54 protein-coding genes, 1 tRNA gene, 5 rRNA genes, 1 other RNA gene and 1 other annotated feature (2 of these 62 only partly in view) are annotated in these 57,671 nt (G+C 45.4%); of the genes, 54 read left to right on the forward strand and 7 right to left on the reverse strand.

Annotated features, from left to right (window positions below; all coding sequences use genetic code 11):
* Positions 1–658: ribosomal RNA gene (locus tag DH10bf12_RS03960) — 23S ribosomal RNA — on the forward strand; it begins 2,266 nt to the left of the window's first position.
* 71 nt (positions 659–729) lie between these two features.
* Positions 730–845: ribosomal RNA gene (rrf, locus tag DH10bf12_RS03965) — 5S ribosomal RNA — on the forward strand.
* Between the two features lie 166 nt (positions 846–1,011).
* On the opposite strand, the gene DH10bf12_RS03970 is transcribed toward rrf (DH10bf12_RS03965), so the two are convergent.
* Both DH10bf12_RS03970 and DH10bf12_RS03975 read right to left on the reverse strand, forming a co-directional pair.
* The gene (locus DH10bf12_RS03970; protein WP_471737303.1) at positions 1,012–1,188 is read right to left on the reverse strand and encodes a hypothetical protein; all 177 of its coding nucleotides are present in this window, start codon (positions 1,186–1,188) and stop codon (positions 1,012–1,014) included.
* Positions 1,189–1,233: 45 nt separating this feature from the next.
* Positions 1,234–1,896: a YaaC family protein gene (locus tag DH10bf12_RS03975; protein WP_471737304.1), complete on the reverse strand. Its 663-nt coding sequence runs from the start codon at positions 1,894–1,896 to the stop codon at positions 1,234–1,236.
* Between the two features lie 114 nt (positions 1,897–2,010).
* On the opposite strand from DH10bf12_RS03975, the gene guaB reads away from it, so the two are divergent.
* The 9 genes from guaB (at position 2,011) to DH10bf12_RS04020 (ending at position 11,473) form a co-directional block, all read left to right on the forward strand.
* Positions 2,011–3,474 carry an IMP dehydrogenase gene (gene guaB, locus DH10bf12_RS03980; protein ID WP_471737305.1) on the forward strand — a complete coding sequence of 488 codons (1,464 nt, stop codon included), beginning with the start codon at positions 2,011–2,013 and terminating at the stop codon, positions 3,472–3,474.
* A gap of 223 nt (positions 3,475–3,697) precedes the next feature.
* On the forward strand, positions 3,698–5,059 hold the full coding sequence (locus DH10bf12_RS03985; RefSeq protein ID WP_471737306.1) for a D-alanyl-D-alanine carboxypeptidase family protein: 1,362 nt from the start codon (positions 3,698–3,700) through the stop codon (positions 5,057–5,059).
* Positions 5,060–5,341: 282 nt separating this feature from the next.
* Positions 5,342–6,223, forward strand: coding sequence for a pyridoxal 5'-phosphate synthase lyase subunit PdxS (pdxS, locus tag DH10bf12_RS03990; RefSeq protein WP_404406563.1), 882 nt, complete (start codon positions 5,342–5,344; stop codon positions 6,221–6,223).
* Between the two features lie 16 nt (positions 6,224–6,239).
* Positions 6,240–6,827 (forward strand): pyridoxal 5'-phosphate synthase glutaminase subunit PdxT, encoded by a 588-nt coding sequence (pdxT, locus tag DH10bf12_RS03995; protein ID WP_471737307.1) that lies wholly within the window; start codon positions 6,240–6,242, stop codon positions 6,825–6,827.
* 54 nt (positions 6,828–6,881) lie between these two features.
* Positions 6,882–7,096, forward strand: a binding site (T-box leader).
* Positions 7,097–7,196: 100 nt separating this feature from the next.
* Positions 7,197–8,474, forward strand: a complete 1,278-nt coding sequence (gene serS / locus DH10bf12_RS04000; protein ID WP_471737308.1) for a serine--tRNA ligase — start codon at positions 7,197–7,199, stop codon at positions 8,472–8,474.
* A gap of 422 nt (positions 8,475–8,896) precedes the next feature.
* On the forward strand, positions 8,897–9,334 hold the full coding sequence (locus DH10bf12_RS04005; RefSeq protein WP_471737309.1) for a DUF4395 domain-containing protein: 438 nt from the start codon (positions 8,897–8,899) through the stop codon (positions 9,332–9,334).
* Between the two features lie 61 nt (positions 9,335–9,395).
* Positions 9,396–9,488 (forward strand) — tRNA-Ser (locus DH10bf12_RS04010).
* A 170-nt stretch (positions 9,489–9,658) separates the two neighbouring features.
* Complete coding sequence (locus tag DH10bf12_RS04015) at positions 9,659–10,807, forward strand: mechanosensitive ion channel family protein (protein WP_471737310.1); 1,149 nt, start codon at positions 9,659–9,661, stop codon at positions 10,805–10,807.
* 105 nt (positions 10,808–10,912) lie between these two features.
* The gene (locus tag DH10bf12_RS04020; protein WP_471737311.1) at positions 10,913–11,473 is read left to right on the forward strand and encodes an RNA polymerase sigma factor; all 561 of its coding nucleotides are present in this window, start codon (positions 10,913–10,915) and stop codon (positions 11,471–11,473) included.
* A 119-nt stretch (positions 11,474–11,592) separates the two neighbouring features.
* Here DH10bf12_RS04020 and DH10bf12_RS04025 read toward each other — a convergent pair whose 3' ends face one another.
* The 4 genes from DH10bf12_RS04025 to DH10bf12_RS04040 form a co-directional block, all read right to left on the reverse strand.
* Entirely contained in the window at positions 11,593–11,769 is a 177-nt protein-coding gene (locus DH10bf12_RS04025) for a BhlA/UviB family holin-like peptide (RefSeq protein WP_471737313.1), read from the reverse strand.
* Positions 11,770–12,184: 415 nt separating this feature from the next.
* Positions 12,185–12,853, reverse strand: a complete 669-nt coding sequence (locus DH10bf12_RS04030; RefSeq protein WP_039806107.1) for a deoxynucleoside kinase — start codon at positions 12,851–12,853, stop codon at positions 12,185–12,187.
* Positions 12,850–13,491 (reverse strand): deoxynucleoside kinase, encoded by a 642-nt coding sequence (locus DH10bf12_RS04035; RefSeq protein ID WP_471737314.1) that lies wholly within the window; start codon positions 13,489–13,491, stop codon positions 12,850–12,852. Before DH10bf12_RS04035 ends, DH10bf12_RS04030 begins: the two co-directional genes overlap by 4 nt.
* Before the next feature lie 142 nt (positions 13,492–13,633).
* Positions 13,634–14,917, reverse strand: a complete 1,284-nt coding sequence (locus tag DH10bf12_RS04040) for a glycosyl hydrolase family 18 protein (RefSeq protein WP_471737315.1) — start codon at positions 14,915–14,917, stop codon at positions 13,634–13,636.
* Positions 14,918–15,004: 87 nt separating this feature from the next.
* Between DH10bf12_RS04040 and tadA the strand changes: the two genes are divergently transcribed.
* From tadA to rsmI, 24 genes are all read left to right on the forward strand, one after another.
* The gene (gene tadA / locus DH10bf12_RS04045; RefSeq protein ID WP_471737316.1) at positions 15,005–15,499 is read left to right on the forward strand and encodes a tRNA adenosine(34) deaminase TadA; all 495 of its coding nucleotides are present in this window, start codon (positions 15,005–15,007) and stop codon (positions 15,497–15,499) included.
* Positions 15,500–15,572: 73 nt separating this feature from the next.
* Positions 15,573–15,837: signal recognition particle sRNA large type (gene ffs, locus DH10bf12_RS04050), an RNA gene on the forward strand.
* 409 nt (positions 15,838–16,246) lie between these two features.
* Positions 16,247–17,734 carry a BCCT family transporter gene (locus DH10bf12_RS04055; RefSeq protein ID WP_471737317.1) on the forward strand — a complete coding sequence of 496 codons (1,488 nt, stop codon included), beginning with the start codon at positions 16,247–16,249 and terminating at the stop codon, positions 17,732–17,734.
* A gap of 100 nt (positions 17,735–17,834) precedes the next feature.
* Positions 17,835–19,523, forward strand: a complete 1,689-nt coding sequence (gene dnaX / locus DH10bf12_RS04060; RefSeq protein ID WP_471737318.1) for a DNA polymerase III subunit gamma/tau — start codon at positions 17,835–17,837, stop codon at positions 19,521–19,523.
* 20 nt (positions 19,524–19,543) lie between these two features.
* Positions 19,544–19,864, forward strand: a complete 321-nt coding sequence (locus tag DH10bf12_RS04065) for a YbaB/EbfC family nucleoid-associated protein (protein ID WP_134383355.1) — start codon at positions 19,544–19,546, stop codon at positions 19,862–19,864.
* Between the two features lie 3 nt (positions 19,865–19,867).
* A complete protein-coding gene (gene recR, locus DH10bf12_RS04070) occupies positions 19,868–20,464 on the forward strand; it encodes a recombination mediator RecR (protein WP_041120745.1) in 597 nt (198 codons plus the stop codon).
* 24 nt (positions 20,465–20,488) lie between these two features.
* Entirely contained in the window at positions 20,489–20,704 is a 216-nt protein-coding gene (locus tag DH10bf12_RS04075; protein ID WP_471737319.1) for a YaaL family protein, read from the forward strand.
* Between the two features lie 432 nt (positions 20,705–21,136).
* On the forward strand, positions 21,137–21,391 hold the full coding sequence (locus tag DH10bf12_RS04080) for a pro-sigmaK processing inhibitor BofA family protein (RefSeq protein WP_471737320.1): 255 nt from the start codon (positions 21,137–21,139) through the stop codon (positions 21,389–21,391).
* Positions 21,392–21,822: 431 nt separating this feature from the next.
* A 16S ribosomal RNA gene (locus tag DH10bf12_RS04085) occupies positions 21,823–23,372 on the forward strand.
* Between the two features lie 251 nt (positions 23,373–23,623).
* Positions 23,624–26,544: ribosomal RNA gene (locus DH10bf12_RS04090) — 23S ribosomal RNA — on the forward strand.
* A gap of 71 nt (positions 26,545–26,615) precedes the next feature.
* Positions 26,616–26,731, forward strand: a 5S ribosomal RNA gene (gene rrf, locus DH10bf12_RS04095).
* The 16S, 23S and 5S rRNA genes sit together here, the layout of an rRNA operon.
* A gap of 471 nt (positions 26,732–27,202) precedes the next feature.
* Positions 27,203–27,943 (forward strand): DUF2087 domain-containing protein, encoded by a 741-nt coding sequence (locus DH10bf12_RS04100; protein ID WP_471738186.1) that lies wholly within the window; start codon positions 27,203–27,205, stop codon positions 27,941–27,943.
* Between the two features lie 113 nt (positions 27,944–28,056).
* Entirely contained in the window at positions 28,057–28,227 is a 171-nt protein-coding gene (locus DH10bf12_RS04105; RefSeq protein ID WP_471737321.1) for a hypothetical protein, read from the forward strand.
* Positions 28,228–28,347: 120 nt separating this feature from the next.
* Positions 28,348–28,497, forward strand: coding sequence for a sigma factor G inhibitor Gin (locus tag DH10bf12_RS04110; RefSeq protein ID WP_162182126.1), 150 nt, complete (start codon positions 28,348–28,350; stop codon positions 28,495–28,497).
* A gap of 109 nt (positions 28,498–28,606) precedes the next feature.
* Positions 28,607–30,010 carry an aminotransferase class I/II-fold pyridoxal phosphate-dependent enzyme gene (locus DH10bf12_RS04115; protein ID WP_471737322.1) on the forward strand — a complete coding sequence of 468 codons (1,404 nt, stop codon included), beginning with the start codon at positions 28,607–28,609 and terminating at the stop codon, positions 30,008–30,010.
* Entirely contained in the window at positions 30,003–30,641 is a 639-nt protein-coding gene (gene tmk / locus DH10bf12_RS04120) for a dTMP kinase (protein ID WP_471737323.1), read from the forward strand. Before DH10bf12_RS04115 ends, tmk begins: the two co-directional genes overlap by 8 nt.
* Positions 30,642–30,891: 250 nt before the next feature.
* Positions 30,892–31,221, forward strand: coding sequence for a cyclic-di-AMP receptor (locus DH10bf12_RS04125; protein ID WP_039806128.1), 330 nt, complete (start codon positions 30,892–30,894; stop codon positions 31,219–31,221).
* Between the two features lie 48 nt (positions 31,222–31,269).
* Positions 31,270–32,274: a DNA polymerase III subunit delta' gene (holB, locus tag DH10bf12_RS04130; RefSeq protein WP_471737324.1), complete on the forward strand. Its 1,005-nt coding sequence runs from the start codon at positions 31,270–31,272 to the stop codon at positions 32,272–32,274.
* Positions 32,267–33,094: a PSP1 domain-containing protein gene (locus tag DH10bf12_RS04135; protein ID WP_471737325.1), complete on the forward strand. Its 828-nt coding sequence runs from the start codon at positions 32,267–32,269 to the stop codon at positions 33,092–33,094. The genes holB and DH10bf12_RS04135 overlap by 8 nt, the downstream gene beginning before the upstream one ends.
* Positions 33,095–33,107: 13 nt before the next feature.
* Positions 33,108–33,467, forward strand: coding sequence for a DNA replication initiation control protein YabA (yabA, locus tag DH10bf12_RS04140; protein WP_471737326.1), 360 nt, complete (start codon positions 33,108–33,110; stop codon positions 33,465–33,467).
* A gap of 100 nt (positions 33,468–33,567) precedes the next feature.
* The gene (locus DH10bf12_RS04145) at positions 33,568–33,726 is read left to right on the forward strand and encodes a hypothetical protein (RefSeq protein WP_471737327.1); all 159 of its coding nucleotides are present in this window, start codon (positions 33,568–33,570) and stop codon (positions 33,724–33,726) included.
* Positions 33,727–33,754: 28 nt separating this feature from the next.
* The gene (locus DH10bf12_RS04150; RefSeq protein ID WP_471737328.1) at positions 33,755–34,498 is read left to right on the forward strand and encodes a tRNA1(Val) (adenine(37)-N6)-methyltransferase; all 744 of its coding nucleotides are present in this window, start codon (positions 33,755–33,757) and stop codon (positions 34,496–34,498) included.
* Entirely contained in the window at positions 34,482–34,781 is a 300-nt protein-coding gene (locus DH10bf12_RS04155) for a GIY-YIG nuclease family protein (protein WP_471737329.1), read from the forward strand. The genes DH10bf12_RS04150 and DH10bf12_RS04155 overlap by 17 nt, the downstream gene beginning before the upstream one ends.
* Positions 34,747–35,628, forward strand: a complete 882-nt coding sequence (rsmI, locus tag DH10bf12_RS04160) for a 16S rRNA (cytidine(1402)-2'-O)-methyltransferase (RefSeq protein ID WP_471737330.1) — start codon at positions 34,747–34,749, stop codon at positions 35,626–35,628. The genes DH10bf12_RS04155 and rsmI overlap by 35 nt, the downstream gene beginning before the upstream one ends.
* 296 nt (positions 35,629–35,924) lie before the next feature.
* On the opposite strand, the gene DH10bf12_RS04165 is transcribed toward rsmI, so the two are convergent.
* The gene (locus DH10bf12_RS04165; RefSeq protein WP_039806138.1) at positions 35,925–36,206 is read right to left on the reverse strand and encodes an AbrB/MazE/SpoVT family DNA-binding domain-containing protein; all 282 of its coding nucleotides are present in this window, start codon (positions 36,204–36,206) and stop codon (positions 35,925–35,927) included.
* 427 nt (positions 36,207–36,633) lie between these two features.
* Between DH10bf12_RS04165 and metG the strand changes: the two genes are divergently transcribed.
* The 19 genes from metG to spoVT form a co-directional block, all read left to right on the forward strand.
* A complete protein-coding gene (gene metG, locus DH10bf12_RS04170) occupies positions 36,634–38,613 on the forward strand; it encodes a methionine--tRNA ligase (RefSeq protein ID WP_471737331.1) in 1,980 nt (659 codons plus the stop codon).
* Between the two features lie 604 nt (positions 38,614–39,217).
* A complete protein-coding gene (locus DH10bf12_RS04175; protein WP_471737332.1) occupies positions 39,218–39,985 on the forward strand; it encodes a TatD family hydrolase in 768 nt (255 codons plus the stop codon).
* Positions 39,986–40,201: 216 nt separating this feature from the next.
* A complete protein-coding gene (locus DH10bf12_RS04180; RefSeq protein WP_471737333.1) occupies positions 40,202–41,521 on the forward strand; it encodes a ubiquitin-like domain-containing protein in 1,320 nt (439 codons plus the stop codon).
* A gap of 101 nt (positions 41,522–41,622) precedes the next feature.
* Positions 41,623–42,183, forward strand: coding sequence for a ribonuclease M5 (gene rnmV / locus DH10bf12_RS04185; RefSeq protein WP_471737334.1), 561 nt, complete (start codon positions 41,623–41,625; stop codon positions 42,181–42,183).
* A complete protein-coding gene (gene rsmA / locus DH10bf12_RS04190; RefSeq protein WP_471737335.1) occupies positions 42,176–43,054 on the forward strand; it encodes a 16S rRNA (adenine(1518)-N(6)/adenine(1519)-N(6))-dimethyltransferase RsmA in 879 nt (292 codons plus the stop codon). Before rnmV ends, rsmA begins: the two co-directional genes overlap by 8 nt.
* Positions 43,055–43,153: 99 nt before the next feature.
* Positions 43,154–44,014, forward strand: a complete 861-nt coding sequence (gene yabG, locus DH10bf12_RS04195) for a sporulation peptidase YabG (protein WP_471737336.1) — start codon at positions 43,154–43,156, stop codon at positions 44,012–44,014.
* A gap of 115 nt (positions 44,015–44,129) precedes the next feature.
* Entirely contained in the window at positions 44,130–44,393 is a 264-nt protein-coding gene (veg, locus tag DH10bf12_RS04200; protein ID WP_041120769.1) for a biofilm formation stimulator Veg, read from the forward strand.
* Positions 44,394–44,844: 451 nt separating this feature from the next.
* Complete coding sequence (locus tag DH10bf12_RS04205) at positions 44,845–45,030, forward strand: small, acid-soluble spore protein, alpha/beta type (protein ID WP_404406625.1); 186 nt, start codon at positions 44,845–44,847, stop codon at positions 45,028–45,030.
* 1,147 nt (positions 45,031–46,177) lie between these two features.
* A complete protein-coding gene (ispE, locus tag DH10bf12_RS04210) occupies positions 46,178–47,044 on the forward strand; it encodes a 4-(cytidine 5'-diphospho)-2-C-methyl-D-erythritol kinase (protein WP_471737337.1) in 867 nt (288 codons plus the stop codon).
* A gap of 59 nt (positions 47,045–47,103) precedes the next feature.
* Positions 47,104–47,946, forward strand: coding sequence for a pur operon repressor (gene purR / locus DH10bf12_RS04215; RefSeq protein WP_471737339.1), 843 nt, complete (start codon positions 47,104–47,106; stop codon positions 47,944–47,946).
* Positions 47,947–48,146: 200 nt separating this feature from the next.
* On the forward strand, positions 48,147–48,521 hold the full coding sequence (locus DH10bf12_RS04220; protein WP_039806155.1) for a RidA family protein: 375 nt from the start codon (positions 48,147–48,149) through the stop codon (positions 48,519–48,521).
* 320 nt (positions 48,522–48,841) lie between these two features.
* Positions 48,842–49,135 (forward strand): septation regulator SpoVG, encoded by a 294-nt coding sequence (gene spoVG, locus DH10bf12_RS04225; protein WP_471737340.1) that lies wholly within the window; start codon positions 48,842–48,844, stop codon positions 49,133–49,135.
* A gap of 224 nt (positions 49,136–49,359) precedes the next feature.
* Entirely contained in the window at positions 49,360–50,733 is a 1,374-nt protein-coding gene (glmU, locus tag DH10bf12_RS04230; protein WP_471737341.1) for a bifunctional UDP-N-acetylglucosamine diphosphorylase/glucosamine-1-phosphate N-acetyltransferase GlmU, read from the forward strand.
* A gap of 12 nt (positions 50,734–50,745) precedes the next feature.
* A complete protein-coding gene (locus DH10bf12_RS04235) occupies positions 50,746–51,705 on the forward strand; it encodes a ribose-phosphate diphosphokinase (protein WP_471737342.1) in 960 nt (319 codons plus the stop codon).
* Between the two features lie 587 nt (positions 51,706–52,292).
* Positions 52,293–52,967, forward strand: coding sequence for a 50S ribosomal protein L25/general stress protein Ctc (locus DH10bf12_RS04240; protein WP_471737343.1), 675 nt, complete (start codon positions 52,293–52,295; stop codon positions 52,965–52,967).
* A gap of 129 nt (positions 52,968–53,096) precedes the next feature.
* Positions 53,097–53,660 (forward strand): aminoacyl-tRNA hydrolase, encoded by a 564-nt coding sequence (gene pth, locus DH10bf12_RS04245; protein WP_471737344.1) that lies wholly within the window; start codon positions 53,097–53,099, stop codon positions 53,658–53,660.
* A 67-nt stretch (positions 53,661–53,727) separates the two neighbouring features.
* Positions 53,728–53,955: an anti-sigma-F factor Fin family protein gene (locus DH10bf12_RS04250; protein WP_041120779.1), complete on the forward strand. Its 228-nt coding sequence runs from the start codon at positions 53,728–53,730 to the stop codon at positions 53,953–53,955.
* Between the two features lie 57 nt (positions 53,956–54,012).
* Positions 54,013–57,558 carry a transcription-repair coupling factor gene (mfd, locus tag DH10bf12_RS04255; protein ID WP_471737345.1) on the forward strand — a complete coding sequence of 1,182 codons (3,546 nt, stop codon included), beginning with the start codon at positions 54,013–54,015 and terminating at the stop codon, positions 57,556–57,558.
* 99 nt (positions 57,559–57,657) lie between these two features.
* Positions 57,658–57,671, forward strand: the 5' portion of a protein-coding gene (spoVT, locus tag DH10bf12_RS04260) for a stage V sporulation protein T (protein WP_471737346.1). 523 nt of this gene lie beyond the right edge of the window; the window shows 14 of its 537 coding nt (coding positions 1–14); it begins with the start codon at positions 57,658–57,660; its stop codon lies off the right edge, out of view.

Genomic DNA, 57,671 nt, shown 5'->3' on the forward strand with positions numbered 1-57,671 from the left:
CAGTTTGACTGGGGCGGTCGCCTCCTAAAGAGTAACGGAGGCGCCCAAAGGTTCCCTCAGAATGGTTGGAAATCATTCGAAGAGTGTAAAGGCATAAGGGAGCTTGACTGCGAGACCTACAAGTCGAGCAGGGTCGAAAGACGGGCTTAGTGATCCGGTGGTTCCGCATGGAAGGGCCATCGCTCAACGGATAAAAGCTACCCCGGGGATAACAGGCTTATCTCCCCCAAGAGTCCACATCGACGGGGAGGTTTGGCACCTCGATGTCGGCTCATCGCATCCTGGGGCTGTAGTCGGTCCCAAGGGTTGGGCTGTTCGCCCATTAAAGCGGTACGCGAGCTGGGTTCAGAACGTCGTGAGACAGTTCGGTCCCTATCCGTCGTGGGCGCAGGAAATTTGAGAGGAGCTGTCCTTAGTACGAGAGGACCGGGATGGACGCACCGCTGGTGTACCAGTTGTCATGCCAATGGCATCGCTGGGTAGCTATGTGCGGACGGGATAAGTGCTGAAAGCATCTAAGCATGAAGCCCCCCTCAAGATGAGATTTCCCACACGCAAGTGGTAAGATCCCTGAAAGATGATCAGGTAGATAGGTTCGAGGTGGAAGCATGGTGACATGTGCAGCTGACGAATACTAATCGATCGAGGACTTAACCAAATAGGTTGATTCTCGGAAAATCCCTTACTTTGATGAACGTATCCAGTTTTGAAGGCGCGAGCCTTTATCAGTCTAGTGATGAAAGCGAAGAGGTCACACCCGTTCCCATGCCGAACACGGAAGTTAAGCTCTTCAGCGCCGATGGTAGTTGGGGGTTTCCCCCTGTGAGAGTAGGACGTCGCTAGGCAACCTGAGTCTTCCCCTGAGTGGGAAGGCTTTTTTTGTGCGGTAAAAATCTCTTTTAAAGGAATAGAAACCTAAGGGAATCCAAGGGCAAAGGGCTGGAGTCTGAAAGGCATTAAAGGCAAAATAACAGGATCCCAAGGGCATCCAGCGATAAAAACAAGACCCCCTTATAATATGGGACACGCTAATTCCTTCAATCTGAAAGTGATTCCCTCAATTCTGCGATCAATTCCTTCAATATCCGATTTGATTCTCTCAATCCTAAAACCAATCCCATCAGCAACGTGGAATTCATCCGGAATTCCATCTTTTACTCTCTTATTTTCATCAGGAACTTTATTCATTCCCTCAGTTTTGAGTATGATTCCTTCATTTCCACATCGTCATAATCACCCCAGTAGAAATTTCTTCATCTCCTCCGGTACCTGACGTGATGAATCAGTAAGGAAACTTTTGATGACAGGATAATCTAATGTTTCCTTATAGGTCATGCATGTGTGCCACCATTCTGTTTCGTAGCGGGCCAGCATACTGAGATTGTAGAGGATCAGGTAGTGTGACTGCAGTGTATGGCTCTTCGGATAGTCAGCATACAGTGAATTGAATAATTGCTGCATAGTACAGGTAGTGTTGAGTGGTGTGCAGTGCAGCAGTTTTTCTGAAAATGTGGTGTATAGTCCGTGTTTTTGAATTTTGACTGTGTCTTCTAAAAAGCTGTAGTGTCTCTTTTTGATTTTCCGGGAAGAGACACCATGTGCAAGCTGGTTTGACTTTTCAGGATGAAAGGGGTCTTTCATCGTAATGGCGGCTTTTAAAAGATGGATCAACCCGTAAAATTGCAGAACGGGTTGAATGTGGACTGTTGAGTTAACTGCTTGCCGGTAAAATAATTCAGCATGTTCTATATGAGCACAAAAAGATGCTGATTTTTCAACAGCGAGCTGGTCCGAATCATGAATTCCTTCTTTTGAATAGGCACTGTATAAATGCTGAATGACGTATTGTTTCGTATATAAAGGAAGGTAGTGATTCCAGTCAAAGTCAGACGTCATACTAAAAATCTCCCAACTATTCTTAATAATCGAACTTATTCCTTCATTATTGACACACGCGGGACCGGCTGATAACCTTACAATAATATTTTTGAGACGGGGAGGAAATTGACAATGTGGGAAACGAAATTTGCTAAAGAAGGTTTGACGTTTGATGATGTGCTGCTGGTCCCGGCTAAATCTGAGGTATTACCGCGTGATGTTGATCTGTCAGTGGAGCTTACGGATACGATTAAGTTGAATGTTCCAATCATGAGTGCAGGTATGGATACGGTGACAGAAGCTGCGATGGCAATTGCAATGGCACGTTCAGGCGGCCTTGGTGTAATTCATAAGAACATGAGCATTGAAGCACAGGCTGAGCATGTTGAGCGTGTTAAACGTTCTGAGAGTGGTGTGATTACAAACCCGTTTTTCCTGACTCCTGATCACCAGGTATTTGACGCAGAGCACTTAATGGGCAAATATCGTATTTCAGGTGTACCAATTGTCAATGATATGGATGAGCAGAAGCTGGTTGGAATTATTACAAACCGTGATCTTCGTTTCATTCAGGATTACTCAATGAAAATTGATGAAGTGATGACAAAAGAAAATCTTGTGACTGCTTCTGTTGGGACAACTTTAGATGAAGCTGAAAAGATTCTTCAGCAATATAAAATCGAAAAGCTTCCTTTAGTTGATGCGAACGGTATCTTAAAAGGGCTTATCACAATTAAAGATATTGAAAAAGTAATTGAATTCCCGAATTCTGCGAAGGATTCACAGGGACGACTTTTAGTAGCAGCTTCTGTTGGTGTAACGGCAGATGCTGAAAAGCGCGTACAACAGCTCGTTCAAGCTGGTGCTGATGCACTTGTGATTGATACGGCACACGGTCATTCTCAGGGTGTACTTGATACGATCTCGCTAATTCGTAATTCATTCCCTGATGTCGTGATTATCGCAGGAAATGTGGCAACTGCTGAAGGAACAAAAGCATTAATCGAAGCTGGTGCTGATGTTGTGAAAGTTGGAATCGGCCCAGGTTCAATCTGTACGACACGTGTTGTTGCAGGTGTGGGTGTTCCTCAAATTACAGCTGTTTATGATTGTGCGACTGAAGCGCGTAAACACGGTAAGTCTATTATTGCCGATGGTGGAATCAAGTATTCAGGAGATATCGTGAAGGCACTGGCTGCCGGTGGACATGCAGTAATGCTTGGAAGTCTGCTTGCGGGTACGACTGAGAGTCCTGGTGAAACAGAAATCTTCCAGGGACGCCGCTTCAAGGTTTACCGCGGAATGGGTTCAATGGCCGCAATGGAGAAAGGCTCAAAAGACCGTTACTTCCAGGAAGATGCGAAGAAGCTTGTACCTGAAGGCATCGAAGGCCGTACAGCTTATAAAGGACCGCTTGCTGACACAGTGTATCAGCTGGTTGGCGGAATCCGCAGCGGTATGGGGTACTGTGGATCGAAAAATCTTCATGAACTTCGTGAAGAAGCACAGTTTATCCGTATGACAGGCGCTGGCTTACGTGAAAGCCATCCGCATGATGTACAGATTACAAAAGAGTCACCAAACTACTCTATGTAATCAAATGAATCATTTTACACATTCAGACAGGACTCCATTCTTACAGGAGTCCTGTTTTTTTGTCACGGAACAGTGCTATTCTGTCTATACTTTTTGACAAAAAATTATGATAGAATTACAAGGGTGTACATAGAAGAGCGCAATTGCCTTAGCCATTTTTAAGGCTTTTGACATGAAAAAGAGCGCCGGCAATTGGACACATAGAACATATCGGAGGTTTAACATGTTTAAAACAAAAGTATTACGCAAGGTAACAACGGGTGCGCTTGCGTTTGGATTATTTTTTGGAAGTAGTGCTTTTACGCACGAGGCAAAGGCGAATGCGATTCAAAGCTGGGAAGTGGATGCAGCGATACTGCTAGAAGCGGAAACTGGTAAGGTGTTATTTGCTGAAAATGCTGATACTCAGCTTGGAATTGCAAGTATGACGAAGATGATGACTGAATATCTGCTTCTTGAAGCGATCGCAAATGGCGAAGTTTCATGGGAGGATCAATATACTGTAACAGATAAAACATATAAAATTTCTCAGGATACATCACTGAGTAACGTGCCATTACGTAATGGCGAGCAATATTCCATTCAGGAGCTTTATGAAGCAATGGTTATCTACTCTGCAAATGCAGCGACAATTGCCCTTGCAGAAACGGTAGCCGGCTCTGAAGATGAGTTTGTAACAATGATGAATGACAAAGCAGCTGAACTCGGGCTTGAAAACTATAATTTCGTCAATTCAAGTGGATTGAACAATGCAGATATGATGGGCTATCACCCTGAAAGTACTGGCGTTGATGAAGAAAACGTGATGTCAGCAAGAGGGACTGCGAAGCTTGCCTACCATTTATTAAATGATTTCCCGGAAGTACTTGAGACCTCAAGTATTCCTAAAAAAGTATTCCGTGAAGGTACGGATGATGCGACAAATATGGATAACTGGAATTTCATGTTACCTACATTAATTGGTGAGTATGAAGGCGTAGATGGCCTTAAAACGGGCACGACTGATTTTGCAGGATTTACATTTACAGGAACAGCTGAACGTGATGGCATGCGCCTGATCTCAGTTGTGATGAATGCGACAGATGAAAATGGTGTTGGTTCATACGCTGCGCGTTTTGGTGCCACAGCAGAAATGTTTGACTATGGATTCGGTAACTTCTCTATGCAGGAAATTCTGCCTGCTAACTATACAGTAGAAGGCCAGGAAACAATGGCCGTTGATAAAGGTACGGAAGATTCAGTAGGAATTGAATCGACTGAGCCTGTTCAGGTCATCCTTGAAAATGGTCAGGACCCTGCTGAATTCACTCCTGAGCTATTGCTTGATGAGTCTCTTTTAAATGAAGATGGCGAACTGACGGCGCCGATTGAAGAAGGTGCGCAGATTGGATCAATCAGCATGGCTGCTGCAGGCGGGGAATATGGTTTCCTTGATGACAGTATGGCATCATCTCTTGAAGCGGAAGTCGTGACAAATGAATCAGTTGAAAAGGCGAACTGGTTTGTCCTTAGCATGCGCGCTGTGGGCGGTTTCTTCGGCGGGCTTTGGGATACAATCGCTACAACCGTAAAAGGCTGGTTCTAAGAAAATGTTTTGGGTCATACTTTAATGCGCTAAAACCAAGTAATATTCAAGGTTTTTAGCACCATTTCAAGTGTTAAAAGCACTTCATGTCTTGACATGGAGTGCTTTTTTAGTGAAGATAAAGATTGGGATAACGAAAAGCGTAGGGCGCTGTATGAGCGTTAAGAGCTGGACAATATTCTAATTACAAGACTAATTCAAAATTCACCAGTTTCAGCGAAGTACAGGGTCTGACCCGGGTCATTGCGGAACTGTTCTACTAGGATGAAGGAGGCTTTTACCATGAATACAGGTACGGATCGTGTAAAAAGAGGAATGGCTGAAATGCAAAAAGGCGGCGTGATTATGGACGTTGTTAATGCAGAGCAGGCTAAGTTAGCAGAGGCAGCAGGTGCGGTAGCAGTTATGGCACTTGAACGTGTGCCATCTGATATTCGCAGAGATGGCGGAGTTGCCCGTATGGCAGACCTTCGCATTGTAGAAGAGGTTATGAGCGCGGTAAGTATTCCGGTCATGGCAAAAGCAAGAATCGGGCATATTACAGAAGCTCGTGTACTTGAATCAATGGGCGTAGATTATATAGATGAAAGTGAAGTACTAACACCAGCGGATGAAGAGTATCACTTAATGAAGAGTGATTTCACAGTACCATTCGTATGCGGATGCCGCGATCTTGGTGAAGCTGCACGCCGTATTGGTGAAGGAACGTCAATGCTTCGTACAAAAGGTGAGCCTGGAACAGGTAACATCGTTGAAGCAGTACGCCACATGCGTAAAGTGAACGGTCAGATCCGTAAAGTTGTGAATATGTCTAAAGATGAGCTGATGACTGAAGCGAAATTGCTTGGTGCGTCATTTGACCTTCTTTTAGAGATTAAAGAACTTGGACGTCTTCCTGTTGTAAACTTCGCTGCAGGCGGCGTAGCAACACCAGCGGATGCTGCACTGATGATGGAACTTGGCGCTGACGGAGTCTTCGTTGGATCAGGTATCTTCAAATCAGATAATCCTGAAAAGTTTGCACGTGCGATCGTTGAAGCAACAACGCACTATCAGGATTATGAGTTAATCGCAAAAGTATCAAAAGAACTTGGTACAGCGATGAAAGGGATGGAAATCTCTTCAATTTCATTAGAAGACCGTATGCAGGAGCGCGGTTGGTAAGAAAGGGCTGATCATCATGACAACAATTGGTGTTTTAGGTTTACAGGGAGCGGTTCGCGAACATGTCCGTTCAATCGAAGCAGGCGGTGCCAAAGCGGTTGTCGTGAAGAAAGCAGAACAGCTCTCTGAAGTTGACGGATTAATTTTACCAGGCGGAGAAAGCACAACGATGCGCCGCCTGATTGATGTATATGGTTTGATGGAGCCGCTGAGAAACTTTGCTGCTTCAGGTAAGCCGGTATTTGGCACATGTGCCGGGCTGATCCTGCTTGCAGGAGAGATTGTCGGGTATGATGAGCCGCACCTTGGTGTGATGGATGTAGTCGTTGAGCGAAATTCATTCGGCCGTCAAAAAGAAAGCTTTGAAGCGGACCTTTCGATTACAGGCGTTGAAGGAGATCCTTATACTGCAGTCTTCATCCGTGCGCCGCACATCGTATCAGCCGGTCCTGATACAGAAGTACTCGCGACACACAATGACCGGATCGTGCTGGCACGCCACGGACAATTCCTTGGCTGTTCATTCCATCCGGAGCTGACAGATGACCACCGTTTAACTGAGTATTTCATTAAAATGGTTGAGTCACCAGCAGTCGTCATTTAAAAAACAGTTGATCTTTTCCGGGTCATGTAGTAACCTAATTTTTATCAAAACAAACGAAAAGCTGTGACAGAAAGCAGTAGCGAAATGCGCTTATTTTAGAGAGCCTGCGGTTGGTGCAAGCAGGCATAAGACGTTTGTGAATCCATTCTGGAGCGGGAATCCGAAATCAAAGTAAGATTCCACGGGCAGGCACCGTTATGCCTTAAGCGGAAAGTACACGTGTGCTTTCAACCAGGGTGGTATCGCGGGCTTTAACTCTCGTCCCTTATTATTTCTAATAATAAGTGGGCGGGAGTTTTTTGTTTTGTAGAGCAGGGACAGACCCGCCTCTACCCAGAGCTTTTAAATTACCTAAAAGGAGGAATTACCATGTTAGATTTAAAAAGATTGCGTAACAATTTTGAAGAAATAAAAGAAAAGATGGCGAAGCGCGGGGAGGACCTGAAGGATTTTGACCAGTTCCAGGCACTTGATCAGGAACGCCGTGAGCTGATTACGAAAACGGAAGAGAAGAAGAGCCGCCGGAATGAAGTGTCTCAGGAAATCGCGCAGATGAAGCGTGAAAAGAAGAATGCAGATGATGTAATTGCTGAGATGCGTGGTCTTGGTGATGAGATTAAGCTGATTGATGAGCGCCTGCGTGAAGTGGAAGAGAAGCTTGAAACGCTGCTGCTTTCTATTCCAAACGTACCGCATGACAGCGTGCCGATTGGTGATACTGAGGATGATAACGTTGAAATCCGCAACTGGGGTAAGATCCGTGACTTCGATTTTGAAGCAAAGCCTCACTGGGACGTGGCAACTGACCTTGAAATGCTTGATTTCGAACGTGCTGCAAAGGTAACAGGCAGCCGCTTCGTCTTTTATAAAGGTGCAGGTGCACGCCTTGAGCGCGCATTGATCAACTTCATGATGGATCTTCATCAGGATCAGCATGGCTATACTGAAATGCTGCCGCCATACCTTGTGAACCGTGCAAGTATGACAGGTACAGGTCAGCTGCCAAAGTTTGAAGAGGATGCTTTCCGTATCGAAAAGGAAGACTTCTTCCTTGTACCGACGTCTGAGGTGCCTGTTACAAACTATCACCGTGACGAGATTTTAAAAATAGATGAGCTGCCAAAAGCATATGTGGCATACAGCGCAAACTTCCGCTCTGAAGCGGGTTCTGCCGGCCGTGATACACGCGGACTGATTCGTCAGCACCAGTTCAACAAAGTCGAGCTTGTGCGATTTGCTAAACCTGAAGAATCTTATGAAACGCTTGAAAAGCTGACTGGTCACGCTGAAAAAGTACTTCAGCTGCTTGAGCTTCCATATCGCGTGATGAGCATGTGTACAGCAGACCTTGGCTTCACAGCTGCAAAGAAATACGATATTGAAGTATGGATCCCAAGCTACGGCACATACCGCGAGATTTCTTCTTGCAGTAACTTTGAAGACTTCCAGGCGCGCCGTGCAAACATCCGTTTCCGCCGCGAGCCAAATGCAAAGCCTGAACACGTACACACGTTAAACGGCAGTGGTCTTGCAATCGGCCGTACCGTTGCTGCGATCTTAGAGAACTATCAGCAGGAAGACGGCAGCGTAGTGGTGCCTGATGTACTACAGCCTTATATGGGTGGTAAGAAGGTTATTTCTAAATAAGTTTGAAAGAGCTGTCCCGGGGTGGGGCGGCTCTTTTTGTGTTCTGCTGTCGGGGGCGGAGGGGGATGTATCAATTGTTGCTGGAGTTGCCGCATTCCGGCGTCAGGATGTTGTGATCCATCCGGAGAGTTGTCTTAATCGCCAGTGGAGTTGCCGCATTCCCGCTTCCGGATGTCGTAATTACTACAATTCGCACCACCCTCTTCATGCATTTAAGAAACTAAGAGCCTGTTACTTAAATGCATGCGACGCGACTGAAGATGTATGTGTGTCAGTGCAGGTTGTCTCAATGCGCGCTCCAGTTGTCGCGATCCACCCAGAAGAATACTGCATCTGGAACAAACTCCTCACTTGACGTTTTAATACCATCGGGCGTATGATAACTTATAAACTTATATTCCGATCAGAAAGGTTTGATATAAATGGCAGCATCTCCATCTATCCCGCGTCCGCTCGTGCGGGCAAATCAATGGACCATTGTTCTGTCTGTTGCAGCATTCTGGATCACAGGCATTCACCACTTATTACTCATTCCGCTACTTGCAGGTCTTGGAGGCGTATTATTTAATTTCAATCCGGTGATGCGCCTGGCTAAGCAGTTCTTGAAGAAGCCTATGAATAGCTATATCCCTGAAGATCGTTCAGATCAGCGTTTTAATCAGATACTGGCTGTCTTTTTCCTTGCCGGCGGCTATATTTCTTATAGTTTTGGGTGGACAATTGCAGCGTATACCTTTACAATAATGGTTGTGACTGCGGCATCAGTTGCGATCATGGGCTTTTGTGTCGGATGCTTTATCCGTTTCCAGTGGAAGCAGTGGCAGTATCGACGCACAAAAACATCTAAAAGTTTTTCATAAATCTTTTTGAAAAAGATTGACGGGAACTATTTATCCATGATATTATATTTCTTGTCGACAGGGAGGTATACCCAAGTCCGGCTGAAGGGATCGGTCTTGAAAACCGACAGGGGTGTAACAGCCCGCGGGGGTTCGAATCCCTCTACCTCCTCCATAATTTTAAATTAAACATCAACGCGCATAAATTGGAGAAAGTCACTGCTTAGGCAGTGGCTTTTTTGTTTGATTCAGACCAATTTTCTGATTTAATCTCTGTTGAATCACTTTGTTTCATCACAATTAATCAGGGGAAATGTAGGGTAAATGTAATGGGGGTGCGAGGTCATGTTAATGAATGTGATACAGGCAGAAGAATTAACCGGACAGTGGCTGAACTTCTTTAGTAACATTCATTGGACCCAGCTGTTTTTATTTATATTTTATGTCCTTTGCATTTTTGCAGTGCGGAGTATTGTATTATACCTGACAAGAAAACTCAGTAAAAATAGTATTATGAGACATTTGCATGGGGTTATTACGATTTTATTGAACTGGGCAACAACCTATGGCGTTTTATTATTTATGTTATTTTATTTCTCGTCTTCTTATTGGATGTTCGAACCAGTCTTTGAAGTAGGCGGTGTCAGTTTTACAGCGTTTCTTGTGATCCTTGCAATCTTAATTGTATCGCTTGCCAACCGCATTTCAAAAATTACTACCCGTTATATACTTCCAAACGTATATAAGCGTTATCAGCTTGACCGCGGAGTGCAGTTTACTTTTGATCGTGTATTTCACTATACAGTAATGGTGATTGCGCTGGTTGTCAGTTTGACAACCGTTGGCATTGATCTTAGTGCATTGACTGTGTTTGCGGGCGTTTTAGGTGTTGGTATCGGCTTTGGCCTCCAGAATATTGCTTCTAATTTTATCTCCGGCATAATTTTGTTATTTGAGCGTCCTATTAAAGTAGGTGATCGTGTCATTATTGATGATCTGATTGGGGATGTTGAGAAAATCAGTATGAGGGCGACAGTGATTAAGACCATACATAATGAACATGTCATTGTACCGAATTCTTACTTCCTTGAAGAGCAGGTGGTGAATCGTTCTTATGGAGATCCACGCATGCGTCTGGTAGTCCCTGTTGGTGTTGCCTACGGATCTGATGTGAATAAGGTAAAGGAATTGTTACTGAGGGCTGCACATGAAGAACATGAAACTCATTCAGTCGTTCTTGAACAGCCTGAGCCCTATGTTAATTTTAATGCCTTTGGAGAGTCATCCCTTGATATGGAGTTATTTGTATGGATCTCAAACTCTAACCAGGTCATTACGACAAAAAGCAGCCTGAACTTCAGAATTAATCAACTTTTTCAGGAAAATGATATTGAAATTCCATTTCCTCAGCGTGATCTTCATGTGAAGAGTGTTCAGGAAGAGGTCGTAAAAGTATTAAAACAATCGAACAATGATAATGAACAGCGCTCTTAAAAAGGGGGCTGTTTTTCTTTTTCGCAAAAAATCGCGAATTTTCCCGACTCCTAATACTAAAAATAAGAACGTATGTTTGGTATAATGTGAAAAAGGAGTGATGATATGCAAAAAAGTTTATATGATATCGCTGTGAACATGCGGAGTGGTGGCGAAAGAGAGACATTAGAGCTGCTGTCGACGTTTGAACCGGTCATTCATAAATACGGCCGTCTGCTTGATGGTGAAGATACCAAACAGGATCTGAAGCTGCATTTACTGAAAGCTGCCCGTAAAATGCCGCTCGAACAGCTGAAAGAGAAAAACAATAAAGTGGTCTTCAGCTATCTCGCAAAATCATTAAAATATGAATTTATCCGTTTATCAAAAAAGAACAGTAAGAAAATCGAGATTGAACAAGCCTTTGAGGTGAAAAATGTAGCGGATGAAGCGGCAATGAATTCGGAGATTGAACTGCTCGAAATGATGGAGGTGCTAACCGCTCAGGAGTCATTTGTGATTGAGTGTATGTATGTAAGTGATTTATCCGCTACAGAACTAGCCCAATACATGAAAATTTCAAGACAGGCTGTGAACCAGACGAAAAACAGAGCGCTTGAGAAAATTAAATGTCTGTATTTTGGACATGATAAAGAGAAAAGGAAGCCATCCGATTCAAAGCAGTGACCAGACCACAAGAATAGATACTCCCTTTTCCCTGTCTCAATTATAGCTTATTTGAGACGAAAATTCATACATGGAAAACCCGGCGGTGTATCGGCACACCGCCGGGTTATTTCTTACCGTCAATCCTTTTTCAGCAACATCTCAATCAGCTGCAGTGTCTCCTCGAGCTTCCGGTTTGTCTCAAAAAACTTATCCTCACGTTCCTTGTTCATCCGCAGCACATAAAACAACAGCCCCGCAAACAAAACCGCAAACACACCCTGCGTCGACAATGCATCAATCAAAATTTTCTCCATCAAAAAATCCCCCTTTTACTTTATATAAAAGGAGGATTGAGGCGTTTTGTAAACGCTGATTTTTATTTTTTACATTGGCTGATGATTTCCGCTCCAGGGGGATGCTTTCCGGACGGCGGTTGCTGAGCCTCCCCGGCTTCGCCTGTGGGGTCTCAGCTTCCCGCTACTCGTCCCGGAGTCGCCCCCTTCTGCTCCAATCATCAGCTGTGCAGATTCAAAGCTTGGCTTATATAAAGTGAAATGATAAAAGTAGATTATCAAAGATTCACTCAGCTGGTCCTTGCAGTGGAGGGCGAAGACTCCTGCGGCATAGAAGCGACAGGTGAGACCCCGCAGGTGCGAAGCGTCCGAGGAGGCTCACCGCGCGGCCGCGGAAAGCGAAGCTCTCCACAGAAAGGACCAGCGGTTTTAAAAATTATTTCTTTAACAAAGAAGTCTGCTGAATAAACGACCCGATCTTCTCAAGAATCGGATCAATCGAATCCGGATCCTTCACAAGATCATAATCATTAATATTTAGGCGCAGCACAGGACATGCGTTGAACGAATCAATCCAGTTCTCATAGCGCCCGTGCATTTCTTCCCAGTAAGCAAGCGGTGTTTCCTGCTCCATCGGACGGCCTCTTGCCTGAATGCGTGTCACGATATCATCAATCGATCCTTCAAGATACACAAGCAGACTCGGGTGAGGGAAGTATGGCGTCATAACCATTGCTTCAAACAGGCTTGTATATGTTTCATAATCAACCGGTGACATTGTGCCTTTTTCATAATGCATTTTTGCAAAAATGCCTGTGTCTTCATAGATCGAGCGGTCCTGAATAAAGCCGCCGCCGTATTCGAACATGCGCTTTTGCTCCTTGAAGCGTTCTGCGAGGAAATAAACCTGCAGGTGGAAGCTCCACTTTTCAAAGTCTTTATAGAATTTATCGAGGTAAGGGTTGGCTTCAACTTTTTCAAAAGATGTTCTGAATTGAAGATGTTCAGCGAGCTTTTGGGTCATCGTTGATTTTCCTACGCCGACTGTTCCTGCGATTGTAATGACAGCATCGTTCGGGATGCCGAATCGTTCACGTGCGTTCATAGTGTAGTACTCCTTTTAAGTAATGATTCTTCGACCTTTTGAAGGACTAGTCCGAGGTCTTGCTCATAGTTGACGAAATCAATGTCGTCACCGTTGATCCGCAGTACCGGAATTTCCGGATGCGTTTTTTCGAAGTGATGAATGAATTCTTCATAATCTGCTGAGAGCTGCTCTAGGTAAAGTGGGCTCATATCTCGTTCAAATTCGCGACCGCGCAGCTTTACGCGCTTGAGTAATGTCTCGAGGCTTGCGTGAAGGTAGATGACGACATTCGGCTTTGGCATATCAGCCGTTAAGATGCGGTACACTTCAAGGTACTTTTCGTACTCCTCAGGGCGCAGCGTTCGTTTGGCGAAAATGATATTTTTGAAAATGTGGTAATCTGCAGCGACAGGCTTATGTGCTGACAGATAGTGACGCTGAATATCGCTCAGCTGTTTATAGCGGTTGCAGAGAAAGAACATCTCTGTCTGGAAGCTCCACTCATCAATGTTTGAGTAGAATTTATCTAAAAAAGGATTCTCATCGACAATCTCTTTTAATAAATGAAAATCAAAGTGTTCGGAAATGGCTTTAGCAAGAGACGTCTTTCCGACGCCAATCGGCCCTTCCACAGTCACAAACGGAATGGTTGTCATTCTCGTTTTCCTCCTTATTCTCCAGTCAAGCCGGTTCAGTTCGCACCCGTAATTGTACCATATACACCGGGTGAAAAGTAGGCAGATTTAGACGAAAAAAGACAAGGAACGCAATAGCACGCACCTTGTCCTTATGAAAAACTTATCTGAGCTTTACAGGGGTGAACTGGTCACTGAGAAGCAGCCAGTTCTGCGGAAAAGAAAGGCCGAGTTTCCAGTAACTCATTCCTCGTAAATTCAGCTCTTTTAACAAATCAAATTTCGCCTGGATTGACCGGGCATCTTCAAACCAGATGATATGGTCCTTCCCATCAGCGGTATACTCAATAAAAGGTGCCTGAGATGTCGTGTCATATTGAATTGGCACGCCCTGGGTTGCAGCGATTTCAATGGCCTGCTGTGGACTGATTGCACGGGCCTGGGTGCCCTGGACAAATGGCAGCGTCCAGTCATAGCCGTAAAGATTCTGCCCCATCATGATTTTACTTGCAGGCATTTCAGTCAGCGCATATTCAAGCACATCTCTCACCGGACCGATCGGAGAGACTGCCTGCGCGGGTCCTCCGCTGTAGCCCCATTCGTATGTCATGATCACGACAAAATCCACAATCTCACCAATTGCTTTATAGTTATGCGCCTCATACCATCTGCCGGGCTGATCCGCCCGCGTTTTTGGTGCGAGTGCAGCTGATACAAGCCAGCCTTGCTGTGAGTAGCGTTCCTTTGCTTTCGCTAAAAATGCGGTGTACGCTTCCTCATCTTCAGGCCGCAGGTACTCAAAATCAAAGTGAATATCACGGAACCCAAATTGCTTAGCCGTTGCTTCTATATTGTTCAGCAGATTATCCTGCACCATCATATCATTTAAAAGAATCCGGCCGAGCTCATCGTTAAATTCGCCTTCTTCAAGGTTTGTGATGACCATCATCAGGGTGTTCCGGTTCGACTCGGCAATCTGCACAAACGGTTCGACCGGGAGCGTGCTGAGTGAGCCGTCGCGCTGTGCCTGAAAACTGAACGGGGCAAGATAGGTTAAATAAGGAGCGGCCTCCCTTGTCCGGAGCAGGATGTTTTCAGAAACTGTCTCTCCAAATGGTTCTGCGTATGCATTAAATTCTGCAGCCGTCTTTGGTTTGGGTGGTAAGTAGAGACGCCAGCCGATTGCAAGCGGCTGCTCGGGTGACAGTCCATTAATCGATGCGAGTTCCTGATAGGTGATGCCGGCTTTTTGGGCAATGGAATAAAGAGAGTCTCCAGCCTGTACAAAATAAAAGCTGCCGGTAATCGGAATAACGACCGCCTGACCCGGCACGAGCTGATCGGGATTCGGCAGCTGATTGGCATCAGCGATCTGCTGTGGCGTGATAGAATAAAGGGCGCTGATTGTAAACAGGTTCTCACCCGGTTGAACGACGTGAATTTGCATAAAGAACTCCTTTCGCTTTGAGAGAAGATAGACGCTATTTTCAACTATATGATAAGATCAGAAAAAAATGAGCAAAGGGCGAATGTGATGACTGAACGCGATGAATACTGGATGCAGCGTGCGATTGAAGAAGCGAAAAAAGCTGAAGCGATCCGCGAAGTGCCAATCGGAGCTGTGATTGTAAAGGATGACGAGCTGATCGCGTCCGCTTATAACCTGCGGGAAACAACTCAGAACGCTGTTACGCACGCTGAGCTGCTCGCAATTGAAAAAGCATGTGACGCTGTTGGCAGCTGGCGGCTTGAGAATACGACGCTTTATGTCACGCTGGAACCCTGTCCAATGTGCAGTGGGGCGATTTTACTTTCACGGGTGGATCGAGTTGTATATGGTGCGCGTGATCCGAAGGCTGGGTGTGCGGGGAGCCTGATGAATTTACTCGAGGATGACCGGTTTAATCACCGCTGTGAAGTCGTGCCGGATGTACTTGGAGAAGCGTGCGGACAGATGCTGACAGACTTTTTCAGAGGACTGCGCGAGGAAAAGAAATTGAAGAAGCAGATGTTAAAAGATCCTGATTGATTTTTTTGTTTCCAGATAGTATACTAAATCTTGCGTCGTCAAAAGGCGCAAATGAATATTGGTCTCATTTTTGCCGTGCTAGGTGGGGAATTAGCGGTGCCCTGTATTCGCAATCCGCTCTAGCGAAACTGAATCCCTTCTCGAGGCTGCCATGCTTCATGGTCTGCCTTCTGTAAGTGGTGTTGACGTTTGGGTCCTGCGCAATGGGAATTCATGAACCATGTCAGGTCCGGAAGGAAGCAGCATTAAGTGGAACCTCTCATGTGCCGCGGGGCTGCCTGAACCGAGCTAACTGCAGGAGTAACGCATGGGGCTGTCAGTCGACAGAAGGTGCACGGCATTTTAATTTTATATAATCAAAGTCACTTCGGATATTCCGGAGTGGCTTTTTTGTTATTGGATGTTGGGGAAGCGATCAGGGAATGAGGATAAGTACCCGAAGTGTCGAACATTGACCGTTGAACGTCGAACGTAGTGGTTTCAAGCGCGAACATGCGAGCTTAGGGCGCGAACCCTTTATGTTGAACGCCGAACCAGCATGGTAGAAAAGCGAACCACCCCGCACAGTCTGAAGTAGGTTAAATTACACTATTCTCCGAACATCACGCATCATTCTACGAACCCCTGCCAAAACACCATATAAACCCCTCGGAAACTTATCATAAATCCCAATATATGGGCGTTTTCTGAATCATTTTTAAAGGTGTGTTAACCTTAAATACATTACAACTGAAAAGGGGAAGACGTATGAATTCGAAAAAGTCGCCAGTATTGACGATTTCTGTCGGACTCGCACTCACGTTTGTGCTTGTCGGTGTATTATTTACCGATCAGCTCAATACGGGACTCGCGACCGCACAATCATTTATGTTTGAAACGTTCGGGTGGTATTACCAGCTGCTTGTAACAGGTATGTTTATTTTTGCGGTGTATCTTGCATTTGGCCGCTTCGGTAAAATTAAGCTTGGGCCTCAGGATGGAAAGCCTGAGTTCAGCAGGCCGGTCTGGTTTTCAATGCTATTTTCAGCAGGGATCGGAATTGGACTATTCTTTTATGGTGTGTCTGAGCCGATCGGTCACTTTTCATCACCACCTTATGGGGAAGGTGGAACACCCGCTGATGCTGTGAGCGGTGTTGCCTACACATGGCTGCACTGGGGGTTTCACGCATGGGCGATCTACGCACTTGTTGCACTTGCGCTTGCACTCCAGCAATTCCGCTATCATACTCCAGGGTTAATGAGTTCCACGCTATATTCTGTATTAGGTGACAGGGTAAAAGGGCCAATTGGTCACACAGTTGATATTATCGCTGTTTTTGCCACGCTTTTTGGGGTGGCGGCATCCCTCGGGCTTGGTGCCCAGCAGGTGAACTCAGGGCTCGTTTTCTTATTTGATGCGCCTTATAACTTTACGGTTCAGCTGATCATTATGCTGATTATTACAGTGATCTTCGTCATTTCAGCATCTACCGGGATCCATAAAGGTATCAAATACTTAAGTACAATTAATATATCCATTTCATTTATTTTTCTCATGTTTATTTTTATCACCGGGCCGACACTGTTTATGTTAAATATGTTTGTGTCAGGTCTTGCTGAATACTTATCTATTTTTATCCCGATGTCTCTTCAGGTGAACCCTGTTAATGAACAGGCTTCAAGCTGGACGGAAGGATGGACGATTTTCTATTGGGCATGGTGGATTTCATGGACACCTTTTGTCGGTATGTTCATTGCCCGTATTTCTAAAGGGAGAACGATCCGTGAATTTATTGTCGGTGTAATTTTAGTGCCAAGTTTTGTGATGTTCATCTGGTTTGCTTTTGTCGGCGGAACGGGGATTTACTATGAGCTGTATGAAGGACTTGATGTATCTGCGCAGTCACTTGAGACCGCACTGTTTTACGTGTTGCAGGAACTTCCATTTACAGCATTTATGTCATTTTTCACAATTGTCATTGTCACCATCTTCTTTGTCACAACAGCTGATTCCGCGACTTTCGTATTGGGCATGCAGTCAACAAACGGGAACCTGAACCCATCTACGAGAATCAAAATTACATGGGGCGTACTGTTTGTTTCGATTACGGCGATCCTGCTGTTAGTCGGTGGGCTGCAGGCATTCCAGACTGCCATTGTCATCAGTGCACTGCCGCTGTCAGTCATTGTGATCCTGATGTGTGTTGGACTTGTAAAAACATTAAATAAAGAAGTAAAAGGTAAAAAGTCATAGTTTGAATGCTGGGTGAATTCCTCTCCTTTTAAAGTGTCAGCGGCATGAATTTGCGTTATACTGAAGGGAGGAATTCATTACAAATGAGGAGGGTGCACGAATGGCATATCAAGCGTTATACCGCGTGTGGCGCCCGCAGGAATTTGCTGACGTTGTAGGGCAGCAGCACGTGACAAAGACGCTGCAGAACGCCCTCTTACAGGAAAAAATCTCCCATGCTTATTTATTTTCCGGGCCCCGTGGTACCGGAAAAACAAGTGCGGCGAAAATTTTAGCCAAAGCGGTGAACTGTGAGCACGCACCAGTAAAAGAACCGTGTAATGAGTGTGCGATCTGTAAGGGAATTACAGATGGCTCGATCTCAGATGTCATAGAACTCGATGCCGCTTCAAATAACGGTGTCGATGAAATCCGTGATATCCGTGACAAAGTAAAATACGCGCCAAATGAAGGCCGTTATAAGGTATATATCGTCGATGAAGTGCATATGCTGACGCCCGGGGCTTTTAATGCGTTACTGAAAACGCTTGAAGAACCGCCAAAGCATGTCATTTTTATCCTCGCAACAACTGAACCGCACAAAATTCCACTGACGATCATTTCCCGCTGTCAGCGTTTTGATTTCAAACGAATCACTGCCCATGACATCACTGGGAGAATGCAGCATATTGCGGAATCATCCGGTGTAACGGTTGAAGAAAGAGCGCTTCATATTATCGCACGTACCGCTGAAGGTGGGATGCGTGACGCCCTCAGCTTACTCGACCAGGCTATTTCATTCAGTGGTGAGCAGGTAACTGTTGATGACGCCTTAACGGTCACGGGTTCTATTGGGCAGGAACAGCTGACCAATCTGGTTAGAGCCATCATTGACCGGGATACAGCTTCAGCACTTGATGCGATTCACCGTCTGCTTGAAGAAGGAAAGGATCCTTTAAGGCTGATTGAAGATCTGATTTTATATAGCCGCGACCTGCTGCTCTATAAAACAGCACCTGAGCTTGAAGATTCCCTTGAGCGCGTCCTGTCAGATGAAGCGTTTAAAGAAATTGCAGAGTCAGTGGCGTCTGAACTGCTTTATCAGTATATTGAAGTGCTGAACAAAACGCAGCAGGAAATGAGACTCTCGAATCACGCGCGAACCCATTTGGAAGTAGCAGCGGTGAAACTTTCTCAATCAGAACGGCCAAAAACTGCGGAGGCAGCGGATATTCCGGATCTGCAGCAGCTTATCAACCGTGTAAATCAGCTCGAAGGTGAACTGAAAAAACTGAGAACGAGCGGTGTACAGGAAGAACCGGCTCAAGCCGCAGCGCCTGCTGCGAAAAAACAGACGCGTCAAAGTACGTTTAAAGCACCGGCAGGCCGGATTAAAGAAGTGCTGAGAAATGCGACGAAGGACGACATTTCACAGATCAAAAACCGCTGGGGCGACATGCTTGAGAGTATGAACCGCCAGCAGCTGAGATCGCTCACAGCTCTTTTGAATGAAGCGGAGCCGGTTGCAGCATCTCAAGACACTTTTGTGTTAAAATTCAAATATGAGATTCATTGCAAAATGGCAATGGAAAACAATAAGCTGACTGACACAATGCCTTATATTCTTCAGGAGCTTACAGGCACTTTTTATTCAGTGATCGGTGTTCCGGAAGATCAGTGGCTTGAGATTCGCGAAGACTTTATTCAAAATCAGGAAGATGACGAGAATGATGGAGAAGCGAAGGAAGATCCATTGGTTGAAGAAGCAAGGAAACTTGTCGGCTCAGACTTACTCGATATTCAAGACTAAATTATTCGGAGGTAATACACATGCGTGGTGGAGGAAATATGCAAGGTATGATGAAGCAGATGCAGAAAATGCAGAAACAAATGGCAAAGGCACAGGAAGAGCTTGGAGAAAAGCGTCTGACTGGTACAGCTGGTGGAGGAATGGTGACAGTCACTGTTTCAGGTCACAAAGAAGTTGTAGATGTTGAGATTAAAGAAGAAGTCGTAGATCCTGAAGACATCGAAATGCTGCAGGACCTTGTTTTAGCCGCAACAAATGAGGCAATGAAAGCAGCTGAAGAATTGACCAATTCTACAATGGGACAGTTCACAAAAGGCATGAACCTCCCGGGGATGTTTTAATACGTGCACTACCCGGAACCGATATCCAAGCTGATTGACAGCTTCATGAAACTGCCAGGCATTGGGCCGAAAACAGCGGCCCGGCTGGCGTTTTTTGTATTAGGAATGAAAGAAGACACAGTGCTCGATTTCGCAAAAGCGCTGGTCAACGCCAAGCGGAATCTCGGATTTTGCTCTGTTTGCGGACATATTACAGACCAGGATCCATGCTATATCTGTGAAGATCAAAAGCGTGACCGCTCGATTATCTGTGTCGTTCAGGACCCTAAAGACGTTATTGCAATGGAAAAAATGAGAGAGTATACAGGACTTTACCATGTCCTTCACGGTGCAATTTCACCAATGGACGGTATCGGTCCGGAAGACATCAATGTACCGGATCTTCTAAAACGTCTTCAGGATGATGAAGTCCAGGAAGTCATTTTAGCAACCAATCCGAATATTGAAGGTGAAGCAACAGCGATGTACATCTCAAGACTGCTACGCCCTTCAGGCATTAAAGTGACCCGTATCGCACACGGTCTCCCGGTTGGCGGAGATCTCGAGTATGCGGATGAAGTCACGCTGTCAAAAGCACTTGAAGGCAGAAGAGATGTATAACACCGATTCAAAGGAGCTTGCGCCATGCTGTTTCGCAAAAAAGGAAAGCTGAAAAAAGAGTATGACGACCGGCTCGTTCAACTGATGCAACAAGCCAGAGAAGAATGGCAGCAGCAAAAAAACCTGTCAGATCTGAGCTTTGAAAGAAGCCCGCAGATGCTTGCCGAGGAAAAAATGGCTGAAGCGCGCTACTTTTATCTATTTAAAGAAGCCCGCCATAGAAAAATTGTCATAAAGTAAATGATGCCCACATAAGATATGTATAACACGAAAAGCGTAAGGCGCCCGATCAGCCCCGATAAGCATAAGACGCGCTGAGAGAAACGGGTGACCTATCCCGTTTACTCAGAGTGGCTTATGACTCGAGGGGCTGGCGCCTGAAGCTGGACAACACGAAAAGCGTAAGGCGCCCGATCAGCCCCGATAAGCATAAGACGCGCTGAGAGAAACGGGTGACCTATCCCGTTTACTCAGAGTGGCTTATGACTCGAGGGGCTGGCGCCTGAAGCTGGACAACACGAAAAGCGTAAGGCGCCCGATCAGCCCCGATAAGCATAAGACGCGCTGAGAGAAACGGGTGACCTATCCCGTTTACTCAGAGTGGCTTATGACTCGAGGGGCTGGCGCTTGAAGCTGGACAACTTTCTAACTTCCAAAAAGGGAGGAGTGTACATGATCTGGCTGTGGGTGCTGGGGACGCTCACGACCGTCATTTTAATTATGGCGGTAGGGACCGTTCCTTTTTTAAAATGGCTGTGGCGGATCGCAACAAAATGGGTGGTGGGGCTCGGTTTGTTATTTCTGATTAATCGTTTCGGTCAGGAATACGGATTATATGTACCGATGAATCCCCTCACGACCGGGATTGCTGGTGTGCTCGGACTGCCCGGGACTGCTGCGCTTGTTTATATTTTTACAAGAACTTAGTCAGGTTCCGCAAAAGAGAGGGTTTCCTTTTGCGGAACCTTTGTATGTCATATAGAAGAAAAGCGGAAATTCACCATTTATTTTGATGCTGAAAATATTGATTTAAAAAGAAATTAAATTCTTTTTATCAAAAGGGTTGCATTCAATTAAATAATCGTGGTATATTATTCCTCGTTGCTTCAACAACGCAGCACACAATCAAATCACACAACAAAATACAGCGAAAAACTTTTTTAAAAAAGTGATTGACTTAAAACGCTGTAAGATGTTATGATAGATTGGTCGCTTGAGAGAGCAACGCCGCATTCCTTCCTTATAAAGAAGGATGCTGAGAAGAAACATTTGAACCTTGAAAACTAAACAACCAAACGTCAACGTTTTAAGATTTTAAGTCTTTTTCGAACAAAAAAGACAATGAGCTTTTCAAACACTTTACGGAGAGTTTGATCCTGGCTCAGGACGAACGCTGGCGGCGTGCCTAATACATGCAAGTCGAGCGGACAGATGAGGAGCTTGCTCCTCTGATGTTAGCGGCGGACGGGTGAGTAACACGTGGGCAACCTGCCCTTAAGACTGGGATAACTCCGGGAAACCGGGGCTAATACCGGATAATTGAAAGAACCTCCTGGTTCTTTTATGAAAGGCGGCTTCGGCTGTCACTTAAGGATGGGCCCGCGGCGCATTAGCTAGTTGGTGAGGTAACGGCTCACCAAGGCAACGATGCGTAGCCGACCTGAGAGGGTGATCGGCCACACTGGGACTGAGACACGGCCCAGACTCCTACGGAGGCAGCAGTAGGGAATCTTCCGCAATGGACGAAAGTCTGACGGAGCAACGCCGCGTGAGTGAAGAAGGTTTTCGGATCGTAAAGCTCTGTTGTCAGGGAAGAACAAGTACCATAGTAACTGATGGTACCTTGACGGTACCTGACCAGAAAGCCACGGCTAACTACGTGCCAGCAGCCGCGGTAATACGTAGGTGGCAAGCGTTGTCCGGAATTATTGGGCGTAAAGCGCGCGCAGGTGGTTCCAAAAGTCTGATGTGAAAGCCCCCGGCTCAACCGGGGAGGGTCATTGGAAACTGGGGAACTTGAGTGCAGGAGAGGAAAGTGGAATTCCACGTGTAGCGGTGAAATGCGTAGATATGTGGAGGAACACCAGTGGCGAAGGCGACTTTCTGGCCTGTAACTGACACTGAGGCGCGAAAGCGTGGGGAGCAAACAGGATTAGATACCCTGGTAGTCCACGCCGTAAACGATGAGTGCTAAGTGTTGGGGGGTTTCCGCCCCTCAGTGCTGCAACTAACGCATTAAGCACTCCGCCTGGGGAGTACGGCCGCAAGGCTGAAACTCAAAGGAATTGACGGGGCCCGCACAAGCGGTGGAGCATGTGGTTTAATTCGAAGCAACGCGAAGAACCTTACCAGGTCTTGACATCCCGGTGACCACACTGGAGACAGTGTTTTCCCTTCGGGGACAACGGTGACAGGTGGTGCATGGTTGTCGTCAGCTCGTGTCGTGAGATGTTGGGTTAAGTCCCGCAACGAGCGCAACCCTTGATCTTAGTTGCCAGCATTCAGTTGGGCACTCTAAGGTGACTGCCGGTGACAAACCGGAGGAAGGTGGGGATGACGTCAAATCATCATGCCCCTTATGACCTGGGCTACACACGTGCTACAATGGACGATACAAAGGCTGCGAGACCGCGAGGTTTAGCCAATCCCATAAAATCGTTCTCAGTTCGGATTGTAGGCTGCAACTCGCCTACATGAAGCTGGAATCGCTAGTAATCGCGGATCAGCATGCCGCGGTGAATACGTTCCCGGGCCTTGTACACACCGCCCGTCACACCACGAGAGTTTGTAACACCCGAAGTCGGTGAGGTAACCTTTTTGGAGCCAGCCGCCTAAGGTGGGACAGATGATTGGGGTGAAGTCGTAACAAGGTAGCCGTATCGGAAGGTGCGGCTGGATCACCTCCTTTCTAAGGAAAATGTGACTGACTCTTCGGGTCAGATCGCAAACACAGGTTGACGTTTTGGTTGTTTAGTTTTGAAGGGTCAAACCTTCAAAACACTGATTTTCTTCTTGTCTCTTCTATATAAGAGATGTATGAGAAGAAAACAGCTCGTTCCTTGAAAACTGGATAACGACATCAAAGTAAGAAAGATAACCGAGAATCGCCATCTTAGGGTTTTCTATATGAAAACTAATTAAGAAGTACCTTTTTAACTAGGTTAAGTTAATAAGGGCGCACGGTGGATGCCTTGGCACTAGGAGCCGATGAAGGACGGTACGAACACCGATATGCTTCGGGGAGCTGTAAGTAAGCTGTGATCCGGAGATTTCCGAATGGGGGAACCCCTTATCCGTAATGGGATATGATCTTCCGCTGAATACATAGGCGGTTGAAGGCAGACCCAGGGAACTGAAACATCTAAGTACCTGGAGGAAGAGAAAGCAAATGCGATTCCCTGAGTAGCGGCGAGCGAAACGGGATCAGCCCAAACCGAAAGGCTTGCCTTTCGGGGTTGTAGGACACTCTATACGGAGTTACAAAGGAAGCAGTTAGACGAAGCGGTCTGGAAAGGCCCATCACAGAAGGTAACAATCCTGTAGTCGAAAGCTGTTTCTCTCCCAGAGTGGATCCTGAGTACGGCGGAACACGTGAAATTCCGTCGGAATCCGGGAGGACCATCTCCCAAGGCTAAATACTCCCTAGTGACCGATAGTGAACCAGTACCGTGAGGGAAAGGTGAAAAGCACCCCGGAAGGGGAGTGAAATAGATCCTGAAACCGTGTGCCTACAAGTAGTCAGAGCCCGTTAACGGGTGATGGCGTGCCTTTTGTAGAATGAACCGGCGAGTTACGATTTGATGCAAGGTTAAGCGAAAGCGGAGCCGCAGCGAAAGCGAGTCTGAATAGGGCGACATAGTATCAGGTTGTAGACCCGAAACCAGGTGATCTACCCATGTCCAGGGTGAAGATGAGGTAACACTCATTGGAGGCCCGAACCCACGCACGTTGAAAAGTGCGGGGATGAGGTGTGGGTAGCGGAGAAATTCCAATCGAACCTGGAGATAGCTGGTTCTCTCCGAAATAGCTTTAGGGCTAGCCTCATGTAGTAAGAGTCTTGGAGGTAGAGCACTGTTTGGACTAGGGCCCCCAACGGGTTACCGAATTCAGACAAACTCCGAATGCCAAAGACTTATCCATGGGAGTCAGACTGCGAGTGATAAGATCCGTAGTCGAAAGGGAAACAGCCCAGACCACCAGCTAAGGTCCCCAAGTAATCGTTAAGTGGAAAAGGATGTGGGGTTGCTTAGACAACCAGGATGTTGGCTTAGAAGCAGCCATCATTTAAAGAGTGCGTAATAGCTCACTGGTCGAGTGACCCTGCGCCGAAAATGTACCGGGGCTAAACGATTCACCGAAGCTGTGGATGAATCTCTATGAGATTCGTGGTAGGAGAGCGTTCTAAGCGCTGTGAAGTCAGACCGGAAGGACTGGTGGAGTACTTAGAAGTGAGAATGCCGGTATGAGTAGCGAAAGAAGAGTGAGAATCTCTTCCACCGAATGCCTAAGGTTTCCTGAGGAAGGCTCGTCCGCTCAGGGTTAGTCGGGACCTAAGCCGAGGCCGATAGGCGTAGGCGATGGACAACAGGTTGATATTCCTGTACCACCAACACATCGTTTGAGTAATGGGGACGCAGGAGGATAGGAGAGCACGCCGTTGGTTGCGCGTGTTTAAGCAGTTAGGCAGGAAATGAGGTAAATCCCGTTTCCGTGTAAGCTGAGCTGTGATGACGAGGGAAAATAGTACCGAAGTCTTTGATTCCACACTGCCAAGAAAAGCCTCTAGCGAGATGCAAGGTGCCCGTACCGCAAACCGACACAGGTAGGCGAGGAGAGAATCCTAAGGTGAGCGAGTGAACTCTCGTTAAGGAACTCGGCAAAATGACCCCGTAACTTCGGGAGAAGGGGTGCTCTATTAGGGTGCAAGCCCGAGAGAGCCGCAGTGAATAGGCCCAGGCGACTGTTTAGCAAAAACACAGGTCTCTGCGAAACCGTAAGGTGAAGTATAGGGGCTGACACCTGCCCGGTGCTGGAAGGTTAAGAGGAGTGCTTAGCGCAAGCGAAGGTGCGAATTGAAGCCCCAGTAAACGGCGGCCGTAACTATAACGGTCCTAAGGTAGCGAAATTTTGTCGGGTAAGTTCCGACCCGCACGAAAGGTGCAACGATCTGGGCACTGTCTCAACGAGAGACTCGGTGAAATTATAGTACCTGTGAAGATGCAGGTTACCCGCGACAGGACGGAAAGACCCCGTGGAGCTTTACTGCAGCCTGATATTGAATTTTGGCACAGCTTGTACAGGATAGGTAGGAGCCTTAGAAACCGGAGCGCCAGCTTCGGTGGAGGCATTGGTGGGATACTACCCCGCTGTGTTGAACTTCTAACCCGCGGCCCTTATCGGGCCGGGAGACAGTGTCAGGCAGGCAGTTTGACTGGGGCGGTCGCCTCCTAAAGAGTAACGGAGGCGCCCAAAGGTTCCCTCAGAATGGTTGGAAATCATTCGAAGAGTGTAAAGGCATAAGGGAGCTTGACTGCGAGACCTACAAGTCGAGCAGGGTCGAAAGACGGCTTAGTGATCCGGTGGTTCCGCATGGAAGGGCCATCGCTCAACGGATAAAAGCTACCCCCGGGATAACAGGCTTATCTCCCCCAAGAGTCCACATCGACGGGGAGGTTTGGCACCTCGATGTCGGCTCATCGCATCCTGGGGCTGTAGTCGGTCCCAAGGGTTGGGCTGTTCGCCCATTAAAGCGGTACGCGAGCTGGGTTCAGAACGTCGTGAGACAGTTCGGTCCCTATCCGTCGTGGGCGCAGGAAATTTGAGAGGAGCTGTCCTTAGTACGAGAGGACCGGGATGGACGCACCGCTGGTGTACCAGTTGTCATGCCAATGGCATCGCTGGGTAGCTATGTGCGGACGGGATAAGTGCTGAAAGCATCTAAGCATGAAGCCCCCCTCAAGATGAGATTTCCCACACGCAAGTGGTAAGATCCCTGAAAGATGATCAGGTAGATAGGTTCGAGGTGGAAGCATGGTGACATGTGCAGCTGACGAATACTAATCGATCGAGGACTTAACCAAATAGGTTGATTCTCGGAAAATCCCTTACTTTGATGAACGTATCCAGTTTTGAAGGCGCGAGCCTTTATCAGTCTAGTGATGAAAGCGAAGAGGTCACACCCGTTCCCATGCCGAACACGGAAGTTAAGCTCTTCAGCGCCGATGGTAGTTGGGGGTTTCCCCCTGTGAGAGTAGGACGTCGCTAGGCAATCTGAGTCTTCCCCTGAGTGGGAAGGCTTTTTTTGTGCGGTAAAATGCCTTTAAAGGACAGGATTCTAAAGGCATCAAAGGCAAAATAACAGGATCCCAAGGGCATCCAAAGCCAACACAAGACCCCCTCATAATGTGGGAGACGCGAATTCCTTCAATCTGAAAGTGATTCCCTCAATTCTGCGTTCAATTCCTTCAATATCCGACTTGATTCTCTCAATACTAAAATCATCCCTTCAACAGACGTAATACTATGCTGAATTCATTCGTTTATACTCATATTTCCATCTCCACCACCAGCAATTCCTTCAACATTAAACGTGATTCAATCAATCGGTCAGCCACTGTACTGAAAACGTATCAACTTACACACCACTTAAAAAATCAAACAAAACAAAAAAATGTTTGATTAATTATAAACAATAATATAATATGTCTATTAAATAATAAAATTTTATAAGGGGTGTTTATTTTGAGTGAGCTGTTGTGGGAGGCTTCAGTTGAGGAGCTGGCTAATGGTGTGAAACGCTCTGAGGGGGCTTATTGCTGTTTGATTTGTGGTGAGCGCTTTGAAGAGGGCGAGATTTTTAAGGTTGGCGATCGGTTATTTGAGGCTTACCGGGCTGCGGAGCTTCATGTGCAGGCGGAGCACGAGTCGATGTTTGTGTATTTAATAAATATGGATAAGAAGTATACGGGTTTATCGGATCATCAAAAGGAATTGTTATCGTATTTTAAGCAGGGGATGTCTGATAAAGAGGCGGCTAAGCAGATTGATGGGAGTCCCTCGACAATTCGAAATCACCGGTTTAAGTTTAAGGAAAAAGAGAAGCAGGCACGTGTATTTTTGGCGCTGATGCAGCTGTTGAAAGAGGAGACGGGACCGGAGAGTCTGGTTCAGATACACAGGGGGGCGACGATGGTGGATGAGCGTTATGCGATTACTGCTGAAGAGCAGGAAAAGGTTTTGAAGACGTATTTTAAAGAGGATGGAACACTGAGTCAGTTTCCGAGTAAGGAAAAGAAAAAGATTGTGGTGCTTCAGTATTTATTGAAAAAGTTTAGTACAGGACAGCAATATACGGAGCGTGAGGTAAATGATGTGATTAAGCAGGTATATGCTGATTTTGTCACGATTCGCCGTTATTTTATCGAGTACGGGTTCATGGATCGGAACCAGGACGGCTCAGCGTATTGGGTAAAATCGTAAAAAGCGGGTATAATGAAAGTATAGAAAGTGTTATATATTTCAGCATGAGGTTGATGGATAACGACCGCAAGACAACTGGTTTTTCATTTCAAATAAGCAGGGAGGAGAAAAGAATGTGGTGGATGGTCATTCTTTTGATTCTAACTGTTATTGTGTCAGTCGGTATGGTGTCTGATGGGAACCGGAAGCGGAAAGGTTTGACTGTTTATAGTGAAGTAAGGGAGCCTGAAGAAGCGCCATTTGAACCGAAGCTTGAGGATGAGCGGCGATCTACGAGGCTCTGAAAAGTTTGTTGAGGAGTTTTCTTCACGTTCAGGGATAAAAAGAATAGGATAGAGAGATTACTTTTTATCCGCAGTGTCTATACTGAGTGGTATGACTTGCTGCGAAGTGGAGGAAAGTGCATGAGACATTGCCGTGCGTGTGGAAGACGATACAACCGGGCGATCCGCCTGTCTTCGAAGTTTATTTGTGTCTGGTGTGAGCAGTCACTGATCCAGCTGAAGCCTGAAGATCATGGATATGACAGGTGGATTCATCTTTTAAAAGAATAATTGGTACCTGAAAGCCTGCCTTCCATGCAGGCTTTTTTGTGTGCAATTGGCACGGCATTAAAATAAATCATGATACAATAAAGAAATGATTTTATTAAAGGAGAACGTTATGGATCAAAAAGAAAGACCGCTTGTTGAGGCGCTGCAAAAGCATATGAACCAGAAGCCCGTGTCATTTCATGTACCGGGGCATAAGAATGGCATGATTGGTGAGGTTGCAGGTCATTTTGGCGGATGGGATCAGACAGAGATTTCAGGGCTTGATGATCTGCATGCACCGGAGGGACCAATTGCAGAAGCACAGGATTTATTGGCTCAGCATGCCGGGGCTTTGAAAAGCTACTTTCTTGTGAATGGTTCGACAACGGGGAACCTTGCGATGGTGATGGGCATCTGTGAGCCGGAGAGTCATTTACTGATTGCTGGAAATGCACATAAATCTGTGGTGCATGCATGCCGGCTGGCACGTGTGAAGCCGGTGTTTTTAACGCCTGAGGTGCACCCTGAGTCTATGACACCGTCAGGCCTTTCACCCGACTTGCTTGAAGAAGCGATTAAAAAGTTTCCTGATGCGAAAGCTGTCTTATTGACGTATCCATCCTACTACGGGCATACAGGTCAGATTGAAACGGTTATTGAGATCGCAAAGAGGTCAGGGCTTTCCGTACTTGTCGATGAAGCACACGGGGCTCATTTTTCACTGCCGGGCTTTCCTGTTTCATCACTTCAAATGGGGGCTGATGTTGTTGTGCAATCCGCTCATAAAACGCTGCCGGCACTGACGATGGGTTCCTTTTTACATATCGGAAATAGCTTTAAACGTTATCAGAAAATTGAACAGCTGCTCGGGATGCTTCAGTCCAGCAGTCCGTCCTACCCGATTATGGCATCACTTGATGACGCGCGGTACTATGCCGCAACTTATTTGAGTGAGGATGCGGCCTTTTTTGAAAGTGAGCGTAATCATTTAGTGCGCAGACTGCAGGAAATACCGCGGTTGAACGTCATTGAGCCGGAAGATCCGCTGAAGCTGATCGTCAGAATGGATGGCTTGAGCGGATATGATTTACAGACTGCATGTGAAGAACGAGGGATTTATGCAGAGCTTGCAGATCCGCTGCAGGTGTTATGGATCCTTCCGCTTTTGAAAAAAGGAAATCACTTGCAGTGGGATCATATAGTGAAGTCACTCAATGAGGTTGCTGAAACTGCAGAGTGGACAAATATCCCCCCATCTGCACACGTCAAAAAAGTGATTACGACATTAGCTGTACATGATGCTGATCAGCTACCATATTCAGTGATCCCCATTGAAAACGGATCAGGAAGGGTAGCTGCTGAGACGATTACACCGTATCCGCCGGGCATACCGTTTGTGATTACAGGTGAACGGCTGACTGCTGAAAAATGTTATGAGTTGAATCGTCTAGTGAAAACGAATATGCGTTTTCAGGGCGGCTCATATTTAATAGAAGGAAAAATGAAGGTTGTGCAGGAGGATCTAAATGAATAAAGGTTTATTTATTACGTTAGAAGGACCAGAAGGAGCAGGAAAAACGACGGCTTCTGTTGAAATAAAGAAAGAGCTGGAATCGCTTGGCTATGACGTTTTACTGACGCGCGAGCCTGGCGGGATTAAAATTGCAGAGAAGATCAGGGAAGTGATTTTAGATCCGTCCCATACTGAAATGGACAGCCGGACAGAAGCGCTCTTGTACGCTGCAGCCCGCAGACAGCATTTAGCTGAAAAAGTGAAGCCTGCGCTTGATGCAGGAAAAGTGGTGCTGTGTGACCGTTTCATTGACAGTTCACTTGCCTATCAGGGATATGCGAGAGGTCTTGGGATTGATGAAGTTTGGAGTATTAATCAGTTTGCAATTGGCACGATGATGCCTGACTGCACCCTGTACTTTGATATTTCGCCTGAAGAAGGTCTGAAGCGGATTGAGCAGAATGCAGGCCGTGAAGTAAACCGGCTGGATCTTGAAGGAATGGCCTTTCATCAAAAAGTTTATGAAGGCTATCAGATCTTACAGAAGCGTTTTCCTGAAAGAATGAGACGGATTGATGCATCAGCGTCCCTTGAAGATGTGACAGCAGAGGCTGTTAGAATACTTTCCGATATCTTGAAAAACCAGCATTGATAAAGCTCATTTTTGTACCTGCACAGCTGATGGTTGAAGCGTAAGGGGGCGGCTCGCAGGAAGGGACGTGTGAGGCCATGGCGAAGCCTGCGGACTCACCGTCCGGCCGCGGAAAGCGTCCCCCTGAAGCGGAAACCACCAGCCAACTCTAATAAAACCAAAACAAAGCTTTCCGGAATGATTTCGTAAAATAAACGTATTATTGGTATAATAAAGGCAGAACCTATTTAAAAGGAAGAGGGTGGAATGGATGAAACTTGTTGTCGCAATTGTGCAGGATCAGGATTCGAATCGTTTATCCACGGCATTAATGAAAAATAATTTCCGTGCTACAAAGCTTGCGAGTACCGGAGGATTCTTAAAGTCCGGAAATACGACATTTATGGTCGGAACAGAGGATGCGCGTGTTGATAAAGTATTAGAGGTCATCAATGACAGCTGTCGTTCAAGAGAACAGATGGTAGCCCCTGTCTCACCAATGGGCGGGAATGCGGATTCTTACATTCCTTATCCTGTAGAAGTTGAAGTTGGCGGAGCCACGGTTTTTGTACTGCCAATTGAGCAGTTTCACCAATTTTAAGCGAGCAGCAAAGCTCATTCGTATATACACGCAGAAAAGGGAGATCGTATGACCGATATGCACCAGGACCTGGCATCACAGCAGCCGGTCGCAATGAAAACGCTGCAAAATAGCCTGCAGAAAGACCGCGTCGCGCATGCCTATCTGTTCGAAGGCGGTCGCGGTACAGGAAAGAAAGCGATGGCATTATTTCTTGCTAAAGGACTTTTTTGCAGACAGCCACATCAAGGTGAACCCTGCCATTCCTGTGAACAGTGCCGGAGAATCGACCAGGGTAACCATCCTGACGTTCACGTGATTGAGCCGGACGGACAGTCGATTAAAAAAGAGCAGGTAAGGTTATTACAGGAAGAGTTCAGTAAAACAGGTATGGAATCAATGAAAAAAGCATATATCATCAGCGGTGCTGATAAGATGACGGTTCAGGCTGCGAACTCTTTACTAAAGTTTTTAGAAGAACCGCATCCATCCACGACAGCGATTTTATTGACTGAGCAGATTCACCAGATGCTCCCGACTATACTTTCCAGGTGTCAGCACGTATCTTTTCGTCCGTTGACACCTGTTTTGTTTAAAGAAAAGCTGATCGCAGAGGATGTCCACCCAACAATGGCCTCACTTGTATCAAAATTAACGAACCAGGTTGATGAGGCAATTGAGCTGAGTGATGATGAGTGGTTTGTACAAGCCAGAAAAATCATGTTAAAATTATACGAAGTGCTAAAGGATGATCCCTTTGAAGCCATGATCAGGGTTCAAAGTGACTATCTTCCGCATTTTAAAGAGAAATCGCAAATTGACCAATCACTCGATTTGTTTCTTCTTATATATAAGGATCTCCTTTATATCCAAACGGACAAGCTCGATCACCTGTCGTATCCGGATTGGCTGGACACGTTTCGTACAGATGCACTCCAGACGTCAGCAAATCAGCTTACTCACCAGCTGACAGTCATACTTGAGGCGAAAACACAGCTACAGAGAAATATGAATACACAGCTGTTAATGGAACAGTTGATGCTTAAATTGCAGGGGGGATCTGCACTTGTATGAAGTAGTAGGGGTCCGTTTTAATAAAGCGGGCAAAATATATTATTTCGACCCGAACCAGCTTTCACTAAACGTAGATGAATACGTGATAGTCGAGACGGTCCGCGGTGTGGAATACGGTAAAGTTGTCACTGAAGTCAAGAAGGTGGACAAGAATGACGTTGTGCTGCCACTGAAAAAGATCGTCCGGATTGCTGAACAGAAAGATCGCCTTTCTGTACAGGAAAACAAGGAAGAAGCTGCTCATGCCTACAAGGTATGCTCAGAAAAAATCAGTGAGCACGATTTAGATATGAAGCTTGTTGATGTTGAATATACATTTGACCGCAATAAAGTTATTTTTTATTTTACAGCGGACGGACGGGTCGATTTCAGAAATCTGGTCAAAGACCTGGCGTCTGTTTTCAGAACAAGGATTGAACTGAGACAGATCGGTGTTCGTGATGAAGCGAAAATGCTTGGTGGTATTGGACCTTGCGGGCGTATGCTCTGCTGTTCAACTTTTCTCGGCGATTTTGAGCCTGTGTCGATTAAAATGGCAAAGGATCAAAACCTTTCACTTAACCCGGCGAAAATTTCAGGCCTGTGCGGACGCTTAATGTGCTGCCTGAAATACGAAAACGACGAGTATGAGCAGGCAAAAGAAGAAATGCCTGACCTTGGTGCATTCGTTCAGACGCCTGAAGGTAAAGGGAAAGTAGTCGGACTGAACATGCTTGAGCGTGTCCTGCAGATCGAAATGAAAGAACAGGACCGTACGCTAGAGTATACGCTTGAAGAAATTATGAATCACGATATTGCGTCAATTCAAGCCACAGAGTAACGGGGTGGAGTTCGTGGATAAGAAGGAGTTCTTTGATTCAGTATCCAATATGGAGCAGCAGATTGGTCAGTTATACCAGCAGCTTGGCGAACTGAAGCATCATCTGGCTGACATGATGGAAGAGAATCATTCGCTGCAGATCGAAAATGAACATCTGCGCAGAAGACTTGAACAGCTCGGGAATGATACAGCAGCACCCGAAGGCAAGGCTGATGCCGGCAAAGCTGCAGGTCCAAGCACAGATATTGGTGAAGGATATGATAACCTTGCCCGTCTTTATCATGAGGGCTTCCACATTTGTAACATTCACTTTGGAAGCCCGCGCAAGGATGAAGACTGCCTGTTCTGTCTTTCATTTTTAACGAAAAAATAAAGGCTGGCATTACGCCGTCTGTTGAAAAACAGGCGGACGTCCTGCCGGGCTTTTTTTGTGTAAAATCTGTGGGTGATATGGGGATGCCATTGAATGCTGTATGCGCGGGATCGAGGTAGGTGGCGCGGCCATTGAGTGCTGTATCCAGACAATCGAGGTAGGTAAAACAGCCATCGAATACGGTATCCAGCGGATCGAAGTAGGTGAACACCCGATCGAGTGCACTTCTTCATCAATCGAATGCATCAACCCACTTTAATAAAGCCAATAGAAAAGAGGATCACAACATGCAATTAATTGGTGATGAGCGGCTGGATTACCTTCTGGCTGAAGAATTAAGAATTATCCAAAGTCCATCAGTCTTTTCCTTTTCGCTCGATGCTGTCCTGCTCGCGCGCTTTGTCCAGGTGCCAATCAGAAAAGGAAGTCTGATTGATCTCTGTTCAGGAAATGGTGTGATCCCGCTCATTTTAAGTACAAGAACAAACGGCTCTATCACAGGTGTTGAAATCCAAAACAGACTTGCAGATATGGCGGATAGAAGCATTAAACACAATGAACTTTCGCAGCAGATTGAGATGATTTGTGAGGATTTAAATACAGTTTCACCAAAGCTCGGTTATGCCAGGCATGATGTTGTCACATGCAATCCGCCTTATTTTACAACACCGGGTCAAGATGAGCTGAATGAAAATGAACATTTAACAATTGCGCGCCATGAAATCATGTGCACGCTCGAAGATACAATACGTGTCAGCAGCGGCCTCTTGAAGCAGGGCGGCAAAGCAGCATTTGTTCACCGGCCCGGCAGACTGCTTGATCTGATTACACTGATGAGACAGTATCGTCTTGAACCGAAAAGAATCCAGTTTGTTTATCCAAAAGAGGGTAAAGAAGCCAATACGATTTTAGTAGAGGCAGCCAAAGACGGTAAACCTGATGTGAAAATTCTGCCACCGCTCATCGTTTATAAGGATAATAATGAATACACAGATGAGATGAAGGAGATTTTATATGGAAGCAGAGGCTAACCATTTCTTCTACGTACTGAAGTGTAAAGACGGTTCCTACTATGGCGGGTACACAATTAACCTCGAGCGGCGCCTCACTCAGCATAATGGAGGTACTGCTTCTAAATATACGAGAACAAGACGCCCTGTCGAAATGATTCATCACGAATCATTTTGTACGAAACGGGAGGCCATGCAGGCTGAGTACTGGTTTAAAAAGAAATCCAGAACGCAGAAGGATCTGTATTTAAAAGAAAGAGGTGAAGAGAATGCACACACAGAAAAGTTTTCAGCATGCGAGTGAGGGCAGGCTCTATCTCGTGCCAACACCAATCGGAAATTTAGAGGATATGACGTTCAGAGCAGTAAATATATTAAAAGAGGCTGATCTGATCGCAGCAGAGGATACGCGTAATACAAAAAACCTGTGCCGTCATTTTGAGATTGAGACAAAGCTTGTCAGTTATCATGATCATAATAAAGAAGACAGCGGTCGGAAGCTGCTCGCAGACCTTCATGATGGGAAACAGATTGCACTGGTGACAGATGCAGGAACACCCTGTATTTCAGATCCGGGCTATGAGCTTGTGAAGCAGTGTGTGGAAGAAGGCATAAATGTCGTTCCGCTACCTGGAGCCAATGCAGCCGTGACGGCATTAATTGCATCCGGACTGAAGCCTCAGCCGTTTTATTACTACGGCTTTTTACCCCGTCAGAAAAAAGAGAAGCGGGAAGAGCTGGCATTTCTTTCGACAATCCCTGCGACATTTATCCTGTATGAATCTCCACACAGACTGAAGGAAACGCTGAAGGAAATGCAGGACGCGCTTGGTGAAGAACGTCAGATGTCTGTTTCACGCGAGCTGACGAAAAAGTTCGAGGAATTTATTCGCGGCACGATTGGCGAATGTCTGGAATGGGCCGAAGAAACGGAGCTGCGCGGTGAATTCTGTCTGGTTATTGAAGGGGCGAGCCGTGATGAATGGCAGCAGGATGAGGAGATCTGGTGGTCTGAATTGTCATTGACTCAGCATGTTGAACATTATATCGAGCAAAAATCCATGACCTCAAAAGCAGCGATTAAAGAGACTGCAAAAGACCGGGGACTTCCGAAGCGGGACGTTTATCAGGATTATCATGTAGATCATTAGATTTGAGATCACTGTGAAGGTGGTCTTTTTTTAATTGGCGGGGAAGATCTGGGACAAAGGGTCTTGATTTCATTGTGCTTTGGAGATATATGTATCACCTTTTGTATGTATTCATCCATCTTTTTAATTTATTCGAACTGTTGCCTGCAGCGGGTGTTTAATTCATCCATCTTTTTGATTATTGCATCACCAATTGAATACATTCGATCACCTTTTTAATTAATCGACCCTCGCACGAGACACTCAAACAATAAAAAAACTGCTCCACTAAGGGAGCAGTGAAAAATTCTTATGAATTAAGCACCTTGTAGGTTGCTTTGGATTTCCTTGATTAGCATTTCAGCGCCTTCGCGGCTAAGGACAAGCTTTCCGCCTGCAAGCTTCAGGTTGTCATCTGAAACTTCACCAGTAATCTGGCAAGTCATGCTTGGCTTATACTTTTTTAGGATGATTTTCTCGTCATCCACATAAATTTCCAGTGCGTCTTTTTCTGCGATTCCAAGTGTACGGCGAAGTTCGATTGGAATCACCACTCGACCTAATTCGTCTACTTTACGTACAATTCCAGTTGATTTCATGATTAAAAATCCCCTCTCAAAGGTGTATTTGTATTTTCTCTCTTATAATTCGTCAAGTTTCGACATTTTTCTCTCTGTTTTTATATCATACCAACGTTTCCCAAATCAGTCAATACATATTTTCTCCCAAATGTGCCCATAATGAAATATTACGAAAGCCTTTCATATCAGCACCTACAAGTGATTGAAAATATTACCTTCTACAATTTTCACTATAACATGTAATAACTGTAAGTGTAAATAAAATTGTTTCGAATTCGAGTTAGTTCGTGTTTCGACAAAAACGACATACTCATTCGACAAAAATGGGGAGTATTTACTGTAGACCCTGTGGCGGTTGCATTCACTTCCTATTTCGGGTATATTTTTTTACATATGAAAACGCGTCAGAACTGTATTTCTGATGCTGATCGAAGGAGGATAAACAGTGAGTCAGCCGAATAATACGTTTTATATTACTACACCAATTTACTACCCAAGCGGCAAACTGCATATTGGGCATGCATATACAACAGTAGCAGGGGACGCAATGGCACGTTACAAGCGTCTTTTAGGATTTGATGTCATGTACCTGACTGGGACGGACGAGCATGGTCAGAAAATCCAGGAAAAAGCAAAAGAGCAGGGCATCTCTCCGCAGGCTTATGTTGATGAGATCGTGGAAGGCATTCAGGATCTGTGGAAGAAGATGGACATCTCTTATGATGATTTCATTCGCACAACAGAAGAGCGCCATAAAACTGTTGTCGAAAAGATTTTTAAACAGTTGCATGACCAGGGGGATATCTATCTTGGTGAATACGAAGGCTGGTATTCGATCCCGGATGAAACCTTTTATACTGAGACGCAGCTTGAGGATAAAGAGCTCGACAGTGAAGGAAATGTGGTTGGTGGTAAGAGCCCGGATAGCGGCCACCCTGTTGAAAAGGTACGTGAGGAATCTTATTTCTTCCGTATGAGTAAATACGCAGATCGTCTCGTGAAGTATTATGAGGAGAATCCTGCATTTATACAGCCGGAATCGCGTAAAAATGAAATGCTGAATAACTTTATTAAGCCGGGCCTTGAAGATCTGGCTGTTTCAAGAACGACATTCGACTGGGGCGTAAAAGTACCAGGTGATCCGAAGCACGTCGTGTATGTATGGATTGATGCACTGTCTAACTATATTACGGCACTCGGCTACGGTTCAGAAAACGATGAGCGTTTCCGTCAATTCTGGCCGGCAGATGTTCACCTGATGAGTAAAGAAATTGTCCGCTTCCATACAATTTACTGGCCGATTATGCTGATGGCGCTTGACCTGCCACTGCCTAAGCAGGTATTTGCCCACGGCTGGTTATTAATGAAGGATGGAAAAATGTCGAAGTCAAAAGGTAATGTTGTTGATCCAGTTACACTAATTGATCGCTACGGTCTGGATGCGCTTCGTTATTACCTGCTTCGTGAAGTACCATTCGGTTCTGATGGTATTTTCACGCCTGAAGGATTCGTTGAGCGAGTGAATTTTGACCTTGCCAATGACCTTGGTAACCTGTTGAACCGGACAGTTGCGATGATTAATAAATACTTTGACGGTGAAATTCCTGTCTATCAGGGCTCAGCAGGTCCTTTTGATAAAGAATTACTTCAGTTAAATGAAGAAATGGTTGAAAAATTCCAGGAATCAATGGAAAATATGGAATTTTCCGTTGCGCTTGCGACTGTCTGGCAGCTGATCAGTCGTGCAAACAAGTATATAGATGAAACACAGCCATGGGTACTTGCAAAAGATGAAGCGAAAAAGGAAGAGCTTGGTCATGTGATGAACCATTTAGCTGAAACACTACGCCGTGTGGCTGTATTACTTCAGCCGTTTATGACTGAAACGCCAAAACGCATTCTGTCGCAGCTTCAGCTTGATGAAACACATCTGAAATGGGAAACGCTCAAAAGTTTTGGCACAATTCCTGCCGGCACAAAAGTTGTTGCAAAAGGGGAGCCGATCTTCCCGCGTCTTGATGTAACAGAAGAAGCTGCTTATATTAAGGAGAAAATGGCTGGAACGGCGCCTGCTCCTGTAGAAGAGCCGGTTGAGCTTGAAGAGGAAATTACGTTTGAAGACTTCATGAAAGTGGACCTTCGCGTTGCAACTGTAACAGCATGTGAGCCTGTAAAGAAAACGGATAAGCTGTTAAAACTTCAGCTGGATCTCGGCTTTGAAAAGCGTCAGGTTGTGTCAGGCATTGCGAAATTCTATAAGCCGGATGAGCTGATCGGGAAAAAAGTTGTCTGTGTGACAAACCTCAAACCGGTTAAGCTTCGTGGAGAATTGTCTGAAGGGATGATTCTTGCAGGTGAGAAGGATGGAGTCCTATCACTTGCACATGTAGCAGAAAACCTGGACAATGGGGCACGTGTTAAATAATTGAATGAATGAAGGGGGGAGGATTTGTTCCTCTCTTCTTTTTGTTTTGTCTTAATAAAATTGGCTGATGATTTAAGCTTTAAGGGCTTCACGGTCGGGCGGTGAGCCAGCGGGTTTACCATGCTCTGTTTTCCACGTCCCTTCCCGCCACAGGAGTCGTTCCCTGCAGCGGGAACCATCAGCTATGCAGAGACAAGAATGGATTTTAATAAATCTGAGAAAATCGAATCTTTATAAGTTGAAGTATCTGGTTCTTATGTTTCTAATGTGTCTTAAATATTACACCTGTGTAACGAACTATAACAATAGAAGAAACTCGTCATCATTTTGTGTTTTATCTGTCATTGGATTGAATTTTCCAATAAATAGACGGTTATTGATAAAAGCTATATTGGTATAAAAATTCAGATAATTAAAGTCCTTAGTAAAGGGTTTTTGGTAATTAAATTACTTTTAAATCAATACTATTCATTTTAATATGCATAACTATTTAACGATGTGTATTTTAACCGGATTGTTAATTTGTTAATAGATTGTTACACAACTGTGATGTATGACATATGGATTTTTAATACACTAAATTTGCTGTGAAGGAGAGGATACAATGTTATTCGATACACACGTTCACTTAAATGCAGATCAGTTTGAAGATGATCTTGATGAAGTGATACAGCGCGCAAAGGAAAATGATGTTGAATTTATGACGGTTGTCGGTTTTGACCGTAAAACAATCAAGAAGGCGATGGAGCTTGCTGAGAAGCATGATTTCATTTATGCCGCAATTGGTTGGCACCCGGTAGATGCGATTGATATGACTGACGAGGATCTCGAGTGGATTGAAGAACTCGCTGCTCACCCGAAGGTCGTAGCGATTGGAGAAACGGGTCTGGATTATCACTGGGATAAATCCCCGCATGATATTCAGAAAGAGGTATTTAAAAAGCAGATTCATTTAGCTAAAAAAGTAAAGCTTCCAATCGTGATTCACAACCGTGAGGCGACACAGGATGTTGTAGATATCCTGAGGGAAGAAAACGCTGAAGAAGTAGGGGGCATTATGCACTGCTACAGCGGGAGTGTTGAAATTGCCAGGCAGTGTATAGATCTGAACTTCATGATCTCACTTGGCGGACCCGTTACATTTAAAAATGCGAAAAAGCCGAAAGAAGTGGCTGAAGAGATCGGTCTTGAACATCTGCTGATCGAAACGGACGCACCTTTCTTAGCACCGCACCCGAATCGCGGGAAGCGGAATGAACCGGCATATGTGAAGCTCGTCGCAGAACAAATTGCTGAATTAAAAGGCATTTCCTACGAAGAAGTTGGAAAGCGTACGACAGAAAACGCAAAAAAAATTTATCAGCTGAAATAAATGATTTTAAGCTTTAGGTAAAATTGAGCACGTTTGTGCGACATCTTTTGCGTCATACCAACGTTCAGTTGTCGATCAAAAATCCTTTTCAGACTGAAAAACGGTCTGCATAATTGGGACATATCTCCCCTGCGCAGGGAAAATGTCTCAAATTCGGAGGTTGACAATCTGTTCAAATAGTCTTTATAATCACTCGGAGTAAAGGAGGAGTTTTTCATGCAATCAGATAAAAACATGAAAAACCTGTTTCCAAAGTCTATGAGTAAGAGGAACTGGGTCTATTCTTTAGTAACTTTAACTGTATTTGTTTTAGTTGTAGGTTTCCTTTTTCAGGAAGGTATGAAGAAGACGGTAGCCCTTTCCTTAAATGGTGAAGAGCAATTGGTGCGCACAAACGCTGCCACTGTTGAAGATATATTTGCAGAGCTAGAAATGGATATTCACTCAGAGGACTATTTATACCCCTCAGGCGATACGGAGATCTACCACGATATGACCGTACGCTATAGAGCGGCGAAACAGGTGTCATTTGATTTAGGCGGAGAGACGCAGGAAATCATGACAAATGCACAAACCGTAGGAGAGTTCCTGCGTAAAGAACAGTTAGAAGTAAGTGACGTAGACAAGCTGTCGCATTCACTGGATGAAAGCATTGAGGAAGATATGACACTTTCACTAGAAAAAGCTTTCGCATGGACGCTTGTAAATGGGACTGACAAAGAAGAGGTTTGGTCGACTTCGATCACCGTCGCTGACTTTTTAAAACAGCATGAGATTAAGCTGGATCAAGATGATCGCGTAGAACCATCTGAAGACACTATGTTGACGGAGGGCGCTACTGTGAAGATCGTCCACGTTGATAAGGTCACCGATGTGGTGGAAGAGACGAAGGACTTCAGTGTGGAACAAAAAGATGACAATACATTAGCCGAGGGTTCTGAAAAGGTTGTTCAGGAAGGCGAAGAAGGTCTGATTGAAAAAACATACGAAGTTGTAAAAGAAAACGGAAAAGAAGTATCCCGTGATCTGAAAGAAGAAAAGACTGTCAAAGAAAGCAAAAATAAAGTCGTTGCCGTTGGCACAAAGAAGCCAGTTGTTGCCAGCGTTCCACGTGAAACAACGAAAAAAGCAGCAGTATCAACAGCGTCAGCGGCTCCATCTTCAAATTCAACGGCTTCAAATTCAAGTGCTTCAACTGAGGCATCATCACAGCCAGCTCAGACAGCTTCATCATCTGAGCCATCGGGCCGTGAAATGACAATGACTTCAACAGCATACACAGCATCTTGTGCAGGCTGCTCAGGTATTACAGCTACAGGGATTAACCTGAAAGCAAATCCTGGTATGAAAGTCATCGCTGTAGATCCATCTGTTATACCGCTTGGATCGCGCGTATATGTTGAAGGCTATGGTTATGCAATTGCCGGAGATACAGGCGGAGCGATAAAAGGAAACAAGATTGATATCTTTATCGCTGACCGTGCTTCAGCACTTGCGTGGGGTAACAGAACAGTGAAAGTAACGGTTATGCCGTAACAGACTATACGAAAAAACAGAGGGAGTATTCTCTCTGTTTTTTGTGCGTTCAAAAGCATTTTCGGCTATAATGAAGCACAGAAACGATTTCGGAGGATGCAATGAAACTTAAAGAAATTATCGTTGTAGAAGGCAGAGACGATACGACAGCAATAAAGCGTGCAGTCGATGCTGACACAATCGAAACAAACGGCTCTGCTGTTTCACAAAAGACATTGGAGAAAATACGTCACGCCCAGGAAAAGAGAGGCGTCATCATTTTAACGGATCCTGATTATCCGGGGCAGCGGATCAGACAGATCGTCCAGGAGGCCGTACCAGGCTGTAAGCATGCTTTTATCGAAAAGCAGGACGCGCTGCGTAAAAAAGGACGCGGGCTTGGCGTTGAGCATGCCTCGCCTGATATTATCCGTCAGGCACTCAAGGATGCCCATCTCATGTCACAGGAACCTGTTGAGCTGATTACAAAAGAAGATCTGGTAACAGCGGGACTCATTGGCGGACCGAAGGCAAAAGCCAGAAGAGAAAAGCTTGGTGCTGAACTTAAAATTGGTTATGTAAATGGCAAGCAGCTATACAACCGTCTGATGATGTTTGAAATTACCAAAGAAGATTTTGCCGAGGCGCTAAAGCGCATTTTACAGGAGGGAAATAATGAATAAAGATATTGCCACACCCGTCCGTACAAAGGAAATCATGCAAAAGTACGGCTTCTCATTTAAGAAAAGTCTTGGACAGAACTTTCTGATCGATCCGAACATTCTTCAGAACATCGTTGGTCATGCAGGTCTTACAAAAGAGCATGGCGCAATTGAAATCGGTCCCGGTATCGGTGCGTTGACTGAGCACCTGGCACGCGCTTCTAAGAAAGTTGTCGCATTTGAAATTGATCAGCGACTGCTGCCAATTTTAGATGATACGCTATCACCATACGATAATATCAAGATCCTTCACAAGGACGTGCTGAAAGCAGATGTGCAGCAGGTAATGACAGAAGAATTTGCTGACATTGAAGATGTGATGGTCGTTGCAAACCTTCCTTACTACGTCACGACACCGATTATTCTGAAGCTGTTAATGGAAGACCTGCCGATTAAAGGCCTTGTTGTCATGCTTCAAAAAGAAGTAGCAGATCGTATTGCAGCTAAGCCCGGAACGAAAAATTACGGGTCTCTTTCAATTGCGATTCAATATTACACGGAAGCCTCAACGGTCATGATTGTACCGAAAACCGTCTTTATTCCTCAGCCGAATGTAGATTCAGCTGTCATTAAACTAATCAAGCGTGATCGGCCGCCGGTTGAAGTAACAAATGAAGATTTCTTCTTCACGGTAACACGTTCCTCATTTGCGCAGCGGAGAAAGACGATTCTAAACAACCTGACAAGCCAGCTGCCTGATGGGAAAGCAAAGAAAGAGGACATTCTTAACGCGCTTGAACAGGCTGGTATTGAGCCTTTAAGACGTGGAGAGAGCCTTTCAATTCCTGAATTTGCAACGCTTGCGAATGCATTGTATCCATATTTTTCATAAGGGTAAACTCCGGCTGTGTGCCGGAGTTTTTATTTTGCGTCATTCACCCCTGCAAATGCGGATGCATATAGTAACTGCATGGGCCGGATAGGAGGGTGAATGCCGGTGGATTGGATCAGTCAGCTGGTTGGACGGAAATCGTATCATTGTGACGTGGTTTTTGTTGTGGCTGCTGTTGAGGAGCGTGAGGACGGTCAGTATGCCATTCTATATGGAAGAGATATCAGACTCGTTGCGGATGCACCGGTTGAGGATCTCGAGCTACTTGACGAGGAACGTCTTGCAAAAGCAGACCGGCAAATGAAAGAAATGAAAGAGAACAGGGCAAAGTCAGCTGCAGAAAAAGAGAGAAAAACGGATGCTCTTTCATTTCATTTGCCTGGTCGCGTGCTGCACCTTGATGGTGATGAGCGTTATTTAAAGAAGTGCCTGAAAATTTACAAAGATGCCAACGTGCCTCATATTGGCGTTCATTGTCCGGAAAAAGAAATGGCGGATCGTATTCAAGAGCTGATTATCCGCTATCAGCCGCAAATTCTTGTGTTAACGGGACACGACGCCTATTTGCCGGCACAGGGCAAAAAAAGTGACCTGAAGGCTTACAGGCACTCTTCTTCATTCGTAAATGCAGTAAAGAATGCCCGTAAAATTGTCCCTTACCTTGATCAGCTGGTGATTTTTGCAGGGGCCTGTCAGTCTCACTTTGAATCCATGATCTACGCCGGTGCCAACGTTGCGAGCTCACCTCTGCGTGTCAATATTCATGCACTTGACCCCGCCTACGCGGCAAGCATCATCAGTTATATGTCGATTCATTCAATGTTTACAGTCGAAGATCTCCTTCCGCACACACTGGCAGATGATAACGGAATCGGTGCAATTGAAACGCGCGGCGTCCTCAGAATCGGTATGCCATATAAGAAAGAAATGTATACAGAGACACAAAACGACAGCATCTAAGCATTTTGGCGGAATAAAAACATTGACATTCACTAAAGAGAATTGATAAAATGAATATTTTATTTGACCAAAACGTAATATTTTGGTATACTAATGTCAGTGAGGTGGAAGCGGAATGCCAAAAACGTTAGCTGATATTAAGAAAGCACTTGATGTGAATCTTGGAAAACGTCTATTGTTAAAAGCCAATGGTGGAAGACGCAAGACAATTGAGCGTTCAGGAGTTTTGACTGAAACATATCCTTCAATCTTTATTGTGGAGCTTGATCAGGACGAAAATGCTTTTGAACGGGTATCGTATAGCTACACCGATGTACTAACTGAAGCGGTTGAACTGACTTTTATTGAAGAAGGTTCAGAAGCTGCAAGCGTAAGCTAATGAAATCATAATGATTTTTTATGGGCGGTCTGCCCGGATAACTGATTGTCAGTTATCCGGGCAGACCGCCTTTTTGCTATATCAAAAGAACAAATAGAAGTTTTAATGACGTGAAACATTCATCCATAATCTGCATGGCATAGTGCCTGATGCTTTGAGGCAGGTTAAAAGGGCATGACCAAGACTGAAAAGCGTAAGCGCCTTGAACAGACCCGATCAGTATAAGACGTGCTGAGATAAGCGGGTGACCTATCCCATATTCTCAAGATGGCTTATGACTCGAGGGTCTAGGCGCTGAAACTGGACATCACCGAAAAGTGGAAGTGCCTTGCTCAGACCCGATAAGCATAAGACGGCTTGAGAGAAATGGGTGACTTATCCCATATTCTCAAGATGGCTTATGACTCGAGGGTCTAGGCGCTGAAACTGGACATCTAAAGGGGATGAAATCATGAGCAGAAGAAGAGGCGTAATGTCAGATCGGCTCAAGGAAGAAGTCGCCAAAGAACTCGGGATCTATGATACGGTGCAGCAGGAAGGCTGGGGTGGCATCAAGTCCCGGGATGCCGGTAACATGGTAAAGCAGGCTATTAAAATGGCTGAGCGTCAGCTGGGAGACCAGTCAGAACCACGTTAACCGGATGGTACATGCAGAACGGAACCGTCCGGGTAATGCCGGGCGGTTTTTCTGAGTAGAATAGCGGCGGACGGTTGGGGTAGGGGTCACTCTCATAGGTTTTGTGATCAGGTTCGATGATTTTGAGTAACCTGCCAGGCTGTTTTTTGGCCTGGTGCAATTGTTGTTTGATCGACCGTGGCTTTTATCTATTGTCTTTTGGGTTTTATCTATGGCCTTTTGATTTAATTCCATCACCTTTTTGATTATTCAACCGCTGGGCTGTGTCGCACGGATATTTCTTTCATCTTTTTATTTTTATCTATCACCTTACGTATGATTCCATCACCTTTTCAATTAATTCAACGCCCCCATTCGTAATCCCCCAATCATGGAAAATCCACCTTGTACGCCCGCTTCCACTTTTCTAAGTTGTCCAGTTCCAGCGCCCAGCCCCTTGGGACATAAGCCGCGAATCGGTAAACGGGAAAGCCCACCCGTTTTCCGCTCCGCGTCTTAAGCCTGTCGGGTCTAAACGGGCGCCTTCCACTTTTCGCGGTTGTCCAGTTCCAGGCGCTAGCTCCTCGAGTCATAAGCCACATTACGAAAACGGGAAGAGCGCCCGTTTCTCGTAATGCGTCTTATGCTTGTCGGAGCTTAACAAGCGCCTTCCATTTTTCGTGGTTGTCCAGTTCCAGCAGGCAGGGGCTAGTGCGGTTCCCTCAGCTCCTTAAGATCAGTCAACATCGATTCACTCCGTTCATCGTGTTTCCTATATCTCAATCCGCTTCAGTCCACCGCATACGCCCCTAAACGCCTGCTTCCACTTTTCTAAGTTGTCCAGTTCCAGCGCCCAGCCCCTTGGGACATAAGCCACGAATCGGTAAACGGGAAAGCCCACCCGTTTTCCGCTCCGCGTCTTAAGCCTGTCGGGTCTAAACGGGCGCTTCCACTTTTCGCGGTTGTCCAGTTCCAGCAGGCAGGGGCTAGTGCGGTTCCCTCAGCTCCTTAAGATCAGTCAACATCGATTCACTCCGTTCATCGTGTTTCCTATATCTCAATCCGCTTCAGTCCACCGCATACGCCCCTAAACGCCCGCTTCCACTTTTCGTGGTTTATTGCTACAATAACTTCAATGACTTGAAGGAAGATTGAGGTGTGTGGATTTATGATGATGGTGAAAGCACCAGCGAAGATTAATCTTTCGCTGGATGTGCTCCATAAGAGGCCTGATGGGTTTCATGAGGTGGAGATGGTCATGACGACTGTGGACCTGGCTGATCGTATTGAGCTGGATGAAACGAAAGGAAATCGGATCCGGATTATCTCGCATGACCGTTTTGTACCGAGTGATCACAGGAATCTGGCATATAAAGCAGCGGAGAAGCTGCAGAAGAAGTATAACGTGAAAAAAGGTGTGGATATTACAATCCATAAGCAGATCCCTGTTGCAGCAGGTCTTGCAGGGGGCAGCAGTGACGCAGCAGCTGCTTTGAAGGGGTTAAACGAACTATGGGCGCTTGGTCTGTCTAATGATGAGCTAGCGGAGATTGGTTCAGAAATCGGCTCTGATGTGGCATTTTGTATTTATGGGGGCACGGCGCTTGCGACTGGCAGAGGTGAGAAGATTCAGGAGCTGCCGACACCGCCAAAGTGCTGGGTCATTCTTGCGAAGCCATCGATCGGCGTATCGACAGCGGACATTTACCACAACCTGAAGCTTGAAAAGGTGGAGCATCCGAATACAGCTAAAATGGTACAGGCGATTGAAGAAGGGGATTATCAGGGGGTGTGTGATCATCTTGGTAATGCGCTTGAGTCTGTTACGCTTCAGCTATATCCGGAAGTGAAGCATATTAAAGAGCAGATGCAGCGTTTTGGTGCTGATGCAGTATTGATGAGCGGAAGCGGGCCGACTGTTTTCGGACTTGTGCAGTATGAATCAAAAGTTCATCGCGTCGTAAATGGCCTTCGCGGCTTTTGTGATCAGGTTTTTGCGGTAAGAATGCTCGGCAGCCGGGCACCTCTTGCTTAAAAACGTACGATAATGATATAGTTACTATACATTATTCGGGTTTTGGGAGGTTTCACCGCATGAAAATTAAACGAAGTGAACGCCTGATTGATATGACGCATTATTTATCAGAACATCCACGTGAACTGGTTTCGCTCACATTTTTTGCAGAGCGCTATTCCTCAGCTAAATCCTCGATCAGTGAAGATTTAGTGATTGTAAAGGAAACATTTGAAAACAGAGGGATCGGCTCTTTGCAAACGGTACCGGGTGCAGCTGGCGGGGTGCGCTTTATCCCGGGCATTAAAAAAGAACAGGCAGAGGAAGCGCTTCAGGTTTTATGTGACCAGGTAAGTAAATCTGACCGGCTGCTGCCGGGCGGTTATTTATTTATGACGGATATTCTTGGCGATATTCATCTGATGAACCATGTCGGCAAGTTATTTGCAGGCGCATTTGCCAATCAGCAGATCGATCTTGTCATGACGGTGGCGACAAAAGGAATCGGGATTGCGCACGCCGCAGCACGTTACCTTGGCGTACCGGTGGTTGTAGCAAGACGCGACAGTAAAGTAACAGAAGGCTCAACTGTCAGCATTAATTATGTGTCCGGTTCTTCTAAAAGAATCCAGACCATGGTGTTATCTAAAAGAAGCGTGAAACAGGGTGCGAGAGTACTAATTGTTGATGATTTTATGAAAGCCGGCGGTACAGCGGCAGGTATGAAAAATCTCCTTGAGGAATTCTCAGCAACTGTTGCAGGCACGGGTATTTTCATTGAATCAGAGCAGGACTCTGAAGAGCGTCTTGTAGAAGATTATATTTCACTGCTAAAACTGAGAAGTGTTGATGAAAAAGGTAAAACGATCCAGGTTGAATCAGGCAACTACTTTGATCGTGTATCGTCCTTTTTAAAGCAGTAGCTGTATAAAAGGCGATTATTGTTTTTTCACAGTTGATGATTGAAGCGGAAGGGGGCGACTCCTGCGGGAAAACGATCGTGAAAGACCCCGGAAGGCAGTGGTTTTCTGCCTGACCTGAGCGTTCGTCCGCGGAAAGCGTCCCCCTAGAGCGGAAATCATCAACCAGCGTTAAAGAGTTGAAACCATAGGGAGGCATTCACATGAAGTTTGTACAGACAGATCAGGCACCACAGGCAATTGGCCCGTATTCTCAAGGAATGGTCGTAAACAATATGTTTTACAGCTCAGGTCAGATTCCACTGACACCTGAAGGTACACTTGTAGAAGGCAGTATTGAAGACCAGACGCATCAGGTATTCAATAACCTGAAAGCCGTACTTGAAGAAGCGGGTGCTTCATTCTCCACAGTGGTAAAAGTCATGGTTTTCTTAGATGATCTAAGTGATTTTGATGCAGTAAACGCAATTTATGCAGAGTATTTCGGTGACCACCGTCCTGCACGCTCATGTGTAGAAGTATCTAAGCTGCCAAAAGGCGCAGGCATCGAAATTGAAGTTATTGCACTGGTTAAATAATAAGTAAAAAAGCTTTTTTCTGAGGGTGAGCTACCTGATGAAAAAAGCTTTTTTTGTTATTTAAGTCTATCGTAGTGTCTGTAAAGCTGGTGATTGGAGCGTAAGAGGGCGGGAAGGCTATGGTAAAGTCCTGAGGTCTGCGGGTTCACCTTCCGGCCTAGGAAAGCGTCTCCTAAATATGGAATTAACAGCCGATTTGAGCAAAGATTTATTTTTTGGAAAATAATATGACTATTTTCACTTTTCAGGTAGGGATATCGACCTTTCGTATAGAAGTAGAGGGGAGGCTTGTACTAGGGGGAGAAAGGTGGTGGAAATCAGTGGAAGTAACAGATGTAAGACTTAGGCGAGTGAGCTCAGATGGCAGGATGCGTGCAATCGCTTCCATCACGCTTGATGGAGTGTTTGTCGTACATGATATCCGTGTCATTGACGGGAACAATGGATTATTTGTGGCAATGCCAAGTAAGCGTACGCCAGATGGTGAATTCAGAGATATAGCCCATCCGATTAATTCTGAAATGAGAGATATTATTCAGAGTTCGGTGCTGGCTGAATACCATCAGGACCATAGTGAACAATCAGAAATAACATATGAAGAAGCGGGCGTATAACAGCCTGGTACTTACTGGATAAGGCTGAAGTAAAACAAGCCATCAAAAAAGCGTACGATTTTGTCATATTGGCAGAATCGTACGCTTTTTCATTTCTTAGGTCATTAGACAGGCGTCTATATTTCAAATTGATAACAGATTCTTCTGAAATTACCGCTTTCCTTGAAATGAATGCGTTTTTGTAATATATTCAAAGTGGAAAAATGTTGACTGGAGGACCAGTAATGTCGAATCGATATGCGGTAATTTTAGCAGCGGGTCAGGGGACTCGTATGAAATCAAAATTATATAAAGTACTTCATCCTGTTTGTGGAAAGCCAATGGTTGAGCACGTGTTAGAACAGGTTAAGGAAGCAAATATGCAAGAAGTCATTACCGTTGTTGGTCATGGTGCTGAACTTGTTCAGTCCAAGCTTGAGGGTCGTTCTGAATTTGTTCTTCAGGCTGAGCAGCTGGGAACTGCCCATGCTGTTATGCAGGCGAAAGACCGTTTACAGGGGAAAGACGGTATCACTTTAGTCGTATGTGGTGATACACCACTTATTACAACTGAAACAATGTCTTCGCTGATTCAGCATCATGAGGAACAACAGGCGAAAGCGACAATCCTGACAGCTCATGAAGACAATCCGGCTGGGTATGGCCGTATTATCCGCGGGGAAGATGGTCTTGTAACTAAGATCGTTGAACACAAGGATGCGAATGAAAAAGAGCTTGCAGTGCAGGAAGTTAATACGGGTACGTACTGCTTTGATAACAAAGCGCTCTTTGAAACACTTGAAAAAGTAAATAATGATAATGTACAGGGTGAATACTACCTGCCTGATGTGATTGAAATTCTGAAAAATGAAGGACAGGCAATCGCTGCCTATCAGACGCCTTCATCAGATGAAACGCTTGGCGTAAATGACCGCGTCGCTTTATCAAAAGCAGAGCAGCTGATGCGCAAGCGAATCAATGAACAGCAGATGCGTAACGGTGTCACACTGATTGATCCAGCTTCCACTTATATTAGTGCGGATGCAGTGATTGGAAGTGATACCGTAGTTTATCCGGGTACTGTCATTGAAGGAAACACTGTAATCGGTGGAGAGTGTACAATTGGGCCAAACAGTGAAATTAAAGACAGCAAAATTGCCGACCGTACAGTGATCAAGCAGTCTGTCGTACATGACAGTGAAATTGGTTCAGATGTCAACATCGGGCCGTTTGCACACATTCGTCCGCAGTCTGCCATTGAAGACGAAGTAAAGATCGGAAACTTTGTCGAAATCAAGAAAACACAGTTTGGTAAAGGCAGCAAAGCCTCTCACCTCAGCTATATTGGTGATGCAGAAGTTGGTTCTGGCGTGAACCTTGGCTGTGGATCCATTACTGTTAATTATGATGGACAGAAAAAGCATCTGACAAAGATTGAAGATGATGCATTCGTTGGCTGTAATTCAAACCTGATTGCACCTGTAACCATTGGAAAAGGTGCTTATGTTGCTGCGGGCTCCACGATCAATAAGGATGTACCGGGTGAAGCATTATCTATCGCCCGTGCCCGTCAGGAAAATAAAGAAGGCTACGCTAAAAGAATCAACACTAAAAAATAACTGGAGGCTGTCATGTCTACTGAATATGCCAATTCTAAATTAAAAATCTTTTCACTGAATTCAAATCCCAAGTTAGCAGAGGATATTGCAGAATCAATCGGTACGAAGCTTGGAAAGTGCTCAGTTACACGCTTCCAAGATGGCGAAATTCAAATTAACATTGAAGAAAGTATTCGTGGCTGTGATGTTTTTGTCGTTCAATCCACTTCAAGTCCGGTCAATGAAAATCTGATGGAGCTGTTAATCATGGTAGATGCACTGAAGCGTGCTTCCGCTAAAACAATTAACATTGTAATGCCTTACTATGGCTATGCTCGTCAGGACCGTAAAGCGCGTGCGCGTGAGCCAATCACTGCAAAGCTGATTGCAAACCTGCTTGAAACTGCAGGCGCTACACGTGTCATCACGCTTGACCTGCATGCACCGCAGATCCAGGGCTTCTTTGATATCCTGATTGATCACCTGCGCGGCGTGCCGATTATCGCTGAATACTTTATGCAAAAGAACTTTAACCCTGATGAGCTGGTGATCGTTTCACCTGATCACGGTGGTGTTACACGTACCCGTAAACTTGCAGAATACCTGAAAGCGCCAATCGCCATTATCGATAAGCGCCGTCCGAAGCCGAACGTATCAGAAGTGATGAACATCGTTGGCAACGTTGAAGGTAAGACTTGTATCCTCATCGATGACATCATCGATACGGCAGGAACCATCACACTTGCTGCAAACGCCCTGATGGACGTAGGTGCAAAAGAAGTTTACGCAAGCTGTACACACCCTGTACTTTCAGGACCGGCAATGGAACGCATTAATTCCTCTGCCATCAAAGAATTGGTAGTTACAAACTCAATCGCACTGTCTGAAGAAAAGCAGGGCGGCAAAATTGTAGAACTTTCAGTAGCAGGCCTGCTCGGTGAGGCCATCGTCCGCGTATACGAGCAGCAGTCTGTAAGTATGCTGTTTGACTAAAAGAAAAGCGTAAGGCGCTTGCTCAGCTCCGACAGGCATAAGGCACACTGAGAGAAAAGGGTGACCTTTCCCGTTTTCTCAGTGTGCCTTATGACCCGAGGAGCTAGCGCCTGGAGCTGGACAACATAGAAAAGCGTAGGTGAGCGCCTAGGGGCGTACACGTTGGACTGAAGCGTCGGAGATAAAGGAAACACAGTAAACGAAGTGAGCTGATGTTGACTTATCTTAAAGAGCTGAGGGAAGCGCACTAGCCCCTGCCTGCTGAAGCTGGACAACATAAAAAAGCTTAAAGCGCCAAAACTTCATACCGTAATCTGGACACCCCACATTACACAAAACAACAGATGTCCAGTACAGGGCGTCTGTTGTTTTTAAATTTATAAAAATACCACGAAGTCTGATTTAACACAGATTACCAGCAAAATTTCTAAACTTTTTGGGGTTTAACCGGATGTTCGCAGGGTAATGTAGTATATGGACATTTAAAATGAAAGCTTTGTGAAGGGTTTGTAGAATACGATTCGCTTTAAGCGGGCGTTCACAAAGCTGAAAACAAAAATGAAATTAACTTTGGAAGGTGATTAGACATGAGTTCAGTACTAAAAGCAACGAAAAGAGACAGTTTTAAAAATTCGGATTTAACAGAGCTTCGCAATGCGGGGAAACTGCCTGCAGTTGTATATGGCTATAAAGTAGAAAATACAGCGATCTCAGTAGACGAGATTGATCTTGTTAAAACGATCCGTGAAGTAGGACGTAACGGAATTATTGAACTTGATATTGAAGGCAGCAAGCAAAAGGTCGTACTAAGTGATTATCAGAGCGATTTCCTTAAAGATGAAATCATTCACGCTGACTTCCTTGCAGTGAATATGTCTGAGGAATTAACAGTAGATGTTGCAGTACACCTTGTTGGTGAAGCAGCTGGCGCTAAAGAAAACGGTGTTGTACAAACTGTACTTCACGAGCTTTCAATCTCAGCGAAGCCGAATGACATCCCTGAATCATTTGAGGTAGATGTAACGGACCTTGAAATTGGTGAGTCATTCAGCGTTGAGGATCTGCGCAGCAAGTATGATGTAACAATTAACCACGAGGATGACGAAACAATCGTTTCTGTTCTTGCGCCTCGTACAGAAGAAGAAATTGAAGAGCTTGAAGAAGAAGCTGGTGCAGGTGAAGCCGGTGCTGAAGACGCTGAAGGCGGAGAAAGCACTGAAGATACAGAAGGCGAATCTGAAACAGCTGAAGAAAAAGCATAAATCTTTCATTCATCGATTGAACGATGACAATCAGCGCAACCTTTCTTGTGGAGGTTGCGCTTCTTATCGTTTAGAATAAGTAAGTGTATTGATGAAAAAGATGTTTGAACGTATACAGAGGTGTAAATAATGAAATTAGTAATTGGTCTCGGGAATCCCGGGAAAACGTATGATAAAACAAAACATAATATCGGTTTTGAAGTCATTGATGAACTCGCTCAGCGCTGGAACGCACCGCTCATGCAGAGTAAGTTCAATGGTATATTCAGCAAGACAATCGTAAACGGGGAAAAAGTCATTTTACTAAAGCCGCTTACGTATATGAACCTGTCAGGGGAGAGCATCAGACCGCTAATGGATTATTTTCAGATTGACCCTGAGGATATCGTGGTGATTTACGATGACCTTGATCTTCCAATGGGGAAAATGCGCCTGCGTCAAAAAGGAAGCGCCGGCGGTCATAATGGGATTAAAAGCACGATTGCCCATTTAGGTACACAGGAATTTAACAGACTCCGTATTGGGGTTGATCGTCCGCCGCGCGGAATGAAGGTGCCTGATTATGTATTAAGCAGGTTTTCTAAGGAAGAATGGGCAGAGATGGAGCCTGTCGTTAAAAAAAGCGCTGACGCTTGTGAACGATTTTTAGAAAAACCATTTTTAGAAGTGATGAATGAATTTAACGGTGTCTAGATGAATATCCTGTTGCGTTTCTGCTTATACTAGACTATCAGCAAAGACGTGAGGGGAGATGACAGAATTGGCTGTTCATTATCATTGCCGGCATTGCAGAAGTGAAATCGGTACAATCGATTCGCCGCTGATGGATGCAGAACGACTCGGGTTGCATACCCTTTCAGCAGAGGAGCGTCGAAACATGATATCCTATACAGAAGGACATGTTCATATCCAGACGATCTGTGAGGATTGCCAGGAGTCCTTAGAACGGAATCCGGATTTTCATGAACTGGATCAATTTATACAGTAAAAAGCTTTGGATGCTGATCCAAGGCATTTTTCTGTTTATATCCGGGAGGAGAATAACTTGAAAACGTTAGTAGACGGTTTATTACAGGACCAGCAAATCAGGTCTGTTATAGAAGATTTGGATCAGGAGCGCGGGGAGCAGCTGCTTTCCGGGCTTTCAGGGTCTGCAAGAAGTACATTTATTGCCTCGGTATATGAACAATACAAGCGTCCGATGATGATCGTGACGCCTAATTTGCTGAGCGCTCAGAAATTATATGATGACCTTTCCCAGTCGATCGCTGAAGAAGCGCTTTATATGTACCCTGCCAATGAACTGATTGCTGCAGAAATGAGTATTGCAAGTCCTGAGCTTTTAGCGCAGCGCCTTGAAGCGATGAATCACCTGGCTGTAAATGGACAGGGTGTTTATATTGTGCCAATGGCCGGACTCAGAAAAATTGTACCGCCAAAGGGTCAGTGGGTTGATCACCAATTTACCCTCACAATCGGAACAGATATCGATGTGGATCAGACGCTTCTGTCTTTAATCAAAATGGGTTATCATCGCGCGGATATGGTCAGCAGTCCGGGCGAGTTCAGTATGCGCGGCGGGATTCTTGATATTTATCCGCTGACGTCAGACCCTGTGAGAGTCGAGCTCTTTGATACGGAAGTAGATTCAATCAGGACATTCTCAGCAGATGATCAGCGTTCGATTGAAACGCTACAGGAAGTCTCAATCGGTCCTGCAAGCGAGCTGATTATGGAAGGCGAGACGCTTGGTAAAATCGCTGACGAGCTGAGGGAGCGGCTGAAGACGAGCCTGAAAAAAGTGAAGCGTAAAGCAGTGAAAGAGACAATGGCAGAGCAGACGGAATATGATATTCATTTGCTGGAAAATGGCCGTAAGCCGGATCAGCTATTTAAATATCAGTCTCTTGCCTATTCGAAGCCTGCAAGTCTCATTGATTACCTGCCTGAAGACGGGCTTGTGATGTTTGATGAGATCAGCCGTATTTTAGAAATGGATGAAACGCTTGAAGCTGAAGAAGGGGACTGGATGATATCACTGCTTGAAGAAGGCAAAATGCTCCATGATATTCAGGTTTCACACAAGCTGTCATCCCTGATGACTGAAAAACGTCAGAAAGTGTATTTCTCCCTTTTCACAAGAAAAATCGCACATATGAATCCAAAGAAAGTTCATTCCTTCTCCTGCAAGCCGATGCAGAGCTTCCACGGGCAGATGCACCTGCTAAAAGCAGAGATTGATAGATGGAAGAAAGGTAAGTTCACAGTCGTGCTGCTTGCACCGGATGGACAGCGCCTTAATAAGTTTGAAAGAGTGCTCGCTGATTATGACATTGATGCGGTCATAGTAAAAGAAGGAGAGCCGCTTCTTCAGAATACAGTGCAGATCGTCAGTGGTTCACTTCAGTCCGGCTTTGAGCTGCCGATGAATAAGCTTGCTGTGATGACAGAAGAGGAATTGTTCCGTCAGAAAACGCGCAAGAAAAAACGCCGTCAAAAGCTTTCAAATGCAGAGAGGATCAAAAGCTATTCTGAACTGAAGGTCGGGGACTTTGTTGTTCACGTGAATCACGGGATTGGTAAATACCTTGGGATTGAAACGCTTGAGATCAATGGCCTTCACAAGGATTACCTGAATATTCACTATAAAGGGAATGACCAGCTGTACGTGCCGGTGGATCAGATTGATCTTGTGCAGAAGTACGTCGGTTCTGAAGGCAAGGAGCCGAAGCTTTACAAGCTCGGAGGCTCTGAGTGGAAGCGCGTTAAATCCAAAGTTCAGTCGACTGTTGCAGATATTGCAGATGACTTAATTAAGCTTTATTCAGAACGTGAAACTGCAAAAGGCTATGGATTCAATGAAGATACGGCTGAACAAAGAGATTTTGAAGCAGCCTTCCCTTATTCGGAAACAGAAGATCAGCTGCGTTCCATTGAAGAAATTAAAAAAGACATGCAGCGTGACCGCCCGATGGACCGTCTCCTGTGCGGTGATGTTGGTTATGGTAAGACAGAAGTTGCAATCCGCGCCGCATTTAAAGCAGTAATGGACGGGAAGCAGGTGGCGATCCTGGTACCGACCACCATTCTTGCCCAGCAGCACTACGAAACGATGATTGAACGCATGCAGGAGTTCCCTGTGAACGTTGGCCTCATGAGCCGCTTCAGAACGAAGAAGCAGCAGGAGGAAACAATGAAGGGGCTTGCGTCAGGCACTATTGATATTGTTGTTGGAACACACCGTCTGTTGTCAAAACAGATTAAATACCGTGATATCGGTCTGTTAATCATTGATGAAGAACAGCGTTTTGGCGTGACGCACAAAGAAAAGATCAAACAGTTGAAAACAAACATTGATGTACTGACATTGACAGCTACACCGATTCCTCGGACGCTGCATATGTCGATGCTCGGTGTACGTGATCTCTCGGTGATTGAAACGCCGCCTGAGAATCGTTTCCCTGTACAGACGTACGTAATGGAATATAACGGCGCGCTGATCAGAGAAGCCATTGAACGTGAGATGGCCAGAAGCGGGCAGGTTTATTTCCTCTATAACCGGGTCGAGGATATTACGAAAAAAGCAGATGAAATCGCTTCGCTTGTTCCGGATGCGCGGGTTGCGGTTGCGCACGGACAAATGACTGAAACCGAACTTGAATCTGTCATCTTCCAGTTCCTCGAAGGTGAGTATGATGTACTTGTGACCACTACGATCATTGAGACAGGTGTCGACATTCCGAACGTGAATACGCTGATCGTCTTTGACGCTGACCGTATGGGCTTATCGCAGCTTTATCAGCTGAGAGGACGTGTCGGCCGGTCAAACCGCGTGGCTTACGCTTATTTCACTTACAGAAAAGACAAAGTGCTGACTGAAGTAGCCGAGCAGCGTCTTCAGTCCATTAAAGAGTTCACAGAGCTCGGCTCAGGCTTTAAAATCGCCATGCGTGACTTGAGTATCCGCGGCGCCGGAAACCTGCTAGGGGCCCAGCAGCACGGCTTCATTGACTCTGTCGGATTTGACCTTTACTCTCAGATGCTGAAAGATGCGATAGAAGAACGGAAAGATCTGCTGCCTGGCGTCCAACCAGAGGACAGCCGCGAAAAGCAGCAGGCTGTTGAAATCGATCTGGATATTAAGCAGGATGCTTATATCCCTGAAAGCTATATTCCGGATGGCCATCAGAAAATTGAGATGTATAAAAAATTCCGCGGCTTGAAAACGATCGATGAAGTGATTGAACTGAAAGATGAAATGATTGACCGCTTCGGAGATTATCCGGATGAGGTGCATAACCTGTTCCAGGTCGCTGAAATCAAAGCATACGGTTATGAAGTCGGCCTGGAAACGATTAACCAGACAAAAGATGAAGTGAAAATTGAGCTGAGTGAAGGCGGTACGCAGAAAATAGACGGCGCCAAAGCCTTTGATATTACAAATGAATATAAGCGCAATGTAGGGCTTGGTTTTGAAAATAACAGACTGAAAATCACCTTTAAAATAAAAGGACAGAAGCCTGAATCATGGTTTTCAATGATCCATCATGTACTCTCGCGTCTACCTGAAACACTGAAAGAATCTGCTTAATGTGACGTTCTTTTACAAAAACTTTAACACATCGGTATAAATCTGAGGATTTACCCGATACTATCGTTAAAAGCAGCTGTAAAAGAAGGAGAGAGTCCGATGAAAGCAACTGG

Source organism: Jeotgalibacillus sp. 10bf12 (assembly GCF_055597105.1).

Bases quoted from the DNA above. Each gene is read 5' to 3' on its own strand.
- DH10bf12_RS03970 (WP_471737303.1), bottom strand. From the start codon at position 1,188: ATGAATAAAGTTCCTGATGAAAATAAGAGAGTAAAAGATGGAATTCCG.
- DH10bf12_RS03975 (WP_471737304.1), bottom strand. From the start codon at position 1,896: ATGACGTCTGACTTTGACTGGAATCACTACCTTCCTTTATATACGAAA.
- guaB (WP_471737305.1), top strand. From the start codon at position 2,011: ATGTGGGAAACGAAATTTGCTAAAGAAGGTTTGACGTTTGATGATGTG.
- DH10bf12_RS03985 (WP_471737306.1), top strand. From the start codon at position 3,698: ATGTTTAAAACAAAAGTATTACGCAAGGTAACAACGGGTGCGCTTGCG.
- pdxS (WP_404406563.1), top strand. From the start codon at position 5,342: ATGAATACAGGTACGGATCGTGTAAAAAGAGGAATGGCTGAAATGCAA.
- pdxT (WP_471737307.1), top strand. From the start codon at position 6,240: ATGACAACAATTGGTGTTTTAGGTTTACAGGGAGCGGTTCGCGAACAT.
- serS (WP_471737308.1), top strand. From the start codon at position 7,197: ATGTTAGATTTAAAAAGATTGCGTAACAATTTTGAAGAAATAAAAGAA.
- DH10bf12_RS04005 (WP_471737309.1), top strand. From the start codon at position 8,897: ATGGCAGCATCTCCATCTATCCCGCGTCCGCTCGTGCGGGCAAATCAA.
- DH10bf12_RS04015 (WP_471737310.1), top strand. From the start codon at position 9,659: ATGTTAATGAATGTGATACAGGCAGAAGAATTAACCGGACAGTGGCTG.
- DH10bf12_RS04020 (WP_471737311.1), top strand. From the start codon at position 10,913: ATGCAAAAAAGTTTATATGATATCGCTGTGAACATGCGGAGTGGTGGC.
- DH10bf12_RS04025 (WP_471737313.1), bottom strand. From the start codon at position 11,769: ATGGAGAAAATTTTGATTGATGCATTGTCGACGCAGGGTGTGTTTGCG.
- DH10bf12_RS04030 (WP_039806107.1), bottom strand. From the start codon at position 12,853: ATGAACGCACGTGAACGATTCGGCATCCCGAACGATGCTGTCATTACA.
- DH10bf12_RS04035 (WP_471737314.1), bottom strand. From the start codon at position 13,491: ATGACAACCATTCCGTTTGTGACTGTGGAAGGGCCGATTGGCGTCGGA.
- DH10bf12_RS04040 (WP_471737315.1), bottom strand. From the start codon at position 14,917: ATGCAAATTCACGTCGTTCAACCGGGTGAGAACCTGTTTACAATCAGC.
- tadA (WP_471737316.1), top strand. From the start codon at position 15,005: ATGACTGAACGCGATGAATACTGGATGCAGCGTGCGATTGAAGAAGCG.
- DH10bf12_RS04055 (WP_471737317.1), top strand. From the start codon at position 16,247: ATGAATTCGAAAAAGTCGCCAGTATTGACGATTTCTGTCGGACTCGCA.
- dnaX (WP_471737318.1), top strand. From the start codon at position 17,835: ATGGCATATCAAGCGTTATACCGCGTGTGGCGCCCGCAGGAATTTGCT.
- DH10bf12_RS04065 (WP_134383355.1), top strand. From the start codon at position 19,544: ATGCGTGGTGGAGGAAATATGCAAGGTATGATGAAGCAGATGCAGAAA.
- DH10bf12_RS04075 (WP_471737319.1), top strand. From the start codon at position 20,489: ATGCTGTTTCGCAAAAAAGGAAAGCTGAAAAAAGAGTATGACGACCGG.
- DH10bf12_RS04080 (WP_471737320.1), top strand. From the start codon at position 21,137: ATGATCTGGCTGTGGGTGCTGGGGACGCTCACGACCGTCATTTTAATT.
- DH10bf12_RS04105 (WP_471737321.1), top strand. From the start codon at position 28,057: ATGTGGTGGATGGTCATTCTTTTGATTCTAACTGTTATTGTGTCAGTC.
- DH10bf12_RS04110 (WP_162182126.1), top strand. From the start codon at position 28,348: ATGAGACATTGCCGTGCGTGTGGAAGACGATACAACCGGGCGATCCGC.
- DH10bf12_RS04115 (WP_471737322.1), top strand. From the start codon at position 28,607: ATGGATCAAAAAGAAAGACCGCTTGTTGAGGCGCTGCAAAAGCATATG.
- tmk (WP_471737323.1), top strand. From the start codon at position 30,003: ATGAATAAAGGTTTATTTATTACGTTAGAAGGACCAGAAGGAGCAGGA.
- DH10bf12_RS04125 (WP_039806128.1), top strand. From the start codon at position 30,892: ATGAAACTTGTTGTCGCAATTGTGCAGGATCAGGATTCGAATCGTTTA.
- holB (WP_471737324.1), top strand. From the start codon at position 31,270: ATGACCGATATGCACCAGGACCTGGCATCACAGCAGCCGGTCGCAATG.
- DH10bf12_RS04145 (WP_471737327.1), top strand. From the start codon at position 33,568: ATGCGCGGGATCGAGGTAGGTGGCGCGGCCATTGAGTGCTGTATCCAG.
- DH10bf12_RS04150 (WP_471737328.1), top strand. From the start codon at position 33,755: ATGCAATTAATTGGTGATGAGCGGCTGGATTACCTTCTGGCTGAAGAA.
- DH10bf12_RS04155 (WP_471737329.1), top strand. From the start codon at position 34,482: ATGGAAGCAGAGGCTAACCATTTCTTCTACGTACTGAAGTGTAAAGAC.
- rsmI (WP_471737330.1), top strand. From the start codon at position 34,747: ATGCACACACAGAAAAGTTTTCAGCATGCGAGTGAGGGCAGGCTCTAT.
- DH10bf12_RS04165 (WP_039806138.1), bottom strand. From the start codon at position 36,206: ATGAAATCAACTGGAATTGTACGTAAAGTAGACGAATTAGGTCGAGTG.
- DH10bf12_RS04175 (WP_471737332.1), top strand. From the start codon at position 39,218: ATGTTATTCGATACACACGTTCACTTAAATGCAGATCAGTTTGAAGAT.
- DH10bf12_RS04180 (WP_471737333.1), top strand. From the start codon at position 40,202: ATGCAATCAGATAAAAACATGAAAAACCTGTTTCCAAAGTCTATGAGT.
- rnmV (WP_471737334.1), top strand. From the start codon at position 41,623: ATGAAACTTAAAGAAATTATCGTTGTAGAAGGCAGAGACGATACGACA.
- rsmA (WP_471737335.1), top strand. From the start codon at position 42,176: ATGAATAAAGATATTGCCACACCCGTCCGTACAAAGGAAATCATGCAA.
- yabG (WP_471737336.1), top strand. From the start codon at position 43,154: ATGCCGGTGGATTGGATCAGTCAGCTGGTTGGACGGAAATCGTATCAT.
- veg (WP_041120769.1), top strand. From the start codon at position 44,130: ATGCCAAAAACGTTAGCTGATATTAAGAAAGCACTTGATGTGAATCTT.
- DH10bf12_RS04205 (WP_404406625.1), top strand. From the start codon at position 44,845: ATGAGCAGAAGAAGAGGCGTAATGTCAGATCGGCTCAAGGAAGAAGTC.
- ispE (WP_471737337.1), top strand. From the start codon at position 46,178: ATGATGATGGTGAAAGCACCAGCGAAGATTAATCTTTCGCTGGATGTG.
- purR (WP_471737339.1), top strand. From the start codon at position 47,104: ATGAAAATTAAACGAAGTGAACGCCTGATTGATATGACGCATTATTTA.
- DH10bf12_RS04220 (WP_039806155.1), top strand. From the start codon at position 48,147: ATGAAGTTTGTACAGACAGATCAGGCACCACAGGCAATTGGCCCGTAT.
- glmU (WP_471737341.1), top strand. From the start codon at position 49,360: ATGTCGAATCGATATGCGGTAATTTTAGCAGCGGGTCAGGGGACTCGT.
- DH10bf12_RS04235 (WP_471737342.1), top strand. From the start codon at position 50,746: ATGTCTACTGAATATGCCAATTCTAAATTAAAAATCTTTTCACTGAAT.
- DH10bf12_RS04240 (WP_471737343.1), top strand. From the start codon at position 52,293: ATGAGTTCAGTACTAAAAGCAACGAAAAGAGACAGTTTTAAAAATTCG.
- pth (WP_471737344.1), top strand. From the start codon at position 53,097: ATGAAATTAGTAATTGGTCTCGGGAATCCCGGGAAAACGTATGATAAA.